Below are 57,671 nucleotides of genomic sequence, written 5' to 3' on the forward strand. Positions count from 1 at the left end.
ACTGTTCCTAAATCAGTTCTTATTATACAGCTGGCTACGGATCAGCAGGTTGCAGGTTCGAATCCTGTCTGGCGCACTTATGTTGAAGCTTCTAAAGTTTAGAGGCTTTTTCTTTATTTCTTCGCTGTTCGACATGAGCCCTATTTTTTCTTGGCCTCTGTTAGACGAAAGTCTTCTCAAAACAAGCCTCATTGAGGTGGTGCCCGGATTTAAATCGATAGGTCACAGTCCATGTACAGTGTGTGAAGTGCTATTTACTGTGCTGCAAACCGGTTGATCGCGCTATCCCTCATAGCTCTTCCAGCTTCTATCTAAATTCACGTATGGCTATGATGAAGTCCTTATACCCTTTGATCTAGTTAATTAGGTTCTATATTACTCAGGAACTTATTGTACCGGACTCGCCGGGAGTTACTTTGAATGACAACATTGTTGTCAGAATTAAACACAAAACGCAACATATTATCCTCACCAGCCGAAGAGAGCTCTCGTAAGAGGTCTAAGTAATAAGTTTTCTGCTGCATCTTAAGCGTCGAACAAATTAGTTAAGAAGCATTCTAAAAGACTTGATAGGTATTTATCAAAAACTACGCTTGGAACAGTCCTATCTTTTCCAACAAGACTTTTGAGTTGTTTGGCAGGTGTGGGCCCTAAATAGAAATTGTTCACTTCGCTATATATTGTTTCCACAAATGGGCGACATTGCACAATTTCATAGCAATTGAATCATTCGGCCGATATTGCTAACTGGCAGTAAATGTCTACCGATTTATATGCTTAGCTGGGAAAGTCGGTGTCCACGTTCGATTGAACTACAGCATATCCGAGACCAGGCTCAAGGCGTGAATCCTCTAGAATACGAGGCCATAATTTTGGACATATCTGTCTTATCTTATCGGATATACCGCGAAGCGGTTTCGCTGACGTACATGTCAAACAGGTCGTTAACACGAGAAAAGACTCGGCCATGGTGTCAGGTACAGAATTGACAAAATAAGCTTTAGTTTTGAATCTTGCGCGTGGTAAGTCACTTTTCTTAGAGACATTATCATGGCTTCAACCATAGAAGCCACAATCCAGGTCAAGGTGCTTTACCCCGACCAGAGCATCCCGCCACGAAGCATTATTTCGGCCACCCCCATTATTCCCAGATCGTTACCATTATCGGAGCGCCGATGGCGATGTGCCGTAAGTGTGTGTCCTTTATTTGGAGACCGACCCCAATGTCTAGTTTGTCGAAGAAAACCATAAATAAGACCGTCACAAACACGGTCTCACTGAGGTTCCCATCATTACTGGGTAACACAGACTCTGCGGTGCCAGTCCCTATGCTGGAGCCACACGGACATCGCTGTCAGCATGCAGCGCGCAATCACTCTGGAGTTGATGGCATCTTCATCAACAGTCCTGTCAGCCCTAGCGGCATCCACAACCTAGTAAGTATTCATCAACGCAAGAACCGTCACCACCGATTTCAATCTCTTCGTTGACGCGACCACCAGCATTGAAGCAAACGGCACGCCAAAACACTACTATGATCATGGATCTAGCAAGTGACGGATAGGAGATGGGGGGGGGGTTGAGGATCCGATTCGCAGACAGTTAGTATATTGTTTAAGTTCTGCTTGCGCTATTATATTTGAAACATATGAATTAATTGTCAGGAGTTAAACTAATTTTGTTATTCTTAAATTTGCCTGATGCTATTTACTGTGCCGTTATTATTTGATTTGCCATGCTCTTTCTCTCCTCCACTTCATCCATGAATATGTAGGAATAGCGCGGTCTAATAAATGACACAAGAGCACATGATTTTGTGTAGGTTGTTTGATCCGACTTGAGAGCCGCGTGTGCTGTATGATAAGCAAGGTAGACGGGGGTTCATTCACTCACAAAGTAGATAATTTATACATGATACTTCACTTGTCCGCCATCGGGGCTTCAATATTCTGAAGTTTTTTCGTTTTTCATTAAAAGTAAGTTTATACCTTATATTTTCAATTATCTATGTAGAATTTGTCTGTTTAGTTTTCTAGGAATGGCCTTTCTGATCTATTATTAATGCCACTAAAAAACTAAGCGGGACGGAACTAACGGCGAGCTGCCGACTATTTATAGGTTTTTCATGCATATAGACGAAATCTTCAACTGTGTTTTCGCATAGTGGCCATAGTGTATTGTGGTTTAACCTAATGTACTTATATATGCGCTGGCTGGTTAGTAGTAAGCAATACAATTTGAATTATACACGTTTTCAGGATGTGAGCATTTTTTATTATAGTCTGTTGTCTAGAACGGTATAAGTCCTGTTTGCAAAGATTTCAATCAACTAGCTAGTGATTTTTCTATGTTCCTGATCTAATCCTATAGAATATCGACTGGGATGATTTTCTGAAAAATACCTCCATTGTTGGAACTCGAAAAGAATGTGGAAAGAGTGTGTTTTTTTAACCGCGCTGATTCTATTGCTCAAAAAATCAATATTGTTAAAGTGTGAATATATGTAATAAAGCAAAAGCTTCTAAATCAGCAGAACCTTCAAAACTGCGTAAATCTCTATGTATTGCTGCTTGGATTGCGCTATTTATTGCGGTTGTTGTTATTATTGTACTCTCGGCCGTTGCTGTATATAGGACAGTAATTTTACAATTCACTCTGCATGGAATTATTTTTATATGGGGCATTGTCGATCTACTGATAGTGGTTGCACCAGTCGCTATTAAACTTAGTAGAGTTAAATTACTTTATAATTCAGGATATAACTTAAATTGTATGGTAATACATCTACTCTATGCTTCAATCACGATGGCTGTGGTTGAAACAATGATTGACATGAAAATGGCGACCAAAGATTACGTGGAAATGCTGAATCAAATGTCTGAGGGAAAGAATATTTATTTAGGCCTTCTCTATACAATGCTTCTGTTAATGCTAGCAGCGGAAACATATGTTGATATATTATATTTATCTGATGTTTTAAGGAGAAATGAAAACAATTGGTACCGCACTACTTTCACATACGTCTTATCAGGTATTGTTATTTCTCCAATATTGTCTTTCTTGTCTCTGGTAGTAGATAACGCCAGTAATGAATCTCAAATAGATACACTGGTAACTATTTGTGCATCTATGGCAGGAATAGTCATCTTCAAATATATAGATACAGTTAATGCTGAGCGTTTAAAGCGATGATGTTGAGCCCAAGGCTTAAACTATTTCTAAGAAATAGAGAATTATTGTTCGAATATATTTAGTATGTGAGTGTCTAGCCAGCCAAATCTACTATATCATCTTAAATCTATTTCTGAAATAAATCCATACGGATGAGAAATTCACATACTTTTATATGTAGTCTTGCCTTCTGTTAAGAGATGAGGGCGGCTATCACGATGGACAGAACATGATTGAGCGGTTTCGTCAGATTGGCACTTAATGAGGTATTACACACTGACGGTTATGATCGATAATCACATCGATGATGAGTGTCCACAATCGGGAAAATTACTGCAGAGGTTCTGTCATTATGCGCAAGACCCAGGTTCCCGTGGCAGATGACAACGTAGGGTTTCTTTTATTTCTGGGGAAGCAGAAACCAAGAATGACAGTAATTCACAAAATAGTAAGTCTCGGGGCTCGTGGGCTGGGAAACGACAAGACATGTCTACTAGGTTGATGACAATAGCAAAGGACGTCACCTATCCCAAGAGGATCGGCCAGAAGAACCTGATTAGGTCACGTAAACTCAGTTATCGTCTGTTGGACACTCTTGGTATTAAAAGTCATCGTAAATTTTCTCGTAAGTCATTGTTCCGTGACCATCGACTAGTTTCTTTCATTTTGTTTGATGCGTTTCTCAAAAAGGGCAATTTGCGGGGCAGAGTCGTGGTCATATTAAAAAAGGAGATGGATGCCTATAATTACTCCTGCAAAAGAATATGCAGCGTATTGAACTAAGAGCATGCTCGTGAGATGCCGCACGTTGGCTCAAACCAGCACTGCTTGGCGCGACTAGCTGGCCTTCCGTCGGGTTGTCTCGTGACAGGCACTCATTTTTTCACTGAGGTTCCTTCGTGCCTATCCTGGCTTCGGTGTGGATGGTCCATGCGATGATGGACATGTTTCGGCTTTCAGTTCAGGCCTTTTTTGCACGTGCCGCCGCTCCCTGGCTCGGTCTACCGGGCCATATTCCACGATAAGGTCGTCCGCCACGGCCGTTGCCGTAAGAAGTAAGGCCGCAGTCCAATAGTCCACGCGCTTGAGGTTCTGCATGAATGCACTTGGATCAAGGAAGGAGAAGGGCAAGATGAACATAATCGGGAACGAGACCGACCTCCCGAGCATGTCAAGGATCAACTTTGGTTTCTGAAGGTCTGTGAATCGCTGTGGTTACGGGTGCGGTTCTGGTTCATCATTGCCCCTACCTGGCTGTCGAAGTGTTACGCATCCACATCATGCTCGGCACTGCGGCATGCCGGCTACTCGCTCATAATATGTTTCAACATTCCGTGAAATCAATAATAAGAAGGGTTTGGCTTTGCAAGACTTGTGAATGGCTGATGGGGGAGGGGTAGTCAGCAGGCTTGATGCCTGTGTCTCGTATTTTTGCACATCTTCCCCCGCAGCATTGCATGGGCGTGATCTCTGTTAGTCAGGAGTATGTCAGAAAGCAGGCCATGGGTTGATACTTGTTGCTAGCGATAGGTAGGGGGGCAGATATTGTTCGTCCTGCCGCTACACGCAGCGTGGATCAGCCGGGGTGCTGTTCCAGCTGCCTGGCTTTCTCAACTGCTGACGCCTCGATTGCAGCGAGCTTATCTGACACGGTTGCTCTGCTCGTGCCAAACGATTGGTGCAACCTCAGTTTCTCTGGTGATAGCCGTGCTGAATGAACTAGTGCGCATATATCCGACCTGCCTGTCGATCCAGGCAATGTCCTCCCCAGTTGGTGAGAGAAGATGGCGGGCCCGTCCCATTCTTTGCTCTCTTATGTACCTGGCCAGAGTTGTGCCGGTCTGACGCTTGAAGGCGACGCTTAAACGGGTGCTTCCCACATACAGGAACTGGGCTATCTGATCGATGGAGAGGTCACCGCCTAAGTGGAATTGGATGTGAGCTTTGACCTGCTGGACCAGGTCTCGGTGGTGTTGAGCATCTGGTTGCTTACTTCGATACAGCTGTTGATTCCCGTCTGTTCCTTGGTCAATTCATAGTTGTTCTGAACTCTCTTATAGCATTGTCTGATGCCGGTGTCATGGCGTGGTATGTAAGCCACTTACCCAAGTTGCCCTCTTAGAGTCGCCTTGGCAAGTGGCTGCCATTTTCAGGATAGGGCCCTAATCCATGCCGATGAGTATCTACGGACCGGATCCGTCGAGTCTTGCCGCGGAGGCGATGGCCGATTTCCAATCGTGAAGCACATCAGTTGACTTAATCCTTCGATGTCACTCGTGGATCATGGGGAGTATGACCGGGTCTTGTCCTACTGGCTACACCTTCTTATCTTTGGATGGCCTAATTGCATGACAATACATAGGGCTTAGCAATGGGCCACGGGTGGCGAGTGTGATTGGTACGGCGTTGATAACCTGTCTGAGGTGCTTCTCCTGCCTGCATTCTGGTTGAGCCATGCTGATAATCCTTGAAAAGGAGGGTGTCAAAGACTTTTGGCAGGGGAATTTTTGGTGGGCGAGGGTTGGGTTGATAGCTTGAGGGGGTCGGACTTGCGCAGGTCACGATGATGCAAGCACATAGTCATCGACCAACAATCAGTCAGTGAACGATGGTCAGGGAAAGCGAGTGGCAGGGGTATGGAACTGGGCAATCAGATTCGCCGGTATCGCTCGGAGTGGGGCATGTCCCAGGATGATCTTGCGGGGAAGATATTTGTGTCCCGCCAGACCATATCCAACTGGGAGAACGACCGTACCTATCCGGACGTGCAGAACCTGCTCCTCCTGTCCAACCTCTTCGATGTGACCATCGACCAGCTGATCAGAGGAGATCTCGACATCATGGATAAGAGCATTGATTCGGAAACCAAAAACCTTCGCCGACTCGGCTTGGTCTGTGGAATTCTCACGGTCTTCATGTTTTTGACCCTTATCGTCGGGTTTGCTCTCTATATGAAGTTGAATAAGTCAAATGTGATTCTGTATGCCACGCTTGCCTTGGCTCTGATAACGGGCATTTTGGGTATCATAGCTGCCGCGTACATCGAGCAGATTAAAGCCCGCAATGACGTGCAGACCTATCGGGAGATCAAGGCCTTTCTGTCTGGCGAGGAAGTGGACCGTAGTAAACGAATCCGCTTTGAACGGAAGTGGCTCATGCCCGGAAATCGATACTACAGCCAGGCGTTCAAGTCCCATCCGATTGTGGGGCCGGTCATCAATTTCTGTGTGACTTCTGCCGTTGGATTCTCTCTGGGTGCAGGTATCGTCTGGACTCTGATTCATATCTTTGGCATGATCTGACCTGCATAGGGAAAGCAGATCGCACCTCAGAAATACGCTTTTGTATGACATTTCTTGGGTAGAAGTTGAGGGGGGGGGGGATTATACGGATGATTTTTACTGCTTCTTGAGATGAACGGTGGTCGTGGTGCCCATCGCGCTGGCCTTGTAGGTGATTTCGCCGTTTTCGTACTTGAAATCTTTGGTGTCGTCCTGTGATGCGAGCAAGCTCTGCGACATTTTGTCCTTGTTGCCCTGGCTGGTCCAAGAGTAGTCACCGGCGGTGGTGGGCGGAGTGAAGCTGCCGGACCAGTATAGGCTGGTGGTGTCGGGGCTCACCCAACCGATTTCTATGCTATCGGCGGTTAACGTTGCTTGCTGGCAGGGTTCTTATCGGAACCGTTTGTCTGCTTCCATGTCCCTGTCAGATCAGCGGGCTGTAGGGCTTTGTTCGTTTTCTTGGGCTTCTCTTGTAAACTGGTCGTTTGCTTTCGTGCATCCGAGGTTGTTGAAGAATTTCCTCAGCACGATGACAAGCCCATTGACATGACTATTGTGGCTGCTATAGCCGCGATGCCCTTGCGCATTTGCGCTTCCTCGCGTCTTCAGTGAACGGCAATAGAATATCACGCATGTCTAAGCGAGAAAGGTTAGTTTGTTTTCAGCAGTCATAGCACAAGCATATAAGCATCGTATCAGTTACTGCCGGTCGATGTTCAGTATCGCTTTTTGCCCAGTTCCTTGATTCGGGCATGTTGTAAATGAGCGAGCTTATGCAGAAAGTGATATATCCGCATCGGATCCTGCATAAGTCATGCTCTTCGTTCCACGTTAAGGTACCCGCTGATGTTTGCACGTCCTCATAAAGGGAATCAGAATGACGTTGGTGGGTTTCCAGGCTGCGGTGTAGCTTAACAATCGTGAGAAAAAGGAAGAATGACAAGGGCTCGTTGCTGGGCATTGTCATTCTTGCATTGCTCGGCGTGATCATCATGCATCCGGTGATCTCAGGAATCATTATTGCGGTTATCGTTCTGTTGGCAGTATTGTACGCGGTGGCGAATAAGCAGCAGACCAAAGACCTTGGAAATGAGCATATAAGCCCGAACGCTAAGAAAAAGCATGGTCCGAGAGGAAAACATGCAAAACGGCCTGCTGACGAGCTGGTTGCTTCAAACGATAATGCGAAACCTGCCGGCAACGATGACGGCTTGCCTGCGGATTATGTGGTGCTTGATACCGAGACGACGGGTCTGCGTGCACAGATGGATCAGATCATCGAGATCGGGGCAGTGAAGGTTCGAGGCCGGAACATTGTCGACAGTTTCGATACCCTGGTTGATCCTGGCAGGAGGTTGGACAGCAGGATTGTCGAATTGACCGGCATTACTGATGCCATGCTGGAGGGTCAACCGAAAATCGGCGATGTGTTGCCTTTGTTCTGGTCCTGGGTAGGAGACGACCCTGTTGTAGGTCATAATTTGCGTTTCGATATGAGGTTTTTCGAAGCTGAGAGTGCACGAGTCGGGTATACCATGCCCGGCCCTGTGTGCATGGATACCTTGCAAATGAGCCGAGCTTTGTTTCCGCAGGAGAAGCACCATCGGCTGCAGGATCTTATTCGCAGATTCGGCATCGCAGAGAACGAGGAGCATCGTGCGTTGTCTGATGCCGCGCAGACGCAGGAGTGCTTTGAATGGATGCGTCGGTATATGAGCGAACGAAGCGGCGGGTTCACTACCGTCTTCAATGCGTCAGATTCTTCATCCAGCGCTTCGACGGCGTTGCAACATAGGAGATCCAAGCACTTCAAAGGGAGGGGCGTCCATTGCCCATGCAATAAGCGTCCTGACGGTCAGTGCATTGTAGAGGGTATAGATAAGTGGCAGACCGTCGGTGTGTCGGGTGCGGCAAAGCACCAAGAGCTGTTTAACCGATTCTCCTCCAGCGACGAGGCCTGGGTGAGATTGCTGCATGGATTCATCAAAACAGGTAAGTACAAAGGCTGGCCGACGATCCAAGTCTGGCTTGACGGAGAATATGCCGGATGCCTCACCGTATTGCAGACATCACGCCATTACCGTCAGGTTCCGCCTGAAGGCGGCGTATCATACGCGCATTTCGGCGCTAGATCCAAAAGAGGAACCCGCCAGTTGCGGGTCTCATTCCCTTATGCCCATTCTGAAATAGAACTGAGTCAAATCAAGCAGGTTGCTCATGGCGAGGATGATGATTTACATTTGCTTATGTGAAGGGAAATTATGAGCTGCTGAAATATAAGCAGTCCGGGTTGAAAAGTTAAATCAGCTGAGTGGCTGTTGCTATATTTGCATGATGGTTGCAATGCAATCTCGCTTGCATGAACGTAGTTATCGCTTTTGACTCAAATGGGTAACTTCACTCATTAGATGGCTTTGCGACTATAGTCATAACAGCTTAGCGCAGTTTTGATAGCTTATCTGTCAAGGATTTATGCCGGACAAATCCCTCTGTACTGTTGTTGCAAGTGGCTTATAAGTTTATTTCTCAGCTCTTAGATGGGAATGACTCGTTTATGCAACGCAGTGAAGTATTTGCCTTTAATCATGGGCGTAGATGCGCATAGGCATTAGATAGACATAGGTGACTAGCTGAGTTTGACTTGGTAGAGATAGATAGATGGCTGCTTCTTGTTATTTGAACAGTATCCATAAAAAATTTAAATAGATTTTTGCTTTACCGAGGGATTTCTTTTCCTTGTATTTTGTGTCCTAATGAAGCAGGGGATGATGACTGTTATCGAAAATTTCACTGATGGAACAACCAGTTATGGATTAGTCCATAGCTATAAAAGTTGTAGGATTGAATCCCATTTCAATAAGATTAACAACTTATCATTGGCTTTTTCGGAATTCTCTGGTTGAGCTTTACTTGTCTAAAACCCTTTTGTATGTCTGTTTTATACACAAGCTTTGATTTTATGCGGTTATACAGATGGTCAATGGGGAAGGGCAATTATGGATTTTGAGGAGAGTTTGAATCAGGTAGCGGCTAAAGTTCAGGAGCAGAAAAGTATCATCGATACTGAAGAAGCGACAAAGACTGCTTTTGTATTACCTTTCATAGGACAAGTACTTGGGTACGATGTTTTTAATCCTCGAGAGGTTATACCAGAATTTACAGCAGACGTTGGCCTGAAGAAGGGTGAAAAGGTCGACTATGCATTAGTCCATGATGAACAAGTGCAAATTCTTGTTGAATGCAAAAATTGGCTGTCCTTTAAGTATAGACAATGCTAGCCAGCTATTCAGGTATTTTGCCACAACTAAGGCGCGTATAGGGATCTTACTAACGGACAGGTTTGGAACTTCTATATGGACATAGACCAGCCCAATATTATGGATTCCAAACCTTTTCTAGTATTGGATCTATTAAATATCGTTCCTACGATGTTGCAAGCTCTGGAAAACTAACTAAACCTAATTTCGATACCGATTCTATAGCTAGTAGCGCAGAGGAACTCAAGTATGTCGGTTCGCTGAAAAGGGCCATTGGCAATGAATACAAAGAACCTTCTGCAGAGTTTGCAAAGCTTCTTACGAGGCATGTTTATGATGGTCGCTTTAGTTCATATATAAAGGAGAAATTCGAACCTTTAGTTGGTAAAGCATTGAAGCAGTTTCTATCAGAACAGGTTAACGATCGTCTTAAAACTGCTTTAGGCGCTGATGATGTCAAAACCACACTGCCTGTTCAACCTGGCGAAGCGAGTCAGAATGTTCAAGGAACAGGTGATGACGCAACCGCCGAAAATAGGTCGATGGAGCTCGAAAGTGACATTGTCACTACCGATGAAGAGTGGACTGCCTATTTAATTGTAGAAGCTATAGCATGCTCGAATGTCGACCCGGAACGTGTAACTATGCGTGATGCCAAAGAGTATTGTGCCATTTTCTTGATGATAACAATAGGAAACCTATTGCACGCCTCAATTTCAATAGAAAGCAGAAACATATCGGCCTTTTTGATGAAAATAAGCAATGCAATCGAATGGCAATCGAAAAAGTTGATGACATTTATTCATGTGCTGATCAGATACGTGAAGAGGTAGATCGTCTTCTTTGATTTATTTTATTTACACGTAATTCCACGTTTGTTCTGCAAGACTATGCTCAGCGGATATAAAATACGCTACCTTGGCGCAAACGGCATGTACACCTTGCAGTTCGAGAACGTCTGTCCCATAGCTGCAAGCCTCAGATGGACCAGCTCTACAGGGAGAAGGTACGTGAGACGGTTCTCCACTGTTGGGTCGGGAACATCGCCATCATTCAGTACAGCCCGTTGGCCTCCGAATCAAAACCAGGAAAGGGTCTCAGTTAGGGAACGTTGTTACAGAGTTAGTCTTGGGGTCAGCGACGGTCTGCTTGCCTTTCGAAACTACGGATGTGTCAATTGAGGCGAGACTAACCTGCACTGTCGCACTGCCCACGCCAAGCGATTGGAGAGATCCTGGTTTTTCTGGTAAAAGCGGCGCTGAATGAGCTGGGGCGCATGTATCCGACCTGCCGGCCAATCCAGGCAACGTCCTCCTCGGTGGACGAGAGAAAATGACGGGCCCGGTCCATTCTTTGCTCTCTGATGTACCTGGCCAGACTTGTGCCGGTCTCACGCTTGAATGCCAGGCATAGACGTGTGCGTCCCACATACAGGGATTGGGCTATCCGATCAATGGAGAGGTCGCCGCCCAAGTGGGATCGGATGTGGGCTTTGACCTGCTGGACCAGGTCGCGGTCGTGTGACGGTTCGTGGCTCTGTACAAAGGCAGAGGAAGATTGGGCCAGCCTTGCAAGGAGTAGGTCGATGTGTGCTTTGATGAGGAACTCTGTCTGGCCCTGCCTCCCTGGGGCAAACTTTGACAGGGCGGTTGAAGCGGCCAGTGCAATATCGGATGGCCAGGGTTGGCAGAAGGCGTCAGAGAGTCCCTTGACCTGGCCGGGCCATTGGTTTTCCAGCTCCATGAAATAGTCGGGGAGGATGCAGATGCTCCGGGTCCGCGAGCGGAAGCCTGCCGGCATATGGTTGGTGACTGTTCCCGCCTGCTGTACCAAGGAGACCATATTGCCCTCCTGCTTCGTACATGGCTGCAACCCATAGGGAGCGTGGTTGGATGCCGGGCTTTCATCCAGGGTCAGGCAGGCGTAGTCGGTCATGGCGTACTCGCTGAAATCCATCTCGCGCAGGAAGGTGATGTCGTGCCATATGACCAGGCAATGAGGACCCGCTGGATTGGCTTGGAATCTTCCCTGACAGATGTCGCCATTGACCTGCCCTTCCAATCCTCCCGATCGGTGATGGAGTTCCATGCCGAGTTGCTCCGCCTGGGGGCGATAGAGGGTCTGAATCTCGCGGGATTCGGAGTATATCGTGTGGTCTGTCATGGCTCACCTGGTTTCATCCTGCCGGCTTTATGGCGATCTCGGCGGACTTTCGTTTTCGTTCGCACCTTTTATGGATTCATCCGTCGCTCTGTGACGGTCTTCCGGGCATTGACTTCTCAGATTACGTTCGATGGCAACGAAGGACAAGAGTTTTGGATGAACCTGGAGGAAAGAGATGACCACAGATCAGGCGGATTCGAGAAGCAAACCGGATCCTGCAGAAGGTAAAGCACAGGGCGGGGGAGATGCGCCTAATCGTGAGAGGTCGCATGGGCGTAGTTCCCTCAGGCGGCTGCTTGATTTCGCCGGCCCTCGTAAGGTGTTCTCCTATCTCGGCTGCGGTCTGTCCGCCCTCTCCACGATTGCTGGCCTTGGACCCTACATCTGCATATGGCTGGCGGTAAAAGACCTCCTCGCCGTTGCTCCGAGGTGGTCTCAGGCTACGGAAATCGCCATTTATGGATGGCTGGGATTCGGGTTTGCGGCGGCTTCCGTCGTTCTGTACTGTGCAGGGCTGCTGATGACGCATCTAGCGGCTTTCCGGAGCGCATCCAACATGCGCAAAGCGGCCATAGGCCACTTGCTGAGCCTTCCCTTGGGGTATTTCGACCTCCATGCCTCCGGCGAGCTGCGTCGCACCATTGATGGCTCGGCGGGCGATACCGAGAATCTGCTCGCCCATATCCTCCCCGACGTGGCTGGCTCCTTCGCCATGATTCTAGGCATGCCGATACTGATGCTGGTCTTCGACTGGCGTATGGGCCTGGCCTGCCTTTTTCCTATTCTGATAGCCCTGGTCTGCATCCGTGCCATGATGAACGATCAGGGGCAGTCCTTTATGACGGAATACCAGGATGCGCTGGTGCGGATGTCGAAGACCGGGACAGAATATGTCCGTGGTATTCCGGTCGTCAAGGTCTTCCAACAGACGGTGTACTCTTTCAAGGCGTTCCATGAGGCCATCGAGCATTACAGCCGAATAGCCAGGAACTATGCCATGCAAATCTGCCACCTGCCCCAGACCATTCAGATGACGGCCCTGAACGGGACCGTGATCTTCCTGATTCCTGTGGCCATCCTGCTGGCTTCGGGGCAGAGTGACTTCACCTCTTTTGTGGCCGATTTCGCCTTCTACGCCGTCTTCTCGGGCATGGTCCCCACGGCCATGACCCGTCTGCAGTTCTCCAGTGAGTCCTTCAGCAAGGCCGACGATGCCTTGGACAGGATTGCCGGCGTGCTCAGCAGTGATCCTCTGACGGTAGCTGACGAACCGGAACGCCCGAAGTCAGCAGATGCTTCCCTGGAACAGGCGTCATATACCTATCCAGGTGCTGATCTCCCGGCACTGGATCGGATTGACTTCAAGGTGCCGGAGGGTGGAATGGTCGCTCTGGTCGGTCCCTCGGGAGGCGGCAAATCGACCTGTGCCAGTCTGTTGCCACGTTTTTGGGATGTGGATTCGGGCAGGGTCGCTGTGGGTGGCATTGATGTCAGATCCATCGATCCACACGATCTGATGGGGCAGGTCGCCTTTGTCTTTCAGACCAACAGGCTCTTTTCGACCACCCTCCTGGAGAACGTTCGCGCAGCCAGACCGGAAGCCACTCCTGAGCAGGTCATGGACGCGTTGAGAGCGGCTCAGTGCATGGACATCGTTGACAAGTTTCCCGATGGGCTTGACACCATGCTCGGTTCAGGTGGAATCTACCTTTCCGGGGGAGAGGTCCAGCGTGTGGCCCTGGCCAGGGCAATCCTCAAGAAGTCTCCCATTGTGGTCCTGGATGAGGCGACTGCTTTTGCCGATCCCGAGAATGAATTCTTGATACAGAAGGCGCTGGCCGAATTGACACGGGCCGAAGGGGGCCGACGGCGAACCGTTCTCATGATTGCCCACCGTCTATCGACTGTGACTCATGTCGATCGAATCCTGGTATTGGATGGGGGCCACCTGGTAGAGCAGGGCACTCATCGCCAGCTTCTTGACGCGCAGGGTACCTATGCCCGTATCTGGTCTGATTACGAACGGGCGGTCTCCTGGAAGGTCGACAACTCTCCGAAGGCTGCCGCCGGAACGGGTCAAAATCCCGCAGGCCCCATTGCGGGTGAGAAGCACGTCGTTCCCGGTGTCGGGCCATTCGCTACGGACTCGTCTACCGGTGATTCCGACATCCAGAGGAAAGGAGGTGAGGCATAAGTGTTCGCCTCATTCAAGAAGAAGTACGCCCTGTCCGACCGAGGCATGAAGATCGTGGTTTTGGGAACGCTGTGGACCACACTGACCAATCTGATTATCATGGCGGGAACGGCCTCCCTTCTGCTGGTCATGAACGCTTTTGTTGAGCACCTGACGGCAGGGGCGCCTCTGCCGAAAGTCCTGCCCTATCTGGCCGGTCTCCTGGTCTTTGCGCTTATTCTCTTCGGCACCTCCTGGTTCCAGTACAGTTATTCCTACGGTGCGGTCTTCAGCCAGACCGGAACCCAGCGGATCGACCTGGCCGAGAGACTGCGCAAACTGCCGCTCTCATTTTTCGGGCGGCGTGACCTGGCTGATCTGACCGATACAATTCTGGGTGACGTGGCCACCATGGAACATGCCTACGCCCATGCGCTGAGCCAGCTCTATGGCGCAGTCGTTTCATCCGTCCTGATATTCCTGTCGCTTCTGCCCATCAATTGGGCACTTGATTTGGCTGCATTCTGGAGCGTGCCGGTGGCTTTCACCATCATCTTTGCCACTCGACGATTCGTTGAAGCTTCGTCACGGCGTACGAGGCAGGCCCAGATTCGGGTCAGTGACGGCATTCAGGAGGCGCTTGACTGCGTTCGGGAGATTCACGCCACCAACCAGGAAGAGAGGTATCTGGAGAGGCTCTCCTCGACCATCGATGACACGGAAGCCATTACAGTCCGAACCGAGATGACTAATGGTCTCATATTGAACTCCGCCATGGTGGTTTTGAGGTTGGGTGTGGCGACGACCTTCCTGGTGGCTGCCGGATTGATCATTCAGGGCAGAATCGACTTCATGGTCATGTTCCTTTTCCTCCTGATAGTCTCACGGATTTACTCGCCCTTTGATCAGGCGCTGATGCTGGTTTCGGAGCTCTTCCAGTCCCAGGGTTCGGCCCGACGGATTCGCTCCATCAACGAGGAACCTGTAGCCGAGGGGAGTACGGAATTCCATCCCGATGGGCACGATATCGTCTTCGACCATGTTGCCTTCTCCTATCCTGGCCTTGCGGGTAAGGCGGCAGGTGAGCCGGTTCTGGAAGATGTCGGTTTTACTGCCAGGGAGGGGGAGATTACAGCCCTGGTGGGCCCCTCGGGGTCCGGGAAGTCGACCTGTGCTCGGCTGGCGGCTCGCTTCTGGGATGCTACTGCAGGTTCCATCACCGTAGGCGGGGTGGATGTAAGTAATGTGGATCCGGAGGTTCTCCTGCGAGACTATGCCGTGGTTTTCCAGGACGTGATGCTCTTTGACGACACGGTCATGGGCAATATTCGAATGGGGCGGTGCGGTGCCAGTGACGAGGAGGTGTTGGCTGCGGCCAGGGCCGCCAACTGCGACCAGTTCGTCTCACGCCTGCCACAGGGGTACGAGACGATGATTGGTGAAAACGGTTCTAGGCTTTCCGGAGGTGAGCGGCAACGAATCTCCATTGCCAGAGCCATTCTCAAGGACGCCCCGATTGTCCTGCTTGACGAGGCCACTGCCTCCCTGGATGTGGAGAACGAGACGCAGGTGCAGGAAGCCCTGTCGCAATTACTGGTGGGGAAGACCGTCATGGTCATCGCCCACCGGATGCGCACTGTCGAACAGGCAGACAAGATTGTCGTTCTTGACCATGGGCGTGTGGTCGAGCAGGGTTCTCCGCAGAAGCTTATGGCCGCAAATGGTGAGTTCGCGCGGATGGTTCGCTTGCAGGGAGAGAGCGCAGGCTGGTCCTTATAGAAAGAGCTTGAATCGGCTGCATGGAGGAGCTAGGAAATCAGGTTCGTTCTGCAGGAATCAAGGCTCATCAGCTCTTTGAGCATCGCAAACAACATCAAGCTGTACCTGCTCTAGGCAGGGACGCCAGGCAAGGGGCATTCGAGAAGATTCGGCCAGGTGGTGGACTCTCTGGGCATTGGGTTTATACTGGGCAAAAATCGCTTGAATATTCCGGTGGGGGAAAGCAAGAGCAGTCTTCGCACGGGCCGTCATTATGAATTCGAAGGCTGTTTTTGCTGATGAGCCTGCTGCAGCTCTCGATTCAGCGAACAGTTCGAGGATCATCGCTCTGCTCTTTGCCCTGAACCACGATTCGGGATCCACAATCGTCACCGTTGCGCATGACGCCTCATTGGCTGACCAGCATGATCGAATCATCAAACTTCAACGAAAGGTCTAGAACATGGGTTTCTGGATTATGGTATTCGCGGCTTTGCTTGGCTTGGAGCTGATGGTTCGGGGATTCGTATTGGGCAAGAAGGACAAGCGCTGGTTCGTGCTGTGCATATTGGGCGCAGCAAGCCTGGCATTCGCCGTTTGGCTTGCTATATGAGCACCCGGTGAAACAATGCCGACCGCCAGCATCAGGTAAGTATGAGTACAGATCGCTGTCGGGTGGGATTGAGTGTGCCCATTATGTGGCTGGACATACTGCGCATGGGGGGAACCTGATAGGTTCAAGCAACTTGTAGTTCTGCCTGGGGTGCTTCGTGGGAGGGATCGATCCTTCCCAGTATAAAAAGAGTCTGACATGGCCTCTTCCATATGTAAAAGTCGGATAACGGTTCTCGTTGCGGCAAAAGCAACGCCCAACAACCTGCGAGACACATTGTTTCCGCTCGGGGAACTCCGGCATTTGAGCAAATCGCTTGCTGAAGCCATGGATGAGGAAACCAGGTTCAGGGAGATAGTGTTTTGTTTTGCCAGAGAGGCTGCAGGGGGGGGGGGCTGCAGATGTCTTATTAGGGGAACCGCAGAGATTCCGTATTGCCGATGGCTGATCGAATTAATAAGTGAGTTTTTTCTTCTTTCTCTGAATGTTTGGCAGATACTGGTGGTTCGCTCGATTTGTCAATGCGTTGAGTTACCTTTTCCCTTTTAGATTTGTGGACAGGTACTTGAACATTAGGTCATAACTGCTAGTGGTTCTGATGCTGATATATTTCAATCACCATTGGTGCTATTGTTTTTGAAGAGTGTCTGGCAGGTTTGGCCGCTCAATGCAATGAAACTTTAACGAACCGCTGTACCTACCATAAAGGGTGGCACCAATGAATGCTGCTATAGAACTTGGCAATCTGGTTAAAGAGTATGAAACGCCGGCAGGGGTTATCAAGGCGCTGGATCACCTTGATCTGATTGTCCCTGAAGGGGGCATCTTTGGTCTGTTGGGCCCTAACGGTGCCGGAAAATCAACAACGCTCGAAATAGCCGTCGGCTTGAGAAAACCGACTTTCGGAACTGTGAGCATATTTGGCAGGAATCCGCAGACTGATTCGCGGTGGATTCATCAGCGGGTGAGTATTCAACCCCAGGAGTCCACTATCTTTCCCCAGGAAAGAGTGGGCGAGATACTGTCATTTTGGGCCAGTCTTTATGATCACCCGCGCGACGTGGATCAAGTTGCAAAATGGATGGGCTTGGACGAATTGCTGCTCCGCAAGGTGGCGAAATTATCAGGTGGACAAAAACAGCGCCTGAATGTCGGTTTATCCATCATCGGGCGGACGAAATTAGCCATACTTGACGAACCGTCCACTGGCCTTGATGTAATGGCTCGAGACGACCTTTGGAAGGTGCTTAGGTTTCTGGCTGAAGAAGGTACGACGATTGTCCTATCGACACATGATCTAGATGAAGCGCGAGTTCTGTGCCACGAAGTAGCAGTGATAGATCATGGTCGGTCTGTAGCCCAAGGCAGCCCAGAGGAACTCATAAGGAAACATGCTAAGAGGACGTTGATATCCTGCCAAGTAACGCCAGATGGAATAACGGATCTTGTGAGCAAGCTTCGGACTTTTGGCGAACCGGAAGTCGTTGATAAGACAACCGTCTTAATACGTGCCGACGATACGGATCCTGTTATTGCTGTGCTGTCGAGCAATCCTGCGGTTTCCCAATTACGTATGAACGAACCAAGCCTTTATGATGCCTTCGTGAAGTTGACTGGGCATGATTTTGAATAATTGTTGATGCTCATTTTTGTTAGGACTCCAGATGATAGAAAAAAGGCACCTTCGTCCCTTGTTGGCGTTGCAGACTCGTGAACTAGTCAGGAACACTTCGTATTTTATTTTTGTCATAATTTTCCCTTTCGGCATGGCGGGAATGTTTCTTCTCATGTCCGAGATGATGAAAGGGCAGGCTGATGCTCCAGACTTCAGCCCATTCGTTATGCCCATGGCGCTCTTTCTGGCAGTGACAGGTACAGCTTTGACCATGACCGCAGGTCCTTTGGCCGAGGTCAGGCAATCAGGAGCTCTCCGGGTACTTTCAACAACGCCTATTCGAAAAGCAGACTATTTGATGACGTATCTGGCGGTAAGGCTCATTATGGCGACCCTGCAGATCCTTGTCATAGTAGGTGCTTCGGTATTGCTGAATCTGCTTCCGTTTAAGGATGTAGGTCGAGTTTTTGTCGTGTCCTTATTGGGCCTGATCATGTTTCTTGCCTTGGGATATTTAATGGGTGGCTGGCTTTCGTCACCGCAGTTGGCAACCAACTTGGGAGCTCTCGTGCAACTGTTGGCGTTGTTTTTGAGTGGCCTGGCCATCCCCTTCGCCATCCTTCCGGATTGGTTGACGAATGTTATCAGATGGATTCCGTCGACTCTCTTTGGAGATCTCATTTTCTGGGCATCAAAAAACCCTCTGCAGCAAACGGGCGCTATGCTTTCAACTTCCATCGTGCTTGCTGTTACTGCAGTGCTTGTGTTTTTGGCAGTTCGTGGTTTCAAATGGGATGTGGAGTGAGTTTGGAACCCGAAGTGTCATTGATTAAACATGTTTGAAAGTTGAAATATTCAAGCAAGTTGTAAGTAATTCGTGCCACCAGCCATAGGACGGTTGGAGGGCCAAACTCGGTTTTTCTCTTAGTTGTTTGTCCATGTCTGGGACTGCAACACCATACTCTGTTGATTTGATTTAGCTCGTCCACGCTACCCTCAGCTCCTGCGGTTATTTCTCCTGATATGAATCTGATCTTGCCGTCAGCCGGGCGGCGGGGGCCGCTATCATGAGAGCCGGAACAGGATCGAGCGGGTCCTTCGGATCGGGGCCCGATGAAGGAATGCGTGTATGGCGGATATGGTTGACAATAACAATGACGACGAAGGCCCGGACCTGGGCAGGACCTACCACAGCGGTCCGGTCATCATGCGCGGGCCCATGATTCCCGAGGCGGACGCCAACGCTGGTTTGCTCTCATCGGGCGGTGACACGGACTGGCTGCACATGGACCCCTGGCGGGTGCTGCGCATCCAGGCTGAGTTCGTCGACGGGTTCGGCGCGCTGGCGGAGCTGGGGCCAGCTGCTGCAATCTTTGGATCAGCCCGGACCGGCCGTGATGATCCCAACTACGCTGCTGCGCGCAAGATGGGCGGCGACCTGGCCAAGGCCGGTATGGCGGTCATCACCGGGGGAGGGCCTGGCATCATGGAGGCGGCCAACAAGGGCGCTGCTGAGGTCGGTGGCAAGTCCGTCGGCCTGGGCATCGAATTGCCCATGGAGCAGGGACTAAACCGCTGGGTGAATCTGGGCATCACCTTCCGCTACTTCTTCGTACGCAAGATGATGTTCATGAAATACTCCTCGGGCATCATCGTCTGCCCCGGCGGGTTCGGCACACTGGATGAGATGTTTGAAGTGCTGACCCTGGTTCAAACCCATAAGGCACCCAGCATGCCCATCGTCCTCTTCGACAGGGCCTACTGGCAGGGGCTCTTCGATTGGATCTCAGACACGGTGAGGCAGCGGGGCATGATCTCTGATCTGGACCCCGATCTGGTCATCCGCACTGATGATCCCGATGAGGCTGTCCAGACTATCCTGCGTCAACGTGCCTGAAAATTAGGCGAGCGGCGGTCAGCGGGCGCGGGTGGCCATGATCATGCCCGTGCCGATGGGCAGCAGGCAGGATTCCCAGGCATTGTCTTTGCTTATGTCTTCCATGATGGTGCGTAAGGTGGTCGTTTTCTCGGATCTATTGGCCGGGTTGAGCACGCCGCCCTTGTCAGGATCGTCCAGCAGATCGAAGGCATCCGTGAAGATCAGTTGTCCTCGGTCCTTGAGCAGGCGCGGAGCCTGGTCCATAACCTGTTGGTAGTTCTCCCCATTGCCCGAGACGACGATAAGGTCGTAGTCGCTGGGGTTGAGTCTGGGGAAGTAGGTTCGGGCAGCAGCGTTGACCGCCCGCAGCCTCATGCCTGGGTGGGCTTTCTCCATGCCCGCGAATATTTTTTTGACCAGAGAGGTGCCTTGGGCTGTGGAGTCAACGGCGGTGAACTGGCCATGACCATGCAGGCCTGTCATCAGGCGCAGGGCTTCGACCACGGAGCCGTTGCCGACCAAAATGATGGAAGCCGGAGCGTTCCGGCCAGCCAAGAACTGCAGGAAGGCGCCTTGAGACCGGGAACATTGGGTGAAGCCGGCTTCCGAAGCCTTGTCTCGCAAGGTCTGCAACTTGTCGGATTCGACGTTCAGAGCGCTTGCCTCGGCGAATTCCCATCCTCTGGCGATGTTGTTGTACGAGGTTTTGTCCATGCTAACCATGGTAACGACTAGAGGGCACAAGCCTGTCGCAAGCTCTTGCTGCCTAGTGTGCGCAGGAGTCTGACTACTCCTTAACGGCTTCGACCAGCTTCCACATCTCTTCACCCACGTCGATCCCTCTGGGGCAGGGTCGGGTGCAGGCCCGTATGGACTGGCATGCCTGGATTCCGTCCGCCTGGTCAATGGCCTCAAGTCGTTCCTGCCGATGGCTGTCGCGGGAATCGTTGATGAATCGAGCCGCTGCGATCATGGCTGCCGGGCCGGCAAAGGCCTCACCGCCCGCATAAATAGGACAGGCCCCCTGGCACAGTCCGCAGGCGATGCAGGTGCTGAGCAGCTCATACCTGGCCAGCTCTTCCGGGGTTTGCCGGTATTCCGACGATGGCTTTGTGTCGGCCGCCTTTGCCTGGGCCGCTTGGTTGCTATCAGCCGAGGAATCATCATGGAGCAGATACGGCTTGAAGCGTCGAATCTGCTCAAACATGGCATCGGTGTCCACTATCAGGTCTCTGAGCGGGGTGAAGCCGGGAAGCGGGCGGATCTCCACTGCTGAAGATTCTGCAATGTTTGAAGTTTTTGTAAGGTGCGTGGCATCTATAAGGCCTGTAGCTTCTGAAAGTTTTGCAGGGCCTGCTGTGCCTACAGGATCCGTAGCCGAGAAGTCTGAGACCGTTGAGTCTGAGACCGAATCCGGATGCGATGCCGACGGGGGTATGGCCGTTTTGGGTGTCGCTGTGCCGGTGCGACGGAAGGCTGGAGACGGTTGGACCTGCGGAGTTCCATTAACTACACCGGGTGAGGTGTATGCGTTCGGCATGGTCTTGGACGCAGACAGGCAGTCGGCGATAGTGGCTGTGCAGAGCAGATCCGGACGGCCGTTGATAAGCACGGCATCCGATCCGCACATGCCATGGCCACAGGAGTACCGGAAGTTCAGTGTGGGATCCACCTCTCGCTTGATCTGCAGAAGGGCATCCAGAACGGTGCGCTGTGGGGCGATTCGAATCGTGTACTCCTGCGTCCAACGACGTCCGCGGGCCCGTCGACTGCCTGTTGTGGCGAAAGGATTGCTTTTGGCGAATGGGTTGGTTCGTGCCGGAAGCTCTGATTGAGGTCGTGGGGTAAACCGGGCTATTCGGAAGGTCACCGGGCGGGGATCGCGGTCCGATCCGGATGCCTTGGATCCGTCTGATTCCGTGGACTGTGATGTCACGGTTGCTCCTGTCCTTGTTCGGGAAACGGCCCGATGCCCACTGATATGCGCGGACTCCATCCTAATCCCTGCCTGACCTGGATAGGTGTCGAGCGGTTGCCTGTCTGAATAGATTGGGCTCAGAGTCCATCATCAGAGCCCATCAGTAGTTGCGGCCCTTGGGAGGCATGTCGACGATATGAACGGGCTGCCAGGAGACGTTTTCCTTGGCATCGATCATGGTGTGAGCCAGGTAGTGTTCGTCATCGCGCTGCGGATAATCGCTCCGATACAGGGCACCGCGGGACTCCCGACGCTGCAGGCTGGCGTTCAGGACGGCCCGGGCCAAGGTCAGCAGGTTGTCCACCTCCATGATGGCAGTCACCTCCTGGTTGAGCACTGCTGTCCCACTGTGCGCACGCAGCTGTCTGGCATCAGCATCCAGGTGATCCAGGCCGCGCAAACCCCTTTCGATGCTGCTCTGATCGCATCGGACGGCAACGGCCTCCTCCATCAGCCGTCCCAGTCGGCCCATCAGTGCGTAAGGGTTGTTCAGGCTGGCATCGTCACCGGTGTCGGGTTCTTCGCCTTGGTTGTCGGCCAATGCTGGTTCCGAGGGCTCGGCGTTGCTTGCGCCAGCCAGCAACTCGTCCAGGAAGACCTGACGCCTTTGCAGAGCTTGTGCCAGCGGAGACGTGTCGGTCATGTCGTTTGGCTCGTCGGCATTGGACATGGCGGCGGCGATGGTCTGTCCGGTTCTGGTACCAAAGAGGCAGGCATCCAGCAGGGAGTTGCCGCCCAGTCGGTTGGCCCCGTGAACGCTGACACAGGAGCATTCCCCGGCGGCGAACAGTCCGTCGACGACTCGACGGCGTCCATCCTGCCAGCGATAGACACGGCCGCGATCCGTGATGGGGATGCCTCCCATGGTGTAGTGGGCGGTGGGTTTGACCGGAACCATGTCCACAGTGGGATCCAGGTGGGCGTAGCGATGGATGGTCTCGGTGACTTGGGGGAGCAGGGCGGTCATGCGCTGGCCGTCAATGCCGGTCATGTCCAGCCAGACGCAATCATGAGGCCCGTCCGGGTCCGATGGATCAGCCACCCCGCGACCTGCATCAATCTCGGCCATGATGGAACGGCTGACCACATCTCTGGCGGCCAGGTCGCCGTGTCCCGGCGCGTAGTCCTGCATGAAGGCCCGTTCCTGACTGTTCCTGAGCACGCCGCCTTCTGCGCGGGAGGCCTCCGACAGCAGGATGCCCGTGTGGCCCAGGCCGGTGGGATGGAATTGGATGAACTCCACATCCTCCAGCTGCAGGCCGGCCTGCAGGGCGAGCGCCATGCCGTCACCGGTCAGATCCCAGGAGTTGGAGGTCGTATGGAAGAGTCGGCCGGCCCCGCCCGTGCACAGGACGATATTGTCGGCTTGGATGGCCTGCAGTTTGCCGGCGTGGGTGTCCAGGACGATCAGTCCACGGGCCTGGCCGCCGGATTCCTCATTAGTGGGCGGGTCGACGACCAGATCGGTCACGTACCATTCCTCGGCGAACTCGACTCCCAGGTGCAGGCACTCCTGCCAAAGGGCGTGCAGGATCTGATGGCCGATACGGTCGGCTGCATAGGCTGCTCTCCGGACTGGATGGCCGCCATAATCGGCGGTATGGCCGCCAAACTTCCGCTGGGCGATGTGCCCGTCTTCGGTTCTTGAGAAGGCCACCCCGTCATGCTCCAGCTCGATGACAATCCCCGGGGCCTGCTCGGCCAGAATCCGTACCGCATCCTGGTCAGCCAGCCAGTCGCTGCCCTTGATGGTGTCGTAGTAGTGCCAATGCCAGTCGTCCTTTTCCTGATTGCCCAGACTGGCCGCGATGCCGCCCTCCGCTGATCCGGTGTGGGAGCGCAGGGGTTGCAGCTTGGAGACGACCAGGACCTTCGGCGATAAGCTGCTTTCGCTCCGGTTGCTCTCCAGAGCCCTGTACAGTCCCAGGGCGGTTGACAACCCGGCCGCTCCGGCTCCGACGATGACGGCATCATAGCGGCTTCTGACCTTCTGCGGATTCATACCATTGATACTGTCACAACCCGTTGATAGTGGTGGCCCTTCGGGTCCATGTCTGCTTACGCGGGCAGAATGGGTCTTATGACCGAACTTTCCTTCTCCCAGCAGGTGTATCAGGTCGTTAGGCGGATCCCTCGCGGCAAGGTAGCCACCTACGGTCAGGTCGCCTCCCTGACTGGTCACCCGCGCAACGCCAGGTTCGTAGGTTATGCGCTTCATGACAACCCCGAACCCGGGGTGATTCCCTGTCATCGCGTGGTCTTCCGCGATGGATCGCTGGCCCCGGGATTCGCCTTTGGCGGGCCTGAACGTCAGCGTCAGCTGCTGGAGGATGAAGGCGTTCATTTTGTTCCTCCCCGCAGCGATGAATCGGCTGGTGCGGACGGCTGGGTGGTGGATTTGGATCGTTGTCGCTGGAAGGCCTGATTCTTCTGGTCTTCAGCTACCACGCATCCATTCTGCAGGTTGATCGAACCACGAATCTCCAGGGATCCCAGCAGTTGCATCAGATGCCTGACTGAGAGTTCATGTCCCTGATTGGCCAGCTCAGTGCGAAGCTGTCCCATCATGGGCGGACCGCCCCGGCGCTGGCAAGTACGGATAGCCGCCAGCACGGTTGCCTCCTCCTTGGTTAGGCGATCGTCGTCGGCTTTTTCGTGTTCATGGGTCATGCCTGGATTTGATGGCGGGGTTGAAGGATGCTCTTTGTGCTGAGAGTGGGTCAAAAGCCTGCCTTTATTAGTACCGGATTGTTTGAGCGTGATCGGGAGCGGCTGATTGCCGTGAGTGGTTTGGATAGGATGATCACAGTCAAGCGACGGTACGCGCTGCGTGGGCTGCCTACTTCCTTGATGCTCATGATCTTCGGCGGTTTTGACTGAACCGTCGGTCCCTTGTCGAACAGGCTCGTCAGGGTGGATAGGTCCATGGGCGGGATGGCAGATGTCTTGGATGTCGGATGCCGACAAGAGCAGCTCCGCCTTGCCCTCATGGATGAGCCGGTTGCAGCCGGTGTTTTCCGGCTGGTCGATTCTGCCGGGGGCAGCCAGTACGCGACGGCCCAATTCCACACCCCAATTGGCGGTGTTTAGCGCACCGGATCGATGACGGGCCTGTGCAACCACAATGTCGGAGGCCAGGGCGGCGATAATCCGGTTGCGCAGCAGGAACCGACGCGCCTCAGGGATGGTGCCAGGCGGCAGCTCGCTGATCAGCGCGCCGCCATCTGCCTCTATGTTCTCGAACAGACGGCTGTTGCGTTTGGGCCCCATATGCAGCAAGCCTCCAGCAAAAACGGCGACCGTGCGTCCGCCGTCAGCGGCCAGGGCTCCCCAGTGGGCGGCGGCATCCGTGCCCATGGCCCCGCCGGAGACGACCAGGTGGCCTTGGCCGGCAGCCTGTCTGGCTATTTGATGGGCGATGGACCGGCCATACTCGTCACAGGCTCTGGATCCGACAACGGCCAAGGGGTGGTCACAGCAGATCAATGCTTCAGGATTGCCTCGTCCCCACAGGCAGAGGGGAGGGGCCCAGTCGGAGCGGCGTGCCAGGTCATCCACCTGGCCTGGCCAGCAGGGATCGCTTGGGGTCAACACCCAGAATCGTCCACCGCCAGTCATTATGGTCCGCACCTGGTCGGTGTCCATGGCAAGCAAGGGTGTCAGGCGTCTTCGCCAGGAGTTGCTGATCTTGTGGAACCGGGTGAGATCCTCGGGGCTCGTTTGTCGTCCCCACCGAGCCGTCCCCTTCAGAAAGCGTTCATCCAGTCTCGTGCGAGCAGCATCATGATGGCTGTCAGTCCCTGCCTGGTTTGGCGCTCTTAGTTCGATCAGATTTCGACAAAGATCGGCCGCCTGGTCCGAGCCCAGAAGACAAGCAATCATAAAAGCATCGGGGCCATCTGCCGCCAAGGTCAGCACAGCTCTGGCAAGCCAGTCGCTCTCGACCATGGTCATCGGTCGCGGTCGGCCGGCAGGCATGGTCTTTATCAAGGGTTTGGACATCTCAGACGGCCCTTGTCCTGAGCAGGATGCCGGTGGTCACGTCGTCGGCACCCGGGCTGGTCCGCCCGTCCAGGTCTGCCAGAGTCCATGCCAGGCGCATGGTCCTGTCGGCACCTCGCAGACTGATCCGTTGCCTGCGCAGGGCCTGATCCACGACCGAACGGGCCTTGGCTGATGTATTCCGGCGCAGCCATTCGCCGCTGATCTGGGCGTTGCAGGTCCAGCCTTCCTTGCGGAAACGCTCTTTTGCTGTCTGGCGGGCGCGGGTCACACGCTGGCGGATCTGAGCGCTGTGCTGGCGCGGACGGTGGTCGTCGAATCCCGGGTCGGTCACAGGAGGGACTGTGGTCTGGATGTCGATGCGGTCCATGATGGGTCCGGACAGCCTGTTCCAGTAGCGGAGGCGCTCGCGGGGCGTGCAGGTGCAGCGCTCACCAGTGCCGTATCCGTATCCGCAGGGGCAGGGGTTGGCAGCCATGACCAGCTGGAAACGAGCCGGGAAGGTGGTGCTGCCCTTGGCGCGGGACAGGAAGATTCGCCCGATCTCCAGGGGCTCGCGCAGGGATTGGATCACCCTTGGTGAGAATTCCGGGGCTTCATCCATGAAGAGGACTCCGCGATGGGCACGGGTGATGGCGCCAGGCGTGGCCAGTCCTGCACCGCCCCCGACCATGGCCGCCATGGAGATCGTATGATGAGGGGCCTCGAAGGGCGGCACATCGGTGATCCCATACTGGCTCAGCGTGCCACACAGGGATCGGATGGAAGCCACCTCCAGCTGTTGAACAGCATCCAGGGCGGGCATGATGCTGGGAAGCCGTGCAGCCAGCATGCTTTTGCCGGCTCCCGGGGGACCGACCATGAGCATGTGATGGCCGCCGGCTGCAGCCACCATCATCGCCCACTTGGTCTCCTCCTGGCCGATCACGTCAGCCATGTCCGGCTTGGGCGGAGACGGGTCGGCATTGGCGGGTGAGTTGTCTTCATGACCTGAGTTCCTGAGGTGCACACTCGCTATGGCGGTCGATTTGTCAGAGTCCCGGCGAGTGTCTGCTTCGGGGGCGACAATCCTGCTTTGCCCACCCAAGGCCTGGATGAGCTGGCCCAGGTGGCGCAGCCCCACGACCTCGATATCGGGAACCAGACGGGCCTCATCAAGGTTGTCTGCAGGGACGAAAGCATGCGTGATTCCCTGAGCTCTGGCCTGAGTGAGAATGGGGAGCAGACCGTTGATGGGCAGAATAGTGCCGTCCAGGTTGAGTTCGCCCAGGATGACGGTATGGTCCAGGCCCTCCGTCGGCAGCGCTCCGCCGGCTTCCAGAACGCTGGTCGCGATGGCCAGATCGTGTGAGGAGCCATGCTTGGGTTTTGAAGCAGGGGACATGTTGACGGTGACCCTGGTCTGCGGCCACCGGAATCCGCAGGCCGAGCAGGCGGATTTGACCCGTTCCCGCGACTCCGACAAGGAGGCATCCGGCAGACCGATGATGGAAAAGTAGGGCAGCCCTGGCGAGATGAAGGACTGCACGTGGATGAGAAAGGCCTTGAGGCCTATCAGTCCCACGGATTCGGCGGATCCGAGACGCATCAGAAGGCCTCCCTGGTGTGTCTGAGGAAGACCGATCCCGGATTCCAGCCGCCCCTGCCCGAACGGTTGGATCCCCTGACGGCCTCGGCGGATGCCTGACAGGAAGCCGGGGGATGGGAGCCCTCGGAATGCATGCTTCTGGCAGGGTCGGACTTGACTGACAGGCTGATGACATCAAAACGGGTGCCGCGATGCCGTGCGTTTGGATCTCGGTCATGGCTGATCAGCCATTGGACAGCTGCTCGACGCAGATGGGTCTGTTTGCGCGGGCCGACTGCCTGTTCCGGGGACCCGAACCGACCGGTGCGTCTGGTCTTGACCTCTACGAAGACCAGAGTCGCCTCAGGATCCAGGGCGATGATGTCCAGCTCGCCGAATCTGCTTCTCCAATTCCGGGCCAGGATTCTCCAGTTTCGTTGTCTCAGCCACTGGCAGGCGTAGTCTTCGCCCAAACGTCCGAGCTCTCGGCTGCTTACGCCTTCGGCTCTGATCTGTCGCTCAAGATCTGCCAGCTCCATGTCGCAAGATTCATGGCTGCTCGTACCTAATCTGGTTTTCTCGGGTCGTATGATTTCCGCGTCGCTGGTGGAGCTCATGGAATCAGGCATAGCGCTTATGGGCTGTGTGACCGATGGGTCTGCGAACATAGCGTCGGCATCGGTTCTGTCGTCCCTGTCGTTGAAGACTGTGCGGAGATTGGTTGGTCTAGTCAGTGCTTGTGTATCCATATTTCTAGGAGACCACTGGAAGGAGGTCGGCGACTAGTAGAACCGGGCATGTGGTCGAATGAACCTGCGCACGCACGAAAGTGGATGAACGAGTGGATTGACGATGCAGACGCTGTACCTATTGCGCTTATCTCTGCATCAGTAGGGGCGGCAGAAGCAAGAAGGACTGAGACAGAAACCAAGCAAAGCGGAATCAAGAAAAGCAGAACCAAGGAAGCAGAAACGAGTGACACCAAGTAAAGCAAATAAGCGAAGGGAGCAGGGCAACAGGCAGATAAAAAGACCGGAAGACACCGCCGGCGAATTCGCTGGCAACGCCTTCCGGTCTGCTGTGGTCAACCCATCTCTATGACTGATTTGTCAGCTTGTCGACCGGTTATTTGGTCGGCAACAAAATAAGGCGATTGAGGTGGTCTGGATTCCATTCATCCACCTTGGTTTTCCAAACTTGACGAATGCCCGGACTTCTAGACTGCTTCACCGACCTTGGGCTCACTGCTCCTGCATCAGAGCGGTCATCTGTCCCAGATCCAGCTCGAAGCTGACACCGCGCTGCTGATAGTCGGGCTGATTGCGTGTGTGCTGCATGGCTGAGCGGACGAATTCGCCGGCGATCCGGGCGGCATCGGCCAGGCCTCGTCCTGCAAAGAGCGCCCCGCAGAGGCTGGATGCAAAGGCATCGCCGGTTCCGTGGATCATGAAAGGCAGCTTGTCGTGGACCAGCTCGGTGCGCTCGCTGACTCCGCCATGATCTGCCGAGGCCACGAAGTTGCGCAACTTGCCGTCCTTCCGGTCGATGCCCTTGATGATGACGTTTTTCGCGCCCATGTCCAGCAGATGACCCAGGCGCTCGCCAACCTGGGCATCGTCAAGGTTTTGGCCTTCGTAGTCGATGCCGGTCAGCAGGCTGACCTCGGTAAGGTTGGGCATGAGCAGGTCGGCTCCATCGACCAGATTGGTCACGGCCCGGCACATCTCCTCGGTGTAGGTGGGGTACATGGATCCGCCGTCGCCCATGACCGGGTCGACGAGCCGCAGGGCCTTGGGGTATTCCCGATACATGCGCTGAATGATGTCGACCTGCTCGGCGCTGCCCAGGAACCCGCTGTAGATCCCGTCCAGTTCGACGCCCTCCTTCTGCCAGGCATCCAGGTATCCCGGCAGCATTTCAGTGGTGTCGTGGAAGGTGTAATCCTTGAACATGGTATGCGCGCTGAACAGGGCTGTGGGTACCGGGCAAACGTCGCATCCGGCTGCCGAAAGGATGGGGATGGCGGCCGTCAGCGAGCACTTGCCATACCCGCACATGTCATGCACAGCGGCGACTCGGGGAATGTACTTGCTGTCGCGCTGGTAGAGCCTGTTCTGATCGTCCGTCTGTCCGGCCATCTCTTGAACTCCTTCATGCCTGCTGAGGCTGTTCGCAGCGGAGCCTTCTCCGTTGCTTACTCGACTCTACAGCGGAGGGATTGAACGAGCACCGCCGCGTGTGGAATGGCGAGATGGAAAAGGGCGCGTTTTCAACCTTTTGGAAGCTGTTATAAAAAAGGACGATACCGAAAAGTCCGTTCTGGCTTGAACAGGTGGGCTTGTGCCGCTTATGGTCACATTCAAGAACATGGACGAGGACGCACGTCACCAACAGATAGGAATCGACATGACCGACCAGAACCCGCACAAGTACCATTTCGAGACGCTTCAGCTCCACGTGGGCCAGGAGCAGGCCGACCCAGCCACTGATTCCCGGGCCGTGCCCATCTACGCCACAACCAGCTACGTCTTCCACGACTTCGACCATGCCGAGGCCCGATTCGCGCTAAAGGACCCGGGCAACATCTACGGTCGTCTGACCAACTCCACCCAGGGGGTCTTCGAGGACAGGATCGCCGCCCTGGAGAACGGCACCGCTGGTTTGGCTGTGGCTTCGGGAGCGGCAGCGGTGGAGTATGCCTTCCGGAACATCACCCAGACCGGGGACCATATCGTATCTTCCAAGAACATCTACGGCGGCACCTTCAACCTCCTCAAGCACACTCTGCCCCGCGATGGTGTCGAGACCACCTTCGTGGATCCTTCGGACCCGTCCAACTTCGAGTCGGCCATCCAGGACAACACCAAGCTGGTCTTCTTCGAGACCTTCGGCAACCCCAACGCCGACCTGCCCGACTTCGAGGCCATCTCCAAGATCGCCCATGACCACAACCTGCCGGTGATCGTCGACAACACTTTTGCCACCCCTTACCTGTTCCGTCCGCTGGAGCACGGTGCTGACATCGTCGTGGAATCGGCGACCAAGTTCATCGGCGGCCATGGCACCACCCTGGGCGGGGTCGTCGTGGAAGGCGGCAAGTTCGACTGGGCGGCAGTGCCCGGCAAGTTCCCCACCTTGACCGAACCCGACCCCAGCTACCACGGTCTGCGCTTCTACCAGGATCTGGGGGCTGCGGCCTTCGTCACCCGTATCCGCGCCATCCTCCTGCGTGACACCGGCGCCGTCATCTCGCCCTTTGCAGCCTTCCTCCTCCTGCAGGGGACCGAGACGCTCTCGCTGAGGGTTGAGCGCCACGTTGAGAACGCCCTGAAGGTGGTGGACTACCTGCAGACCGTGCCGGAGGTGGAGTCGGTCAGCCATCCGGCCATCGAGGGGCGCCCCGACCACGAACTCTACAAGCGCTACTTCCCCAACGGCGCCGGGTCCATCTTCACCTTCGATCTGAAGGGCGGCAAGGATGCGGCCAGGGTCTTCATCAACAACCTGCATCTCTTCTCCCTCCTGGCCAACGTGGCTGATGTGAAGTCGCTGGCCATCCACCCGGCATCGACCACCCACTCTCAGGAGACACCGGAGGAGCTGGAGGATCAGGCCATCCATCCCGGTACCATCAGGCTCTCCATCGGCACAGAGAACATCGAGGACATTCTGGACGACCTCAAGGGTGCCTTCCAGGCATTGAAGGAGTCCGGACTGGCCAAGTAGCCGGCAATTAAACTTCCTTCTTGGTGCCATATCTGCGCGATATATGACTGAGAAGGCGAAGAAGCAGAAGGTGCCTGTCGAAACCTCATTACGTTTCGATGGGCGCCTTTGCATATGCCTCCCCTTCCTTCTCCAGTGGCAGACAGCACCTGACCAGTGAGGTGGCAATATTGCGGTAGGTAAGATGGAAGCATGAAACATGGAGCAAAGACGAGGGCGTCTTCCGATCCGTCGTCCTGTGCGGGGAAACCGAGGCAGATAGCTCAGGTGGCCATCAAGGCCAAGGGACTGACCAAGGACTATGGCAGTGGGGAGAACCTGGTCCATGCCCTGCGGGGCGTTGATGTCGAATTCGAACAGGGCAGGTTCACGATCATCATGGGTCCCTCCGGGTCGGGCAAGTCCACCCTCATGCATACCTTGGCGGGCTTGGACACCGTTACCTCCGGACATGTCTACCTGAACGGGACCGATGCCGCCGGTGTGAAGGGCAGGCGGGCCCGTCGTCAAGGAGGGCGGAGGGGAGTGGTCGACCTGACCAAGCTCAACGATAATCAGCTGACCCTCTTGAGGCGCCAGAGCCTGGGCTTCATTTTCCAGAGTTTCAACCTCCTGCCCATGTTTACGGCCAAGCAGAACATCCTCATGCCTCTGATCCTGGATGGAGCCAAGCCAGACACAGCCTGGCTGGATGTTCTGGCCAAGACCCTGGGCTTGGAGGAGAGGCTGAGCCACCGACCCAGCGAGCTTTCGGGTGGTCAGCAGCAACGTGTGGCCATCGCCAGGGCCCTCATCACCAAGCCTTCCATTGTCTTTGCTGACGAACCCACCGGAAACCTGGACACGGCCTCATCGACCGAAGTGCTCAGCTTCCTGCGGGATTCGGTCCGCGAGCTGGGGCAGACCATCATCATGGTCACGCATGATGTCTTTGCGGCCTCCTTTGCGGACCGGGCTTTGGTATTTGCGGATGGGCGGATCGTGGCAGACCAGGACAGACCCACTGTGGATTCCATGAACTCCCTGCTCTCCGAGGAAGTCATGGCATCCGCAGCTACAGCTGGCTCAGCGGCTCATCGCTGAGGGGAATGCTCATGTGGTTCGTCGCCAGAAAAATGATGCGGTATGACCTGGGCATGATGGTTCCCGCCGGCATCGCCATTGTCGTCGGAACACTGTTTATTGCCATGACCTTCCTCTTCGGCAACACTATGGATGTTTCCATGCGGCGTATGGTCTCATCCGATGCTGCCCAGGCCAACTACGCCATCATCCCAGCAGAAGGCAACCATTCAGAGCAGAAAAGGGTGAAGGACTTCAAAACAGAGGAGCTGGCAAAAGTCTCAGGCGTTCACGCAGTCAGATCAGACGCCCAGCTCATGGCGGATGTCCGCGCCGGCAAGGTCAAGAGCGAGAGCGTGATTGCCATTCCTATGGCGGATTCATCGCTGATGCCGGTCGGTCTTGCCAAGGGATCCTGGCCCAATGCTGATGACCAGGTGCTCCTACCCGGGCCGACTGTGTCTAGGCTCAAGCTTTCCCTGGGTGACAAGGTGAATCTGAACCTGTCGCCTAACATGCTGCATATTTCTGAGGACCTTGGGCCGAAAGGGCAAGCCAGCGCTGACCAGGTTGCAGGTAGGTTCGTATCGAGGCCGCTGACCTTGTCGGGTATCAGTGCGAACCAGGGCAACGAGGGCGACAGGTTTGGCGAATCGGGCGGCGCAATCGTGCTGACCCCCAAGACCATAGATGCTTTGATGGCTACAGCAGGTCTTGGCAACATGGGTAACCTGTATGCCCAGAACATCTACCTGAATGTTGGCGGGCAGGGCAGCGACCTCGATGGGAGTCTGGCCTCTTTGCGCAAGCTCATGCCTTCCGGCTATTCCCTTGAAGACCGTCACACTATGGAGGACCGACTGGTCAAGACCGCGCTCGGCGGTTCCCAAAACCCCGTGACCACCTTCCTTCTGGTCTTTGGCACGTTGGCCATGTTTGTGGCTGCCACCGTCATAGCCAACACTTTCCAGGTTATGGTCGCTCGGCAACGTCGCTACCTGGCCCTCCTGAGGACGATTGGCGCCAATAAGAGCCAGGTCAGGGCCAGCGTCCTGATGCGTTCCATCATCCTGGGTGCTGTGGCTTCCCTGATCGGGGTTGGCGTCGCCATCGGCATCATGGCAGTTCTGGGTGCAGCCAAAGCTCATACGAGTTCCCTCTACTTCCAATTGAAGCTGACTCCGGCAGTCTTCCTGGTGCCTCTTGTTTTCGGCATCATTGTCACGGTCCTGGCCTCCCTGGGCTCCTCGTGGGCCGCCACCAGGGTCAGTCCTTTGGAGGCGCTGAGGCCTGCCGATCTTCTGGAGAACAAGCGGACGAGCAGGATGCGTCTGTTTGTCAGCGTGGTCATGATTCTGCTGGGCATCACCATGACGGTCTGGTCCCTCTGGCAGGTCAGGCTCAGTGTCACGGCAGACAAGGCCAGCAAGACATCCGGAGACGGGCCGAACATTGTTGCTGCCATGGCCGTCATCGGCATTGTTCTTGCATTCCTGGGCATTTTGTTCAGTGCCAATCGTTGGATTCCCTTCATGCTCAGGGGAGTCGGGTCCCTGGTTTCTCGGATCGGGCCCTCGTCCACAATCGCTGTGGCCAACATCGCTCGGAACCGCTCCCGTGTGGCGGCTACGGGTACCGCCCTCCTGATTGGCGTGACACTGGTCGCCACCCTGGCCACGGGCGCCGCCAGCGCCAAGCAGACCATGGCCGACATGCTGGACGAGCACTACTCCGTCGATCTGCAGATCAGCGCCGATGGCCTGGATGACAAGGCTCTGAATGCCATTCGGCGAATCGACGGGGTCGCTCAGGCCGAGCTGGTGCCCCAGTATGCTGCCATGGTCAAATCAGGCGGCGAGAACGGTGCAGGAATGACTATTTTCGCCCTGGATTCAAACAAGATCGATCACCTCCTGAATGCCAAGGTCGGCAAGGATCTTTCCGGACACGATGCCCTTCTGCTTCCTAAAAACCTCATGGATAAACAGAAGGATTTTCATGACGGCGGAAATCTGGGACTCAATGTACTCAACCCGATTCAAGGCGACGCTCAAGGCGGATCCGCATCGGTGGCTCAAAGACTCTTCGTGACCAGTGTCTACGCGCCCTTCCAGGGGATTGATGCCAGCGATTTATATGGCCTGACCGACTCATCCTCGCTCAATGGCGTTCAGCCTCAGACCGTGCAGATCTGGGCCAAGGTCGATGGCTCGCCAACAGTCTCGGCGTTCATAGACAAGGTGAAGAGTGCACTTTCTGGGTATTCGGCTGTTTCCGTGAAGGGCGGGCTGGCTGAGAAGCGACAGTGGGACCGGACCATCGACAACCTGCTCATGATTATCCTCGCACTGCTGGCGGTGGCGGTGGCCATCGCCTTGATCGGCGTGGCCAACACGCTTTCCCTTTCGGTGCTGGAACGCCGGCGAGAGTCGGCCACCCTGCGGGCCATTGGGATGACTCGCAAGCAGATCAGACGGTCCCTGGCTGTGGAATCCGGGCTGATAGCCCTGGGGTCGTCCTTGTCTGGCATGGTCCTGGGTCTGCTCTTCGGCTGGGCTGCAGCCTATGAGATCTTCTCCTCTCTGGGGACTGTGGCTTTCCCCATTCCCTGGTCCACTGGACTGGTGATTCTGGTGGTGGCGCTTGTAGCGGCGATCCTGGCAAGCGTTCTGCCTGCAAGACGCGTCAACCGGACTCCGCCGGTCGTGGCTCTTGCAGAGGAATGATGGCAAGCCAACCTTCATTCTGGCATGCCTTGGTCGGCGCCGGGAATGAATGACTCATTGTGCCAGGTGATGTTTTCCTTGACGCTGCTTGGGTGTTCCTGTAGTCAATCACGGGAATCTAGGCAACTGTTTCAATCCCTTGGTCCTATGGTTGCATGTCTTGTGACTCGTGTCTTTTGTGTTGAGCAAGATGCTTGGCATGATTTGCTTCATCTCCGCAAATGTCCATTCCCGCAGCCCCGCGTTGAGTTGGATGGTGCCAGCCTAACAGGAAGAGTTCTTCAGTGCACTCATCCGTAAGGATGACTGTTTTTATCGCTCCTAGGGAGCATATCGCGGCAGCCGATTGCAGCATAGGGTCGGAAGCTGACGGGAGAAAGGTTTCCTCGCGGATAAGGAGCACCATGCAGAACAAAGCGGATACTTCGTCTTCACAAGGGTTGATCGACAGAGCAGGTCCAGGCATCGTGGGTCAGCCGGCCGTCAGCGCCAGGCAGCTGACCAAGGATTATGGGCAAGGATCTAACGCCGTCCATGCCCTGCGCGGAATTGACGTGAATTTCGAGCGTGGCCGGTTCACCGCCATCATGGGTCCTTCAGGTTCGGGCAAGTCAACGCTCATGCACGTTTTGGCTGGTCTGGATACTGTCACCTCAGGCCATGTCTATATGGCCGCTGATCTTCTGCATTCGAAGAGCGGAGATCGTCACCATCCATCGATTGATCAGGCCGGCCGAGTCGACCTGACACGAATGGACGACCGTCAGCTGACCCTTATCAGGAGACGGCATCTGGGATTCATCTTCCAGAGCTTCAACCTATTGCCTATGTTCACTGCCAAACAGAACATCCTCATGCCGCTGGTACTGGACGATGTTCGGCCCGACACCTCATGGATGGAGCAGCTGGTAGAGACTCTGGGATTGTCGGAGAGGTTGGACCATCGGCCCAGCGAGCTCTCGGGTGGCCAGCAGCAGCGTGTGGCCATTGCCAGGGCCCTCATCACCAAGCCTTCAATCGTCTTTGCGGACGAGCCTACGGGAAACCTGGACACGGTTTCCTCGACCGAGGTGCTCAGCTTCCTTCGGGATTCGGTCCGCGAGCTGGGGCAGACCGTCATCATGGTCACTCATGATGCCTATGCCGCATCCTATGCCGACCGTGCGCTGGTCTTTGCAGACGGACAGATCGTTGCGGACCGACAGGATCCGACGGTGAAGGCCATGAATGACCTTCTGTCTGAACAAGTGTCGGCTGGCACTGCTGGCGATTCCCAGGTACGGGACTAGGGGGTGCACTGTGTGGCGGATAACCCGTACGATGATGAAGCGCGATGCACGTATGATGATGCCGGCTGTCCTGGCCATCGTGATCGGCGCCCTCTTTATGTGTCTGACGCTCCTTTTTGGCAACGTGGCGAATGCCTCCATGCGTCGTGAGATTAGCCTGGATGCCGGTCGAGCCAACTATGCTGTGACCTCCAGAAAGGATCAGGACAAGCCAATCCTGTTCGACAAGTTTGACAGCAAAGGACTGTCGAAATTGCAGGGGGTTCGTGGTCTGCGCCCTGATGTCAGCCTCATGATGGATATGGAAGCAAACGGTCAGTCCAGCAAGGGGATTCTTGCCATTGCGGGTGCCAGGCAGGAACTCATGCCTGTTGATCTGGACCGGGGGCAATGGCCGGATTCAGATGATCAGGTTGTGTTGCCGCATTCCGTTTCCGACAGGCTCCGTGTGGGTCTGGGCGATAAGGTGCGCCTTCATCTGTCCCCGATGATGCTGCCAGGTAGTGATAGCGATAGTGCTCAGGATTCTTCGAGTACAGAACGCCTTGTCGATCAGGGCACTGTGGACTTGACCGTCTCAGGCATCAGCGCGAGCCGTGGCGGACAGTACGACGACTTCGGCGGAGCTGTGGTGCTGACGGGTTCTCGGATTGATCGCCTGCTGACTATGGCGGGAATGGTTGGACCTGAGTCTCCCTCTGTGGAAAACATCTATCTGCTGGTTGACGGCCAAGGCAAGGAACTCCAAAACACTCTGCAAAACATCAGTCGATACGTTCCCGATGGATACCGGCTGGAGGACCGTGGTGCCATGGAGGACAGACTGCTCAGTGAGCAGACGGGCAATGGTGTGGACTTCATGACCGTCTTCCTCATGACTTTCGGTGTGCTGGCCATCGTGGTTGCTGCCTTGGTGATTGCCAACACCTTCCAGATCATGGTGGCCCGACAGCGCAGGTATCTGGCCCTGCTGAGGATTATTGGTGCTGATCGACGGCAAATCAGGGTAAGTGTGCTGCAACAGGCTTTGCTCCTTGGCGTCATATCGTCCTTTATTGGCATCCTGCTGGCCATGGGATTGATGGGCCTTGCCGGTTGCTTTGGTTTGCATTCGGGCACAATGAAGCTTGAACTCTTGCTTACCCCTGCTGCCCTCCTGGTTCCGTTTGCGCTCGGTGTTTTGGCAACCTTGGTGGCTGCCTTTGGGTCTACTCGTACGGCTATCAGGGTCAGACCGCTTGAAGCCCTGCAGCCAGTGGATCATCAGGACCCAGGCAGCAGGAAGCGGGCCGGTTTACGAATCAGTATCCTGCTGGCTGCCGTTGGTCTGGCATTGGTGATCTGGTCCTCTTGGCGCGTCACCGAGCTAGTCAGGACAAACTCTGGCAATACAGTCCAGGCCAGTAATCAGCAGGAACTCTTGCTAGGTCTCGCGGTATTGGGTGTTTTGCTGATTTTTCTGGGTGCGTTGATAGGGGCTCGTCGATGGATTCCGGCTCTTCTGCGTTGCCTGGGTAGACTTGTGTCCAAGATTGGACCATCTTGCAGGGTCGGAGTGGCGAATATCGCTCGAAATCCCTCACGAGTCGCTGCCACAGGTGTTGCTCTGCTGATTGGCGTAACTCTGGTCTCCACTTTGGCTACGGGTGCGGTAACCGCTAAACGTACTTTGTTCAAGGATATTGATCAGCGTTATTCCGTGGATATTGAAATATCTGGTCAGGGGCTGAACAAGAGAAATGTGCGGGCCATTGAGCGTGTCGAAGGTGTTGCAGATGCAGAGCTGGTGCAGCGATTTAATGCCAAGGTCGAGTCAGGAGGCCCCTCACAAGCTTCCATGACTGTCTATGCCTTGGATGCTTCACGGATCAGGCGAGTGCTTCATGCCGATCTGGGTCCAGGTATGCAAAGGTCGGATGCGCTACTGGTGTCGACCAGAACGATTTCCAAGCATTCCGGTTACCGGGATGGAAGTCAGCTGAAGTTGTCGATAGCTGATCCTCAGGCGGACGACGAACGTGAAAAGGAGGCAGATGCAAGAAGAACATTGACCGGGGTCTTCGCCGGATTCGGAGGGCTGGATAACAGTGGCGTCTATGCAATCACGGACTCCCGGAATGTCGCTGGGATTGACACCAAGACGCATGAAATCTGGATTAGGACGCAGGGAGATCGCGATGCTGCACTGCTCTTGGATGACATACGTCAGGCTGTAGGAGAGCATGACGACATGGCCATCAGCGGAGGGCTGACGCAAAAGAGGCTATGGGGCGAAAGAATCGATTCCTTGTTGGCGATCATGGTGGCATTGCTGGGCGTTGCCGTCATCATTGCCCTCATAGGGGTCTCCAACACTTTGATGATGTCGGTGCTGGAACGCCGTCGTGAGACCGCCACGCTCAGAGCAATCGGCATGAGCAGCGTCCAGATTCGTCGATCCTTGGGAGTCGAGGCCTGCATGATAGCCCTGGGAGCCAGTCTGGCTGGAATCGTTCTAGGAACGCTCTTCGGATGGATAGGAGCCTACCAGGTCTTTGTGCCCTTAGGATCCGTGACCTTCACCGTGCCATGGTCGACTTTTGCGCTGATACTGCCAGTGGCCTTGCTGGCTGCGGTGGCAGCCAGTGTGCTGCCAGCCAGGGAGGCAGTCAAGGTTTCACCCATTGAGGCGCTCAGTGACGATTGATGCTGGCTGATGGCTTGGTTCATACCAGATGGTTTTCGTAAGCGAAGACCACTGCTTGGACACGGTCGCGGGCATTGATTTTCTGGAGAATGTGAGTGACATGGGTTTTCACCGTGGGCAGTGAGATTCCCAGATTGTCGGCAATCTCCTGGTTGCTCAGGCCTTGGGCTATGTGAACAAGAACCTGAAGCTCGCGGTCAGTGAGTAGGTCTGCTTCGGGATCGCGATAGGTCGATCCCGAAGGCATGGATTCGGCCTCAGGCATGTCATGGGCCATATGCTCGATTAGGCGTTTTGTAGCCGAAGGAGCGATGATCGCATTGCCCCGGTGAACTGTACGGATGGAGGACAGGAGGGTTTCAGGCTCGGTATCCTTGAGCAGAAATCCTGATGCACCGGCTTTTATGGCAGCCATGACGTATTCGTCAAGATCAAAGGTGGTCAGCACAATGACCCTGGGCTCCGGACGGTCGGGTGACAAAGCAGTGATCAGGCGGGTGGCTGTCAAACCATCCATGCCGGGCATGCGGACATCCATGAGGATCACGTCAGGACGCAGGCGTGAGGCCAGATCCACTGCTTGCTCGCCGTCCGCGCCTTGGCCAACCACGGTCATGTCATCCTGGGAGCCGATGACCATGGCAAAACCGGCTCGGACCAGATCCTGGTCGTCCACGACGGCAACGCTGATGGGTTCGGTCCGTTCCATGAGAGCCTGCTTCTTTCCGCTAGATGATGGCCAGCGCCACCATCCGATTTTATCTGAGTTGAGTGTTGCTGGGAATTGCGACTGGTTTCAATTTGTAGCCAAGGTAATCGTTGTCTGATTGAGTGTTGTCTAAGCGATGGTTGTCTGAGTGATTGTTACCGAAATAACTGTTGACGGAGCCACTACCAAATGGTGAGGTGAGCCGCTTCGGTTACTGACTCCTGGCCTGGGCTGATCTTCAGGTCTGCGATTCATAGAAAGCTCGATTCTTCTGATGGACTGATTGCCTGTTGTGTTCGTTTCCTGTGTATCCATTTCCTGTGTGCTCGCCATAGGAGGTGCACATCATCAAGAACGCTCATGTCTGGAGTCCGGTTGGTCCGATTGGACGCGCTTTGATTCCTTGTCCTGTTGTGACTGTTGCGGAGGGCTGTCAGGCTGATCGTCAAGATCTACTGGCAGGGGTTTGGCTGGGTGAAGAGCCGGCGAAGGTGCGGTTTTGTTGGTGGGCTCGACCATATGGTTCCTGTCTGAATTGGGGCTCTCGTCTGAGGAATTGGCGGTGTCAGTGTTTGAGTGCGAATCAGTGCTGGAACTGTGACGCAGGACTGTGAGTAGTTGTCGCATACGAGCCAGGGCCTGGCGTCCTTGGGTTGCAATGTCGCCGAAGGCTCGTGCTACCTGCTCTGAGGGAGGATCCACCTCCTTGACTTGGTAATCGTTCAACTCGGCGATGGCCTTGCCGGTGGATGCAATGACTGTATTCAGTGTGGCGGCCACCTCTACCTGCATGGTGGCGCCGATGAGTTCCCGCTCTTGATTGGCTGCCAGAGCCTGGCTTTCCTGCAAGGTCTGGTTTAGCGCGCGCTCGCGTTCCTGCTGGAGAAGCAGGACTGAACCACGAGTGCGTCGGCGTGAGGCAATTAGAATGGTCAGCAGGCAGATCAAGGCCGGTGTGGCCATCACTATAAAAAGCGCTAAATGGGATGCAGAAAAAGAGGCTTCTGCTGGTCCTTCTGTCATGTAGGACAAAATGGCGGGACACCCTTGGTTATTGACTGCACATCTGACAGCCCACAAAACCATATCCGTGATGACCGCGAACGGAACCCAGTGCCTGGTGGAGTTTTTACCGTAAACCATCGACGAATAGACGGCAATTGGGGACAAGACTGCAGCTTCCGGCAGCCAGGGCGAGAAGAGCAGCAGCAGGGCGGCGACAGCAGCCACTATGGCGGCGCAAATGCCTGGACGGACCCTGCGCACAATCAGAGGCAAAGCGATAGCTAGTGTGGCAATGATTCTTGCTGGCCGGCCTGGATCATATTGGGGAGTGACAGGTGCTATGGCGAGAGCTGGGCCTGGATTTTCTACCAATAGGATTCCGATTACCAGACCCAGGTCGGCCGTCAACGGATGGCGTTGGAACCAAACGAAGAGCGTGGAGACAATCGAACGCAAGGACCATTGCGTTTGTCGGTTGGCATGTATTACTCCTTCAGGGTCGGATTTTGGCGGAGCAGCAAAAGGAATCCGCGCCTGGAGGTGGTAACCGCCCTCTGGCTTGGGATCAGCTTGAAGGCTGCCTCCCAGGGAAGTCAGTCGTTCGCGCATTCCCAAAAGGCCGAAACCTGAATGCTCAGGTTGATCCATCTGCGGCGGAGAATCTGAATTGGTAGTGGCGTGGTCGAGCGGGTGGTCGTCAATGGTGAGGCACAGACCGTCTGTGAGCCACTGTTCTTCAATCAGCACATCCGAAGCCGGAGCGGCATGCTTGCGAACATTGGTCAAGGCTTCTTGAAGGATCCGATAAGCAGTTATGGCGCGGCTGCGATCCAACTTTTCTGGGTGGGGTCGGCCTTCGAGGCGTCGGTTGAATTGAGATTCTGGCTGAGCAAGTTGGGCGGCATCTATCAAGTTTGTCCATGATCCGTAGCTGGTCGGCGGATTGCTTGAAGAGGTGGCACCTGAGGGCCAAATACATGCATTGCCGGCCGTATCAACGTTGGCCTTGGCAATGTTAGCAGCTGGAGTTTCTTTGCTTGTGTGAAGATAGTCGCTGGCTTGGCTTGGCTGAGTGCGATCTGTTCCGGCTGGATCCGGATCATGAGCGTTCGCGGATTGACGAGGGGAATTCGTTTGGGCAGTTGCTTGAGATTGGTCAAGGATATGGATGTCGGCAGGATCCGTTGGTGGTGGGGAAGACGGGTGCTGGCCGGGAGGAGAATCCGATGTTTTTTGGCTGGTTGCGGCCGCTGGATTGGTCGGTGATTTGAGTTTGCCGAAGAGGGAACGCAGCTCGCGTAGGGCGCGACGGCTCTCTTGATCGATGGTGCGCATGGTCTTGAGGGCCAGGCTCGTATTGGCAGTGGCTGCGTATCTGCCGGCATCGGCCTGCACGATGACGATGGACAGTGTGTGGGCGACGACATCGTGCATGTCACGCGCTATGCGGGCCCGCTCAGCGCTGGCGGACAGGGCGGCGCTCTGTTCTGCCTGCAGGGCCAGGGCGTGATTGCGTCGCCGGGCCTCGTCAAGGGCATCTCGCCTGGTCCGCGTCCAGTAGGCTGCGACGATGGCTACGAGCAGTAAGAGCGCTTCGATCAGAAAATTCGATAGGAAGGTGGTCGCCAGTTCTCTGAATGAGATCGGCCACATTGAGGTGCGGTCCGGTTGTGCTCTGCCCGGAGGCAGAAACCCCAAATCAACCAATGTGAAGATAAGGCAGGATAAGGGCGTCATGACCCAGGCCAAGGTCAGGTAGAGTCGACGCAAGGATGGGCGTCCATAGAGCAGACATGAATAGACCATAACCAGGCAGACTGCATCGGCGGGCATGATAGCTGGTCCCAAGAAAAGCTGAGCCAGAGCCACAGTGACGAAGAGCCAGGCTGCCAGGTCGGGGAATCGACGACGGATAACGACAGGAGCTATGAGCAGGACCGTCCACATCAGGATTAGGTTTTCCTGCAAGGGGATCAGGGCCCCATCTTTGAGATTGGCGGTGGAGCCACTCAATAGAAGCAACAGAAGGATGGCGAAGAGAGCGTCAGTCAGCAGCATTCGATTATTGGACCTGGTGATTGGTCGCTGCGTTGTTCGACTGACTGTGCTCATGGAATCAACACTATTCGGGGGCGGAGGGAGGTGCCATCAGTCCGAGGGATGATGTGGTCAAATGTGGTCCCAGGCTCTCCCAAAGTGGATAAGTCGGAGCAGTCGTGATCGGGAATGGGTGCTGAATGGCGAGTCGGAGGATGGCGAGTTGGAAGATAGTGAGCCGGAAGATGGCGGCTTTGCAGATGGCGATTGCCGTTTATCGGTCTGGCCGCTTTGGCTTTGGGAGGCCTAGTACCGTTTCTTGCCGTGGTGCTGTACACGCATTCTTAGATGGAATGGCTTTCTGCATAGCATACACGGCCGAGACATATGCGTGCCCAAATGCACATCCCAATCCTCGGATGGCTTTAACTGGCAACAAGCTCGGATTCCGTGCTTGGATTCAGCATGAAGTAAGAGCGGATCGCAGACTTGCGATCAGTCGGCAATAGGTTTGGATTCCATATAGATTCCACATTTGTGCTCAACCGGCAACCGGCAACCGGCAACCGGCAACAAGTATGCATCCCATATCCATCCATCCAGCCTGTATTCCACAGATACCAGTCAGGCCGACGAATCGTCGTGCATTCCGCAACGGTTCGTCGGCCTGACAACGCAGGGGAGGGCGCCCAGTCTCAGGAGAAGCGCAGCCGAATCTGCTCGGCCGTGCCGTAGGAGGCCTGCGCCCCCTGCCCGGTGGCGGCGTATGCGGAGACGTAGGAGGCCAGCTGGGCGGCCTGCACCAGGGTCATGTCGGAGGCCAGGCCGGCCAGCACGGTGCCCATGAAGGCGTCTCCGCAGCCGGTGGTGTCCACGGCGTCCACATGCACGGCGTGAATCCGGTAGGTCTGGCCCTGGTCCAGCACCATGGATCCCTCGCCGCCCAAGGTGACGATGGCCCGGTGGAAGCCGAAGTCTTGCATGGTCTGGTTGATCCGGTCCCAGTCGGCCCCCAACCAGTCGCCGTCCTCGGGCTCGTTGATGCCCAGCAGCTGGGCCATCTCATGCTCGTTGACCAGGATCAGGTCCGAGTTGGCGATCAGGTCGGCGGGCAGGTCGGCGCGGAAGGGGGAGTCGTTGAGCAGCACGGTCATGCCGGCCTCGTGGCCCATGCGCGCGACCTCGGTGACCGTCTCGATGGGGCTCTCCAGGCACAGGCCCAGCACCTTGGCGGAGGTCAGGGCCTGGCGGGAACGGTGGGCGTAGTCCACATCCACCTTGCCGTTGGAGCCGGGGGAGTAGACGATGGTGTTCTCGCCGCGCGCATCCACGGTGATGACTGTGGTTCCGCTGGCTCCGGGCACGGTCATCACATGGGAGACGTCCACCCCGGCGTTGCCCAGCTGCCCCAGCAGGAAGTCGGCGTTGGAGTCGGATCCTACGGCCCCGAAGAGCCTGACCTGGGCGCCGATCCGGGCCGCGGTCGCCGCTTGGTTGGCCGACTTGCCCCCGGGCAGCACCTGCAGGGGACCCCCGTTGATGGTCTCGCCGGGCTTGGGCAACCGGTCGGTGTTGACCGTGTAGTCCGCATTCATGGACCCGACCACCGAGATGGATCCCGTGATGGTATCCAGTCCCTTGAGCACCTGGTCGGGTGCCGCCGCCATATCTTGAATCATGTTTCTCCGTTCCTTGATGAGCTTGTCCGCCTTGATGATCACGCTGTGACAGATTCAGGGATCCTGGCCGGTGTGCGCGGGCGGGCGACCCACCGAGGCGCAGTGGCGGTAGCTGGTCTGCAGCCGGACCGACCGCACGGGCGAGCCTGCCATCAGAGCCAGGAGCATGTCCACGCAGCGGGTACCCATGGTGTCGATCTGCTGGGAGATGGTCGACACGGCCGGGGTCAGGATGCGGAAGACGGGCAGGTCGTCGAAGGTGATCATGGACAGGTCCTCGCCGATGCTGATTCCGCGGGACTGTGCCGTTTTGATGGCGCGTATGGCATCCAGGGAGGATCCGAAGAGCACGCCGGTGATGCCCTGCCGGGCCCAGAGGTCGATCATGTCGGGGTCGAAGGTGCCGAGCTCCACCTGGTCGGCCAGGGGGTCGTCCATGCCCTCGATGCCTGCCAGCAGGTTCCGGTAGACGTCCAGGCGTTCGCGGAAGGTGGCCGATTCCTTGAGGGGCCCGGGCACCAGGGTGATGTGTCGGTGGCCCTGGGCGTGCAGATCCTCAAGGGCCTGCCGCAGGCCAGGCTCGGGGTCGGCGTCCACGCAGGGGATGGCCCGCCCGTCGCGTCCGGCGGCACCCTCGGCGGCACGGTCCACGCAGACCAGGGGCAGTCCGCGTCTGGTCAGCTCCTCCAGGGTGTGCGAGGAACGCGGCCCGGGCACGATGATGGCTCCGTCGATGTGCTGGCCCAGCAGGTTGCGCACCTGGGCCCGGTCCTCGCCGGGGTCGCCCTGGGTGGAGGTGCAGATCAGCGTCTGGAAGCCGTGGTTGAGCAGCTGGCCCTGGATCAGATAGGCCAGGTCCGCGAAGTAGGAGTTGCGGATGTCGGGGATGAGCAGGCCGATGGTGCGCGAGTGGGCGGAGTGCATGGATCGGGCCCGGGAGTCCGGCACATAGTGCAGGTCGTGGATGACCTGGTTGATGCGCTGTCGTGTGGCGGGGGAGATGCGCCCGGAGTCATTGAGGGCTCGGGAGACCGTCGATACGGAGACACCGGCCCGCTGGGCCACATCCCTGATCGTCGCGTACGCCATCATGGCCTTTCGTCGAAGTGGTCGGCCGCCGGGCCGGACTGCCGACCTCGGCGGTTGCCTGACCGCCGCCATGGGCAGGCGAACGGTTCTGACAGCCTTCAGTTATATCAGTGCGGTAACGATACCGCAACTTTCACAGCATGGCCCGTCGAGGGTTGGCTGTGAGTGAAGGTAATCGAGGCTGAGTACTCGGGGAAAGGTTACTGCTTGTGCGATTATGCTGGGATAGGGAGATGGACAGCGGCCGGGCCGGCTGAAGGCTGTTGAGTCTCTTGGCCGGCCTGGCCGTGTTTCCTCCTCTCCCAGGCGGGGGCGGGGGCGTGCATGCCTGCCCCTCGGCTTCCCGCCCGCAGAAGTGTGGTGGGGGCGCGGGAGGGAAGTGTCGGGCTCTCTTGGGGTTTGAGCCTTGATTGACACGTTTCCTGCCTGCTCCCCCTTGATGGGCCGGGGGCGGGGGGATTGATACGCCGCCCGGCCGCTCTTACTCGCGTGAAGCGTGCAATAGTCGGCGTGTTTCCTTCCGGTGGCGGCGCGAGGCGAGGACCCCGCCCATGCCGGTCATGCCGGTGGCCAGGGCGAGCAGGATGCCTTCCCCGCCGGCCTTGGGGAGCACGCCTGCAGGCAGGTACGTGTATCGGAGAGAAGTGTCCGGCGTTTGGGGTGCGCCGCCCAGCGTGTAGTCCACGCTGACGGTGACCATGCCCGGCTGGTGTGCGGGAGTTGTCACGCTGACGCTGCCGGCGTCGCCGCGCGTCAGCCCTGGTACGGGGTTCTGGTCGAATTTGACGCCGGTGATCACCAGAGCCAGGTTGAACGACACCGGCACAGGAGCCGACTTGCTGTTTGTGCTGTTGTCGCCGAGCTGGCCACTGCTGTTGTTTCCCCATGCGTAGGCGTTGCCGTCGCTGCCCACGGCCAGGGAATGATGGTATCCGGCGCTGACCTGTGCGGCTTTGAGCCCTTTGCTCGTGTCGGTGGGGCTGGCGGGGTCGCGCACGCGCGCAGGAACAGACGAAGAGCTGCCGCTGCTGTTGTTGCCGAGGTTACCAGACGAATTGCATCCCCATGCCCAGGCGTTGCCGTCGCTGCCCAGGGCTAGGGAATGATCGCGTCCGGCGCTGACCTGCAGGTAGGTGAAGTCCGCTGGCAGGTCCGGGTACGTCTTGCGGTCGGGCGTCTTCACCCTGACCGGCGTGTACTGGCTGCTGCTTGTCCCGTTGCCGAGCTGGCCATTATAGTTGTATCCCCAGGCGTAGGCGTTGCCGTCGCTGCCCAGGGCCAAGGAATGCCAGTATCCGGCGCTGACCTGCAGGTAGGTGAAGTCCGCTGGCAGGTCCGGGTACGTCTTCCGGTCGGGTGTCTTCACCCTGACCGGCGTAGACTGGCCGCTGCTCGTCCCGTCGCCGAGCTGGCCAGCGTTGTTGGCTCCCCAGGCGTAGGCGTTGCCGTCGCTGCCCATGGCCAGGGAATGATAGCCTCCGGCGCTGACCTGCAGGTAGGTGAAGTCCGCTGGCAGGTCCGAGTAGGTCTTCCGGTCGGGCGTCCTTACCATGACCGGCGCATGCTTGTCGTCTCTCGTCCCGTCGCCGAGCTGGCCATTGTAGTTGACTCCCCAGGCGTAGGCGTTGCCGTCGCTGCCCACGGCCAGGGAATGAGCGTCTCCGGCGCTGACCTGCAGGTAGGTGAAATCCGCTGGCAGGTCCGGGTAGGTCTTCCGGTCGGGTGTCTTCACCCTGACCGGCGTGTACCGGTTGCCGCTTGTCCCGTCGCCGAGCTGGCCAGCGTTGTTGGCTCCCCAGGCGTAGGCGTTGCCGTCGCTGCCCAGGGCCAAGGAATGATCGCGTCCGGCGCTGACCTGCACGTAGGTGAAATCCGCTGGCAGATCCGGATACGTGCTGCGGTCGGGCGTCCTCACCATGACCGGCGCATGCTTGTCGTCTCTCGTCCCATCGCCGAGCTGGCCATACTGGTTGGATCCCCAGGCGTAGGCGTTCCCGTCGCTGCCCATCGCAAGGGAAAAACTACCGTTTGCTGATGCGCTGATCTGGCTGAATCTGATGCCACGGCTGGCTCTGTCTGGCGGGGTGATGGTGGCGGGTTCCCTGCCCAGCTGGCTGCCCTTATCAGGGCTGATGCTCCACCCGCTGTTCCGGCCTGCCGGCGTCCAGTGGGCGGTCAGGGTCAGGTCCTTGCCGACGGGCCTGCTGAAATCGTAGGCGACCTCGCCAATGAACCAGCCGTCGAACAGGAAGCCTTGGCGCGACGGGTCGGGTGAGGGGCGCTTCGCCCTCCCGTACGGGGCGGGGACAGTCTGGTCCGCTGGTTTCGGACTTCCGCCTCCCGTGTCGAAGCGGACCGTGAACGCGGATCCTGGTTCAGCAGCTCGTGCCGGCGGCTGGTCGACCGTGTACGCAAGGCTCCTGGCGAAAGGCTGCCCGTCCTGCCTGCCCGTGATAAGGATAGCGGCTCGTCCCGGATTGCGGGCGGGCATGTCCGCCCGCCAGGTGCTGCCGGTCTTGCTGAGGTTGAGCGGCTGGCTGTCCAGGCTGGCTGATGCCAAGGTGGGCGCCTGCGTGGTGTCGAGCCTGTCGGGTTTGCCGGGCTGGCCATGCCCGTCCAGGCTCCACCTGTACAGGCTGCCCTGCCTGCTGATGGCGGTGATCCTGGTGCCGGCCTTGACGGCCTGCATGTACTGCCGGCTCCCGTCGTCCACGCGATTGGGGGCTTCGCCGGGCTTCCAGACCCATACGTGACTGTCTTTGTCGATGATCGTGGCCTGATCGCCGCTACTGTTGATTCTGCCGATCTGCTCGCTGTCGGGCAGACTGACAGCTGTGAGGCTGTTCTCACCATCGGCCAGATAATAGGCTTGTCCATTCGAGTCCAGGAGGAGGAACCCCTGGTTGAGGGCTTGGACCTGGATAATGCGTATATTCGGTTCCTGCCTGATGCGTTCAGGCTTGACTTTTACAGTGTTGCTCGCATCCCAGGTCCAGGCCTGCCCGTCCGCATCCACGATGAGGACACGGCTGTCTGAGGCCACGGCGATGACAGCCTGTCTCTGCCCGGGCAGGCTGGTTGTGGTCTGCTGTATCAGTTTCGGATTCTGATTCTGGCTGTTGGTTTGGCTGTATTGGAGAGCGTGGATCTGTCCCTGCCAATCTAAGGTGAGGAGTTGCTTGTCGGTGATGCTGATGCTGCTGAACCTGGTGTTCTTGCTGGTATCGAGAATCGTGGGCGTCTCTTGTCGGCCAGACCAAGTGTATGTCTGCTGGTCGGAGCCCACTGCGGCTTGCCGATGGCTGCCGGATGCAACCTGCAGGTAGCGGAACCCATGGGGAGCCTGGGCGGGGAAAGGAACCTGCTTGGGTGTGCCGTTTTGCGCCCATGTGTAGATGCGGCCGTCGCCGGTCAGGCCGAGGAACTGGTTTCCAGCGGCGTGGACGTTGACATAGCAGGGTTCCTGAGGGCTGGGCGGTTTGATGGTCAGCCGTGCGCCGAAGGCGGGGCCATGATCTGGGCTCAGTGTCCAGTCCGTGGTTTTCGACCATTGGGCTTTCAGGGTCGTGTCCTGGAGTATGGGGGTCTGGAAGTCAAAGGGCTGTCCGTCACGCGTCCATCCGTCGAACCGGAAGCCCTCACGTTGAGGATTCTGCTGCGGAGGGAAGGCGAGCGTGCCGGTTTTCACGCTCGTTTGGGTGGGCTTGCTGCTGTTGTTCGGGTCGAAGCGCACTATGTGCGAAGCCTGATCATCCGTGTTCTCTGCTGGTTTGGCGGGAGCGGAGCCTGTGCTGCCGGGTGTTTCCGTCGTCGATGACGGGGCTTCTGGCGTGGAGTTTAATGGTGTGGTGGTTTGTATTGATGATGGTGTGGGTAGTGCGGTGTCTGTTGCGTTGCTGGGGAGGGTGCCGGGGTTTTGCTTAGCTACGCGAGGGGTCTGACGACCCCCCCCCCCCCGGCGAGGACAGGAGTATCCGCCGCGTTGGCGGATGCGACGCCCAGGCCTGCCAGCAGGCTGATCAGGACGGTCATCATCGCCATGATGCGACGCAGACGGGAAACCAGATGCATGAAACCAAAACCCCTTCACCAAACACCAAGCGGAGCAAACACCGCCTGTCTATGTAAAGTTCTACCTGTCGGAAAGCCGCGCTGTCTGTCAATGCCAGCCCTGCATCGGATTGCAGGAGCCATGGCGTAAGCCAGTCGTCTTTTCGATGTCCCCCGCTTTTCACCCTACCACCCAGCCCGCCAACAACACACAAGCCGGGTCAGTCATCGACGACAATGAAACTTTTGGTTGAGGAAAAGCGTTTGTTTCCAGCAATTATCCGAAACTGGGAGCACGGGCGAAGGCCGAGCTGACTTGGGGTTCTGTGCTCTTTAATCGGTATGCCCGAGTTTACCCTTTCAAGGGCAGAGGCGGGGCGTGCATGCCTGCTTTCAATTCCTGTCAGTAGCAGTCGACGGTAGTGTGGTGGGGGTGCAAGAGGAGTGCCGGCTCCTCTGGGGATAAGCCTTGAATGTGACATTCCTCCGTGCGCCCTTTGTAAGCCGGGGCGGGGGGGGGATTGATCCGCCTCCTGCCTGTCTTACTCGTGTGAAGCGTGAAGCAGTTGGCGTTGTTCCCTTCTGTGGCGGCGTGAGGCCAGGACCCCGCCCATGCTGGTCATGCCGGTGGCCAGGGCCAGCAGGACGCCTTCTTCTCCGGCCTTGGGGAGCACGCCTGCGGGCAGGTACGTGTACCTGAGGGAGGTGTCCGGTTTTTGGGGTGCGCCGCCCAGCGTATAGTCCACGCTGATCGTGACCATGCCCGGTTGGTGTGCAGGCGTTGTCACGGTCACGCTGCTACCATCGCCGCGCGTCAATCCTGATACGGGGGTCTGGTCGAACCTGACGCCGGTGATTACCAGCTGTAGGTTTAACGCCACCGGCACAGGAGCCGACTTGGTGTTTGTGGTGTCGTCGCCGAGCTGACCATTGTCGTTCCATCCCCAGGCGTAGGCGTTCCCGTCGCTGCCCAGAGCCAACGAATGATGGAATCCGCCGCTCACCTGTGTGGCTTTCAGTCCTATGCTCTTGTCGGTGGGGTTGGCGGGGTCGCGTACGCGCGCAGGAACAGGATTCGCGTCACCGTGCCAGTTGGCGGTGTTGTTGCCGAGCGGGCCATCCTGGTTGCATCCCCATGCCCAGGCGTTTCCGTCGCTGCCCACGGCCAGCGAATGATCGTTCCCGGCGCTGACCTGTGTGTAGGTGAGATCTGCGGGCGTGTCTGTAGGCTTCCCCACCTTGACCGGCGTATTCCGGTCGGTGGTCGTCCCGTCGCCGATCTGGCCATTGCCGTTGTCTCCCCAGGCGTAGGCGTTGCCGTCGCTGCCCAGGGCCAGCGAATAAAATCGTCCGGCGCTGACCTGTGTGTAAGTGAAGTCTGCGGTCGCGTCTGTAGGCTTCCCCACCTTGGCTGGCGTAGTCCGCCTGGTTTCCGTCCCGTCGCCGAGCTGGCTATTGCCGTTGTCTCCCCAGGCGTAGGCGTTGCCGTCGCTGCCCACGGCCAGCGAATGAAAGCCTCCGGCGCTGACCTGTGTGTAGGTGAGATCCGCGGGTGCGTCTGTAGGCTTCCCCACCTTGACCGGCGTATTCCGGTCGGTGGTCGTCCCGTCGCCGATCTGGCCACTGGCGTTTTTTCCCCAGGCGTAGGCGTTGCCGTCGCTGCCCAGGGCCAGCGAATGATATTGCCCGGCGCTGACCTGTGTGTAGGTGAAATCCGTCGGCGTGCCTGTAGGCTTCCCCACTCTGACCGGCGTAGTCTTTTGGATGGTTGTCCCGTCGCCGAGCTGACCATTGTCGTTCCATCCCCAGGCGTAGGCGTTGCCGTCGCTGCCCAGGGCCAGCGAATGCCGACTTCCGGCGCTGACTTGCACATAGGTGAAATCCGCGGGTGTGCCTTCAGGCTTGCTCACCTTGACCGGTGTAGTCCTTTGAGTGGTTGTCCCGTCGCCGAGTTGGCCATGCCAGTTGTCTCCCCATGCGTAGGCGTTCCCGTCGCTGCCCACAGCCAAGGAAAAACCATAGGATCTCCTACCGTCGTATGATGATCCGCTGACCTGGCTGAACCTGATGCCTCGGCTGGTGTCTGGAGGGGTGAGGATGGTGGTTTCGTTGCCGAGCCGGCTGCCCTGGTCGGGGTTGATTTTCCATGTGTTGTTGGGGTCTTTGAAGGTCCATTTGGCGGTGAGGGTGAGGTCCTTGGTGACGGGTTTGCTGAAGTCGTAGGCGACTTCGCCGGTGAACCATCCGTCGAACTGGTAGCCCTCACGCGCAGGGTCGGGGGAGGGCCGCTTCGCCCTGCCGTTCGGGGTTGGGAATTCCTGGTCTGCTGGTTCGGGTTTTCCTCCGTCCGTGTCGAAGTGGACCGTAAACGTGGATTTTTGCTCGGTGCCTCTGGTCAGCGTCTGGTCGACGGTGTAGTTGAGGTTTTTGGTGAAGGGCTGGCCGTCCTGTCTGCCGGCGAGTGTGATGGTGGCTTGTCCCGGCTTGTGGGCGGGTATGTCTGTCTGCCAGGTGTCGTTGTTCTTGGTGAGGTTGAGCGGCTGGCTGTCCATGCCGGCTGATTCCAGTGTGGGTGCCTGTGCGGTGTCGGGTCTTGCCGGCTGGCCGGGCTTGCCCTGCCCGTCCAGGCTCCACGTGAGCATGTTGCCCTTCGTGCTGATGGCGGTGATCCTGCTGCCTGTCTTGGCGGCTTGCATGTAGTGCTGGTTCCCGTCGTCCGCTCGGGTGGGTGTCTGGCCGGGCTTCCAGGCCCAGAGGTGGCCGTTCGTGTCGGTGATGACGGCCTGTCTGTCGTTGGCGCTGATCGAGTTGGCTTTCATGCGTTCCGGCAGGCTGACCGTTGTGGGGCTGGTCGTGTTGTCGGCCAGGTAATGGATCTGCCTTTCCGCGTCCAGGAGGAGGAACCCCTGGTCGAGGGCCTGGGCCTGGAGAATGCGCATGCCCGGGTCCTGCCTGATGCGTTCGGGTTCGACGTTGCCGGTGTTGCTCGCATCCCAGGTCCAGGCCTGCCCGTCCGCGTCCAGGGTGAGGGTCCGGCTGCTGGTGGCGGCCGAGAGTACTGCCTGAGCCTGACCGGGCAGGTCGACTGTGGCGTGTTCTGTGGGTTTCATGTTCGGACCGTCGGTTTGGCTGGCCTGATAGGCGTGGACCTGTCCCTGCCGGTCCACGGCCAGCAGCCGGCCGCCGTTGATGCTGATACTGGTGAACCTGGCATCCTGTCCGGTGTCGAGGATCATGGGCGTGGACTGTCGGCTGTCCCAGGTGTAGATCCGCTGGTCGGATCCGAGTGCCGCCTGCCGGAGGCTGCCTGCCGCGGCCTGCAGGTAGCGGAACCCGTCGGCGGCCTGCGCGGGGGTGGGAACCTGGTTGGGAGTGTGGTCCTTTGTCCAGGTGTAGATGCGGCCGTCGCCAGTCAGGCCGAGAGTCTGCTCGCCTGCAGTGTGAATGCTGGCGAATTGAGGCTCCTGCCGGTTGGGTGGGCTGATGGTCAGCCGCGCGCCGGTGGCGGGCCCGTGGTCCGGGCTCAGCGCCCAGTCCGTGACCTTGGTCCATTGGGCTTTCAGGGTGGTGTCCTGGAGGATGGGGGTCTGGAAGTCGAAGGGTTGGCCGTCGAGTGTCCACCCGTCGAACCGGAAGCCTTGACGTTGGGGATTCTGTTGTGGGGGAGCGGCGAGGGCGCCGGTCTTCACGGTTGACTGTGTCGGCTTGCTGCCGTCGGCCGGGTCGAAGCGCACCGTATGCGAAGCCTGATCATCGCTATCGGATGGCTTGGTTGAAGCGGATCCTGTGGTGTCAGGCGTTCCGGTCGGCGATGACGGGGTGTTTGGGCTTGGTGTCGTGGTGCTTAATGGTGAGGAAGGTGTCAGCGGTGATGGTGTGGGTAGTGGGGTGTTGGTTGCGTTGCTGGGGATAGTGCCGGGGGTTTGCTCAGCTACCCGAGGGGTCTGAAGTCCCCCTGTGAGGATAGGAGCGTCCGACTGGGCGGATGCGACGCCCAAGCCTGCCAGCAGGCCCAGCAGGACGATCATCATCGCCATGATGCGACGCAGTTGGGAAACCAGGTGCATGACTTGTAAACCCCTTCACCAAACACCAAGCGAAGCCAACAGCTCGCTGATAAATGTCGTCTTTGCCGGAAAGCTGCCCTGTCTTTCAACGCCGGATCTGTACCGGATCGCAGGAACCATGGCGGAAGCCAGCCGTCTTTCCGTTACCCCTGTTTTTCACCATACCACCCATCCGGCAAACAATACACATAAACCAGCTCAGCAGTCCCGTGACAATAATCATCCTGGGTTGGTGGAATGCTGTTGTTCAAAGCAATTATGCCAAGTCGTGAGGCAAGCACGGAAAACCAATCTGACTTCGTATCATGTGACCTTGGCGAGTCTGGCCACGTCAATATCTGTCTCAGGCGGGAATGAGAGCGGCTTTCCCAGATCGCTGATTGCAGAAGTGTGGTGGGGGCGCAGGAGGAGTGTCGGCTTCTTGGGGATTGAGCCTTGTATGACACTTTCCTCCATGCGCCCTGTTGAGGCGGGTGGACGGGAGTTTACCCATCTGCCTGCCTTCTTACTCGAGTGAAGTGTGTAGGAACCGTTGCGTTTCTCTCCGGTGGCGGCGTGAGGCCAGCACTGCGCCCATGCTCGTCATGCCGGTGGCCAGGGCGAGTAGAATGCCCTCACCGCCGGCCTTTGGCAGCACGCCTAGGGGCGTGTACGTGTAAGTAAGTGAGGTGTCTGGCTTCTGGACTTTGTCGCCAAGCTTGTAGTCGACGCTGACTGTGACTGGTCCCGGCTCATGCGCAGGAGTCACCACGGTGACGTTGCTGCTGTTGCTGACATGGGTCAGGTTTGTGCCGGGGCTGGTGTCGAATCTGGCTGCAGTGATCACCGGTTGCAGAGGGAACATCACTGGCATAGGAACCAAACTCAGGCTTCCCGCATCGGTATTGCCGATCTGGCCATTGCTGTTATCTCCCCATCCTTTGGCGTTTCCGTCCATGTCGATTGCTAACGAATGCTGCCATCCTGCTCTGACTTGCACGGTGTTCAGCCAAGGGTCGGCTGAGTTCGTGTGTTGCGCGGAGGCAGCCACCTTCACGGGAGAAAGACGGAGATTCGTAGTATTGTCACCGAGTCGGCCATCGCCGTTGTTTCCCCATGCCCAAGTGGTCCCTTTCTCGTCGATTGCCAGCGAATGAGAGCTTCCGGCGCTGACCTGTACAACTTTCAGCCCTGTGTTCGCATCCTTGGGATCAAGTAGCACCTGTTTAGGAACAGGATTCGCAACAAACTGGCCGGTGACGTTGCCAGTGCCAAGTTGGGCGTAGCGGTTCCATCCCCATGCCCAAACATTCCCTTTCTCGTCGATTGCCAGCGAATGAGAGTCTCCGCCGCTGACCTGTACGGCTTTTAGCACAGTGTTTGCATCAGTGGGATTAAGCAGCACTTTTTGGGGATTAGGATTTGCCTTGTCATTTATTTCGCTGTTGGTGTTGTTGCCGAGTTGGCCACAGTAGTTGTACCCCCACGCCCAGGTGTTTCCATCCTCGTCGATTGCCAGAGAGTGATAGCCTCCGCCGCTGACCTGTTTGGCTTTCAGCCCTGTGTTAGCACCGGTGGGATCAAGCTGAACCCATTTGGGAAAAGGATTTGCCTTTTCAGTGAAGTTGTTGGTGTTGTTGCCGAGCTGACCGTTTTTGTTGAGTCCCCATGCCCAAATGTTTCCATCCTTGTCGACGGCCAGCGAATGGTAGTATCCGGCGCTCACTTGTATGGCCTTCAGTCCTTTGTTCGCGTCAGTGGGGCTGGCAGGGTCGCGCACGCGCACGGGAACAGCCGAATAGCCCCCGCTGGTGTTGTTGCCGAGTTGGCCATAGTTGTTGTATCCCCAGGCGTACACGTATCCGTCGCTGCCTAGGCCCAGCGAATGTTGCCATCCGGCACTGACCTGCACGTAGTTGAAATCAGTCGGCACGCCTGCAGGCTTGCTCACTTTGACCGGCGTAGTCCTATTGGTGGTCGTCCCGTCTCCGAGCTGACCATAGCTGTTGCCTCCCCAGGAGTAGGCGTTTCCATCGCTGCCAACAGCTAGAGAAAAGCTATCGGGACTCTGTGAGCAGTTGACCTGGTTGAATTTGACGCCGCTGGCGTCAGTCGGCGGGGTAATGGTGGTTTGTTGCCCGCCGAGCTGGCTGCCGTTGTCGGGGTTGATCTTCCAGGTGTTGTTGGGGTCTTTGTAGGTCCATTTGGCGCTGATGGTGAGGTTGTTGGTGACGGGTTTGCTGAAGTCGTAGGCGATCTTGCCGATGAACCACCCGCCGAATAGGTAGCCGCTGCGCGTCGGGTCTGGGTAGGGGCGCTGCACCCTTCCGAATGGATAGGTGACCTGCTGGGGTTGGGGTGCCTGGCTTCCTCCTGATGTGTTGAAGCTGACCTTGTAGGTGGAGCCAGGCTGGACGGCTCTGGTCAAGGTCTGGTCGACCGTGTAGTCAAGGCTCCTGCTGAAGGGCTTATCGTCCTGCCTGCCGGTGATGGTGATGATGGCCGGTCCGGGATTGCGGGCGGGGACATCTGCCTGCCAGGCATCGCCGGTTTTACTGAGTGTCAAGGCTTGGCCGTCCAGGCTGGCTGATTCCAGGGTGGGCGCTGTGGTGGAGTCGATTTTTGCCGGCTTGCCGGGCAGGCCTTGGGCATCGATGCTCCACTGATATAGGCTGCCCTGCCTGTCTAGGGCGGCGATTTCGTTGCCGATGCGGCCTGCCTGCAGATAGTGCTGGTTCCCGTTCTCTGCGCGCGTGGGTGCCTCGCCTGACTTCCAGAACCAGAGGCGGCCGTCCTTGTCTGTGATGATGGCTTGGTCATTGCTGGCGCTGATCCGATTTGCTTTCGTGCTTTCTGGCAGGTTGACGGCTTTGGCGCTGGTCGTGCTGTCGGCCAGGTACCGGGTCTGCCCGTCAGCGTTCAGCAGGAGCAGCCCCTGGTTGAGGGCTGCAGTTTGGATGATGCGCACATCCTGGTCCTGCATGATGGGTGATGGCTTCGTGTTTCCTGCCTGGCCTGGCTTCCATGACCATGCCTGCCCGTCAGCGTCCACGATGAATGTCCGGCTGGGGGAGGCGACGGCGAGTATCGCCTGAGCTTGCCCGGGCAGGCTGATCGTGGATTGCTCAGTGGGTTTCATGTTCCGGCTGTCGGCCTGGCTGACCTGGAAGATGTGGATACGGCCCTGTTGGTCCACGACCAGCAGCCGGTCGTCGCTTGTGCTGATGCTGGTGAACCTGATGTTCCGATCAGTGTCGAGGATGGTGGGCGTGGGCCGTTGGCTGGTCCAGGTGTAGATGTGCTGGTCGGATCCGAGGGCCGCCTGCCACTGGCTGCCGGCGGCGGCTTGCAGGTAGTGGAACCCTTCGGGAGCCTGGGCAGGGAGAGGAACCTGTTTTGGTGTGCCGTCTTGTGTCCAAATGTAGATGTTGCCGTCGCCGGTCAGACCGACAAACTGGCTGTTTGCCGTGTGGATGCTCGTGTAAGAGGGTTCCTGCTTGTCGGGCGGACTGACGGTCAGCTGTGTATCTGAGAAGGGTCCGTGGTTCGGGCTCAGAGTCCAGTCCGTGGCCTTGGCCCAACGGGCGGTCAGCGTCGTGTCTTGCAGGATGGGGGTCTGGAAATCGAAGGGAAAGCCGTCACGCGTCCACCCGTCGAACCGGGAGCCCTCACGTTGCGGATTGTTCTTCGGAGGTGAGGCAAAGTTCCCGGTTTTCACTGTCGCTTGGGTGGGATTGCTCCCGTCGGCTGGGTCGAAGCGCACCGTGTGCGCGGCCTGATCATCTGTCTGCCGGGATGGCCTGGTTGAAGCGGAGTCTGCACTGCTTGGACTGTCTGTCGGCGATGACGGGGTGTTTGGGCTTGATGTCGTGGGGCTCAGGGGCGAGGCAGTTGTCAGAGGCGAGGGCGAAGGAAGCGGCGTGCCGGTTGTGCTGCTGGGAAGAGTGGCGGGGGTTTGCTTAGCTACGCGAGGGGTCTGACGACCCCCCCCCCCCCGATAAACATAGATTCAGTACCAGCGTCGGTTTCAGCTTCGGCTTCGACCATGCCCAAGCCTGACAGGAGCAGCATAAGAATAATCGCGAACGTCAGCGAACGCAATCGGGAGCC

The 57,671-nt window shown here is 56.6% G+C and carries 33 protein-coding genes and 2 pseudogenes (1 of these 35 running past the window's edge); 17 read left to right on the forward strand and 18 right to left on the reverse strand.

Annotation, left to right across the window (positions count from 1 at the left end):
* Positions 1-2,493: 2,493 nt before the first annotated feature.
* Positions 2,494-3,192 carry a hypothetical protein gene (locus AC0AII_RS08270; protein ID WP_490446777.1) on the forward strand — a complete coding sequence of 233 codons (699 nt, stop codon included), beginning with the start codon at positions 2,494-2,496 and terminating at the stop codon, positions 3,190-3,192.
* A gap of 1,619 nt (positions 3,193-4,811) precedes the next feature.
* Here AC0AII_RS08270 and AC0AII_RS08275 read toward each other — a convergent pair.
* Positions 4,812-5,204: a helix-turn-helix domain-containing protein gene (locus AC0AII_RS08275; protein WP_490446805.1), complete on the reverse strand. Its 393-nt coding sequence runs from the start codon at positions 5,202-5,204 to the stop codon at positions 4,812-4,814.
* A gap of 603 nt (positions 5,205-5,807) precedes the next feature.
* Between AC0AII_RS08275 and AC0AII_RS08280 the strand changes: the two genes are divergently transcribed.
* Positions 5,808-6,473, forward strand: a complete 666-nt coding sequence (locus AC0AII_RS08280) for a helix-turn-helix transcriptional regulator (RefSeq protein ID WP_490446778.1) — start codon at positions 5,808-5,810, stop codon at positions 6,471-6,473.
* A gap of 96 nt (positions 6,474-6,569) precedes the next feature.
* On the opposite strand, the gene AC0AII_RS08285 is transcribed toward AC0AII_RS08280, so the two are convergent.
* Positions 6,570-6,791, reverse strand: coding sequence for a hypothetical protein (locus tag AC0AII_RS08285; protein ID WP_490446779.1), 222 nt, complete (start codon positions 6,789-6,791; stop codon positions 6,570-6,572).
* Positions 6,792-7,372: 581 nt separating this feature from the next.
* Between AC0AII_RS08285 and AC0AII_RS08290 the strand changes: the two genes are divergently transcribed.
* The 3 genes from AC0AII_RS08290 to AC0AII_RS08300 all read left to right on the forward strand — a co-directional run bounded on the left by AC0AII_RS08290 (position 7,373) and on the right by AC0AII_RS08300 (position 10,542).
* Positions 7,373-8,704, forward strand: a complete 1,332-nt coding sequence (locus AC0AII_RS08290; RefSeq protein ID WP_490446780.1) for a 3'-5' exonuclease — start codon at positions 7,373-7,375, stop codon at positions 8,702-8,704.
* A 744-nt stretch (positions 8,705-9,448) separates the two neighbouring features.
* Positions 9,449-9,730, forward strand: a complete 282-nt coding sequence (locus tag AC0AII_RS08295; protein ID WP_490446781.1) for a hypothetical protein — start codon at positions 9,449-9,451, stop codon at positions 9,728-9,730.
* A 62-nt stretch (positions 9,731-9,792) separates the two neighbouring features.
* Positions 9,793-10,542, forward strand: a complete 750-nt coding sequence (locus AC0AII_RS08300; RefSeq protein WP_490446782.1) for a hypothetical protein — start codon at positions 9,793-9,795, stop codon at positions 10,540-10,542.
* Positions 10,543-10,897: 355 nt separating this feature from the next.
* Here the strand turns inward: AC0AII_RS08300 and AC0AII_RS08305 are convergent, their stop codons facing one another.
* Positions 10,898-11,872, reverse strand: coding sequence for a helix-turn-helix domain-containing protein (locus tag AC0AII_RS08305; protein WP_490446783.1), 975 nt, complete (start codon positions 11,870-11,872; stop codon positions 10,898-10,900).
* 175 nt (positions 11,873-12,047) lie between these two features.
* Here AC0AII_RS08305 and AC0AII_RS08310 point away from each other — a divergent pair, with 175 nt between their 5' ends.
* Together AC0AII_RS08310 and AC0AII_RS08315 are read left to right on the forward strand one after the other, a co-directional pair.
* Positions 12,048-14,066 carry an ABC transporter ATP-binding protein gene (locus tag AC0AII_RS08310; RefSeq protein ID WP_490446784.1) on the forward strand — a complete coding sequence of 673 codons (2,019 nt, stop codon included), beginning with the start codon at positions 12,048-12,050 and terminating at the stop codon, positions 14,064-14,066.
* Complete coding sequence (locus AC0AII_RS08315; protein ID WP_490446785.1) at positions 14,067-15,824, forward strand: ABC transporter ATP-binding protein; 1,758 nt, start codon at positions 14,067-14,069, stop codon at positions 15,822-15,824.
* 57 nt (positions 15,825-15,881) lie between these two features.
* Here the strand turns inward: AC0AII_RS08315 and AC0AII_RS08320 are convergent, their stop codons facing one another.
* Positions 15,882-16,148, reverse strand: a complete 267-nt coding sequence (locus AC0AII_RS08320) for a hypothetical protein (RefSeq protein ID WP_490446786.1) — start codon at positions 16,146-16,148, stop codon at positions 15,882-15,884.
* Positions 16,149-16,266: 118 nt separating this feature from the next.
* On the opposite strand from AC0AII_RS08320, the gene AC0AII_RS08325 reads away from it, so the two are divergent.
* From AC0AII_RS08325 to AC0AII_RS08340, 4 genes are all read left to right on the forward strand, one after another.
* On the forward strand, positions 16,267-16,416 hold the full coding sequence (locus tag AC0AII_RS08325) for a hypothetical protein (protein WP_490446787.1): 150 nt from the start codon (positions 16,267-16,269) through the stop codon (positions 16,414-16,416).
* Between the two features lie 718 nt (positions 16,417-17,134).
* Positions 17,135-18,049, forward strand: a complete 915-nt coding sequence (locus AC0AII_RS08330; protein ID WP_490446788.1) for an ABC transporter ATP-binding protein — start codon at positions 17,135-17,137, stop codon at positions 18,047-18,049.
* A 31-nt stretch (positions 18,050-18,080) separates the two neighbouring features.
* Positions 18,081-18,836, forward strand: a complete 756-nt coding sequence (locus AC0AII_RS08335) for an ABC transporter permease (RefSeq protein ID WP_490446789.1) — start codon at positions 18,081-18,083, stop codon at positions 18,834-18,836.
* A gap of 324 nt (positions 18,837-19,160) precedes the next feature.
* Positions 19,161-19,928: an LOG family protein gene (locus tag AC0AII_RS08340; protein WP_490446790.1), complete on the forward strand. Its 768-nt coding sequence runs from the start codon at positions 19,161-19,163 to the stop codon at positions 19,926-19,928.
* Positions 19,929-19,946: 18 nt separating this feature from the next.
* On the opposite strand, the gene AC0AII_RS08345 is transcribed toward AC0AII_RS08340, so the two are convergent.
* The 3 genes from AC0AII_RS08345 to AC0AII_RS08355 all read right to left on the reverse strand — a co-directional run bounded on the left by AC0AII_RS08345 (position 19,947) and on the right by AC0AII_RS08355 (position 23,890).
* Entirely contained in the window at positions 19,947-20,624 is a 678-nt protein-coding gene (locus tag AC0AII_RS08345; protein ID WP_490446791.1) for an O-methyltransferase, read from the reverse strand.
* A gap of 73 nt (positions 20,625-20,697) precedes the next feature.
* Entirely contained in the window at positions 20,698-21,780 is a 1,083-nt protein-coding gene (locus tag AC0AII_RS08350) for a succinate dehydrogenase/fumarate reductase iron-sulfur subunit (protein WP_490446806.1), read from the reverse strand.
* A 208-nt stretch (positions 21,781-21,988) separates the two neighbouring features.
* Positions 21,989-23,890, reverse strand: a complete 1,902-nt coding sequence (locus tag AC0AII_RS08355; RefSeq protein WP_490446792.1) for an FAD-dependent oxidoreductase — start codon at positions 23,888-23,890, stop codon at positions 21,989-21,991.
* A gap of 78 nt (positions 23,891-23,968) precedes the next feature.
* On the opposite strand from AC0AII_RS08355, the gene AC0AII_RS08360 reads away from it, so the two are divergent.
* Complete coding sequence (locus AC0AII_RS08360; RefSeq protein WP_082067705.1) at positions 23,969-24,313, forward strand: MGMT family protein; 345 nt, start codon at positions 23,969-23,971, stop codon at positions 24,311-24,313.
* Here AC0AII_RS08360 and AC0AII_RS08365 read toward each other — a convergent pair.
* From AC0AII_RS08365 to AC0AII_RS08380, 4 genes are all read right to left on the reverse strand, one after another.
* Positions 24,229-25,890 carry a DNA-processing protein DprA gene (locus AC0AII_RS08365; RefSeq protein ID WP_490446793.1) on the reverse strand — a complete coding sequence of 554 codons (1,662 nt, stop codon included), beginning with the start codon at positions 25,888-25,890 and terminating at the stop codon, positions 24,229-24,231. The genes AC0AII_RS08360 and AC0AII_RS08365 overlap by 85 nt on opposite strands.
* A gap of 1 nt (position 25,891) precedes the next feature.
* Positions 25,892-27,478 carry a YifB family Mg chelatase-like AAA ATPase gene (locus AC0AII_RS08370; RefSeq protein ID WP_490446794.1) on the reverse strand — a complete coding sequence of 529 codons (1,587 nt, stop codon included), beginning with the start codon at positions 27,476-27,478 and terminating at the stop codon, positions 25,892-25,894.
* A complete protein-coding gene (locus AC0AII_RS08375; RefSeq protein WP_490446795.1) occupies positions 27,478-28,206 on the reverse strand; it encodes a YraN family protein in 729 nt (242 codons plus the stop codon). Before AC0AII_RS08375 ends, AC0AII_RS08370 begins: the two co-directional genes overlap by 1 nt.
* 492 nt (positions 28,207-28,698) lie before the next feature.
* The gene (locus AC0AII_RS08380) at positions 28,699-29,595 is read right to left on the reverse strand and encodes a pyridoxamine kinase (RefSeq protein WP_490446796.1); all 897 of its coding nucleotides are present in this window, start codon (positions 29,593-29,595) and stop codon (positions 28,699-28,701) included.
* A 268-nt stretch (positions 29,596-29,863) separates the two neighbouring features.
* Here AC0AII_RS08380 and AC0AII_RS08385 point away from each other — a divergent pair, with 268 nt between their 5' ends.
* The 5 genes from AC0AII_RS08385 to AC0AII_RS08405 all read left to right on the forward strand — a co-directional run bounded on the left by AC0AII_RS08385 (position 29,864) and on the right by AC0AII_RS08405 (position 38,946).
* Positions 29,864-31,183 (forward strand): O-acetylhomoserine aminocarboxypropyltransferase/cysteine synthase family protein, encoded by a 1,320-nt coding sequence (locus tag AC0AII_RS08385; RefSeq protein WP_306222251.1) that lies wholly within the window; start codon positions 29,864-29,866, stop codon positions 31,181-31,183.
* Positions 31,184-31,375: 192 nt separating this feature from the next.
* Entirely contained in the window at positions 31,376-32,266 is an 891-nt protein-coding gene (locus tag AC0AII_RS08390; RefSeq protein ID WP_490446797.1) for an ABC transporter ATP-binding protein, read from the forward strand.
* A gap of 11 nt (positions 32,267-32,277) precedes the next feature.
* The gene (locus AC0AII_RS08395; protein WP_490446798.1) at positions 32,278-34,971 is read left to right on the forward strand and encodes an ABC transporter permease; all 2,694 of its coding nucleotides are present in this window, start codon (positions 32,278-32,280) and stop codon (positions 34,969-34,971) included.
* Between the two features lie 404 nt (positions 34,972-35,375).
* On the forward strand, positions 35,376-36,260 hold the full coding sequence (locus AC0AII_RS08400; RefSeq protein WP_232356190.1) for an ABC transporter ATP-binding protein: 885 nt from the start codon (positions 35,376-35,378) through the stop codon (positions 36,258-36,260).
* Between the two features lie 31 nt (positions 36,261-36,291).
* On the forward strand, positions 36,292-38,946 hold the full coding sequence (locus AC0AII_RS08405; protein ID WP_490446799.1) for an ABC transporter permease: 2,655 nt from the start codon (positions 36,292-36,294) through the stop codon (positions 38,944-38,946).
* Between the two features lie 19 nt (positions 38,947-38,965).
* Here the strand turns inward: AC0AII_RS08405 and AC0AII_RS08410 are convergent, their stop codons facing one another.
* The 7 genes and pseudogenes from AC0AII_RS08410 to AC0AII_RS08440 form a co-directional block, all read right to left on the reverse strand.
* Positions 38,966-39,655, reverse strand: coding sequence for a response regulator (locus AC0AII_RS08410; protein WP_490446800.1), 690 nt, complete (start codon positions 39,653-39,655; stop codon positions 38,966-38,968).
* A 348-nt stretch (positions 39,656-40,003) separates the two neighbouring features.
* On the reverse strand, positions 40,004-42,772 hold the full coding sequence (locus tag AC0AII_RS08415; RefSeq protein WP_490446801.1) for a histidine kinase: 2,769 nt from the start codon (positions 42,770-42,772) through the stop codon (positions 40,004-40,006).
* A 620-nt stretch (positions 42,773-43,392) separates the two neighbouring features.
* Positions 43,393-44,376, reverse strand: a complete 984-nt coding sequence (locus tag AC0AII_RS08420) for a ribokinase (RefSeq protein ID WP_490446802.1) — start codon at positions 44,374-44,376, stop codon at positions 43,393-43,395.
* Between the two features lie 54 nt (positions 44,377-44,430).
* A complete protein-coding gene (locus AC0AII_RS08425; RefSeq protein WP_490446803.1) occupies positions 44,431-45,465 on the reverse strand; it encodes a LacI family DNA-binding transcriptional regulator in 1,035 nt (344 codons plus the stop codon).
* Positions 45,466-45,946: 481 nt separating this feature from the next.
* Positions 45,947-49,536 (reverse strand): annotated as a pseudogene (locus AC0AII_RS08430) (RCC1 domain-containing protein).
* Positions 49,537-50,057: 521 nt separating this feature from the next.
* Entirely contained in the window at positions 50,058-53,582 is a 3,525-nt protein-coding gene (locus AC0AII_RS08435; protein ID WP_490446804.1) for an RCC1 domain-containing protein, read from the reverse strand.
* 505 nt (positions 53,583-54,087) lie between these two features.
* Positions 54,088-57,671, reverse strand: a pseudogene (locus AC0AII_RS08440) (RCC1 domain-containing protein) (it continues 9 nt past the right edge of the window).

It is taken from the genome of Bifidobacterium sp. VU/mBH4 (B4) (assembly GCF_058199535.1).

Bases quoted from the DNA above. Each gene is read 5' to 3' on its own strand.
- AC0AII_RS08330 (WP_490446788.1), top strand. From the start codon at position 17,135: ATGAATGCTGCTATAGAACTTGGCAATCTGGTTAAAGAGTATGAAACG.
- AC0AII_RS08385 (WP_306222251.1), top strand. From the start codon at position 29,864: ATGACCGACCAGAACCCGCACAAGTACCATTTCGAGACGCTTCAGCTC.
- AC0AII_RS08395 (WP_490446798.1), top strand. From the start codon at position 32,278: ATGTGGTTCGTCGCCAGAAAAATGATGCGGTATGACCTGGGCATGATG.
- AC0AII_RS08405 (WP_490446799.1), top strand. From the start codon at position 36,292: ATGATGAAGCGCGATGCACGTATGATGATGCCGGCTGTCCTGGCCATC.
- AC0AII_RS08380 (WP_490446796.1), bottom strand. From the start codon at position 29,595: ATGGCCGGACAGACGGACGATCAGAACAGGCTCTACCAGCGCGACAGC.
- AC0AII_RS08320 (WP_490446786.1), bottom strand. From the start codon at position 16,148: ATGATCCTCGAACTGTTCGCTGAATCGAGAGCTGCAGCAGGCTCATCA.
- AC0AII_RS08375 (WP_490446795.1), bottom strand. From the start codon at position 28,206: ATGGATACACAAGCACTGACTAGACCAACCAATCTCCGCACAGTCTTC.
- AC0AII_RS08415 (WP_490446801.1), bottom strand. From the start codon at position 42,772: ATGAGCACAGTCAGTCGAACAACGCAGCGACCAATCACCAGGTCCAAT.
- AC0AII_RS08360 (WP_082067705.1), top strand. From the start codon at position 23,969: ATGACCGAACTTTCCTTCTCCCAGCAGGTGTATCAGGTCGTTAGGCGG.
- AC0AII_RS08305 (WP_490446783.1), bottom strand. From the start codon at position 11,872: ATGACAGACCACACGATATACTCCGAATCCCGCGAGATTCAGACCCTC.
- AC0AII_RS08295 (WP_490446781.1), top strand. From the start codon at position 9,449: ATGGATTTTGAGGAGAGTTTGAATCAGGTAGCGGCTAAAGTTCAGGAG.
- AC0AII_RS08425 (WP_490446803.1), bottom strand. From the start codon at position 45,465: ATGGCGTACGCGACGATCAGGGATGTGGCCCAGCGGGCCGGTGTCTCC.
- AC0AII_RS08355 (WP_490446792.1), bottom strand. From the start codon at position 23,890: ATGAATCCGCAGAAGGTCAGAAGCCGCTATGATGCCGTCATCGTCGGA.
- AC0AII_RS08345 (WP_490446791.1), bottom strand. From the start codon at position 20,624: ATGGACAAAACCTCGTACAACAACATCGCCAGAGGATGGGAATTCGCC.
- AC0AII_RS08335 (WP_490446789.1), top strand. From the start codon at position 18,081: ATGATAGAAAAAAGGCACCTTCGTCCCTTGTTGGCGTTGCAGACTCGT.
- AC0AII_RS08365 (WP_490446793.1), bottom strand. From the start codon at position 25,890: ATGTCCAAACCCTTGATAAAGACCATGCCTGCCGGCCGACCGCGACCG.
- AC0AII_RS08310 (WP_490446784.1), top strand. From the start codon at position 12,048: ATGACCACAGATCAGGCGGATTCGAGAAGCAAACCGGATCCTGCAGAA.
- AC0AII_RS08325 (WP_490446787.1), top strand. From the start codon at position 16,267: ATGGGTTTCTGGATTATGGTATTCGCGGCTTTGCTTGGCTTGGAGCTG.
- AC0AII_RS08435 (WP_490446804.1), bottom strand. From the start codon at position 53,582: ATGCACCTGGTTTCCCAACTGCGTCGCATCATGGCGATGATGATCGTC.
- AC0AII_RS08280 (WP_490446778.1), top strand. From the start codon at position 5,808: ATGGAACTGGGCAATCAGATTCGCCGGTATCGCTCGGAGTGGGGCATG.
- AC0AII_RS08400 (WP_232356190.1), top strand. From the start codon at position 35,376: ATGCAGAACAAAGCGGATACTTCGTCTTCACAAGGGTTGATCGACAGA.
- AC0AII_RS08420 (WP_490446802.1), bottom strand. From the start codon at position 44,376: ATGATTCAAGATATGGCGGCGGCACCCGACCAGGTGCTCAAGGGACTG.
- AC0AII_RS08340 (WP_490446790.1), top strand. From the start codon at position 19,161: ATGGCGGATATGGTTGACAATAACAATGACGACGAAGGCCCGGACCTG.
- AC0AII_RS08390 (WP_490446797.1), top strand. From the start codon at position 31,376: ATGAAACATGGAGCAAAGACGAGGGCGTCTTCCGATCCGTCGTCCTGT.
- AC0AII_RS08410 (WP_490446800.1), bottom strand. From the start codon at position 39,655: ATGGAACGGACCGAACCCATCAGCGTTGCCGTCGTGGACGACCAGGAT.
- AC0AII_RS08370 (WP_490446794.1), bottom strand. From the start codon at position 27,478: ATGCGTCTCGGATCCGCCGAATCCGTGGGACTGATAGGCCTCAAGGCC.